The sequence below is a fragment of the Pseudomonas sp. VE 267-6A genome, from assembly GCF_024126555.1.
Lineage (GTDB): Bacteria > Pseudomonadota > Gammaproteobacteria > Pseudomonadales > Pseudomonadaceae > Aquipseudomonas > Aquipseudomonas palmensis.
This window is the reverse complement of sequence record NZ_JAMYBY010000007.1, coordinates 1-55692: the sequence shown is the minus strand read 5'-3', so window position 1 is coordinate 55692 and position 55692 is coordinate 1. Positions and strand designations below refer to the sequence as shown.

Annotated in this window: 50 protein-coding genes and 2 tRNA genes (1 of these 52 only partly in view); 23 read left to right on the top strand and 29 right to left on the bottom strand. The window is 64.8% G+C overall.

The window, feature by feature from the left end; translation table 11 throughout:
• The 7 genes from cobT to NJH59_RS09630 all read left to right on the top strand — a co-directional run.
• Positions 1-559, top strand: the 3' portion of a protein-coding gene (gene cobT / locus NJH59_RS09660; RefSeq protein WP_104572056.1) for a nicotinate-nucleotide--dimethylbenzimidazole phosphoribosyltransferase. 497 nt of this gene lie to the left of the window's left edge; only the last 559 of its 1056 coding nucleotides appear in the window; the start codon falls outside the window, past its left edge; the stop codon is at positions 557-559.
• Positions 556-1125: an alpha-ribazole phosphatase family protein gene (gene cobC, locus NJH59_RS09655; protein ID WP_104572057.1), complete on the top strand. Its 570-nt coding sequence runs from the start codon at positions 556-558 to the stop codon at positions 1123-1125. Before cobT ends, cobC begins: the two co-directional genes overlap by 4 nt.
• A complete protein-coding gene (locus NJH59_RS09650; RefSeq protein ID WP_078479793.1) occupies positions 1125-1853 on the top strand; it encodes an adenosylcobinamide-GDP ribazoletransferase in 729 nt (242 codons plus the stop codon). The genes cobC and NJH59_RS09650 overlap by 1 nt, the downstream gene beginning before the upstream one ends.
• A gap of 122 nt (positions 1854-1975) precedes the next feature.
• The gene (locus NJH59_RS09645) at positions 1976-3169 is read left to right on the top strand and encodes a cellulase family glycosylhydrolase (protein ID WP_088514021.1); all 1194 of its coding nucleotides are present in this window, start codon (positions 1976-1978) and stop codon (positions 3167-3169) included.
• Positions 3170-3209: 40 nt separating this feature from the next.
• Positions 3210-3614: a MarR family winged helix-turn-helix transcriptional regulator gene (locus tag NJH59_RS09640; protein ID WP_054914685.1), complete on the top strand. Its 405-nt coding sequence runs from the start codon at positions 3210-3212 to the stop codon at positions 3612-3614.
• 63 nt (positions 3615-3677) lie between these two features.
• On the top strand, positions 3678-4886 hold the full coding sequence (locus NJH59_RS09635) for an MFS transporter (RefSeq protein ID WP_236176585.1): 1209 nt from the start codon (positions 3678-3680) through the stop codon (positions 4884-4886).
• Positions 4887-5037: 151 nt separating this feature from the next.
• Positions 5038-5589: a glutathione peroxidase gene (locus tag NJH59_RS09630; RefSeq protein WP_043862528.1), complete on the top strand. Its 552-nt coding sequence runs from the start codon at positions 5038-5040 to the stop codon at positions 5587-5589.
• A 7-nt stretch (positions 5590-5596) separates the two neighbouring features.
• On the opposite strand, the gene NJH59_RS09625 is transcribed toward NJH59_RS09630, so the two are convergent.
• On the bottom strand, positions 5597-5863 hold the full coding sequence (locus tag NJH59_RS09625; RefSeq protein WP_043862527.1) for a DUF2798 domain-containing protein: 267 nt from the start codon (positions 5861-5863) through the stop codon (positions 5597-5599).
• A 113-nt stretch (positions 5864-5976) separates the two neighbouring features.
• On the opposite strand from NJH59_RS09625, the gene NJH59_RS09620 reads away from it, so the two are divergent.
• Positions 5977-6912, top strand: a complete 936-nt coding sequence (locus tag NJH59_RS09620; RefSeq protein WP_043862526.1) for a LysR family transcriptional regulator — start codon at positions 5977-5979, stop codon at positions 6910-6912.
• 41 nt (positions 6913-6953) lie between these two features.
• Here NJH59_RS09620 and NJH59_RS09615 read toward each other — a convergent pair whose 3' ends face one another.
• The 3 genes from NJH59_RS09615 to NJH59_RS09605 form a co-directional block, all read right to left on the bottom strand.
• A complete protein-coding gene (locus tag NJH59_RS09615) occupies positions 6954-8228 on the bottom strand; it encodes an OmpP1/FadL family transporter (RefSeq protein ID WP_043862525.1) in 1275 nt (424 codons plus the stop codon).
• Between the two features lie 144 nt (positions 8229-8372).
• On the bottom strand, positions 8373-8855 hold the full coding sequence (locus NJH59_RS09610) for a hypothetical protein (RefSeq protein ID WP_054914682.1): 483 nt from the start codon (positions 8853-8855) through the stop codon (positions 8373-8375).
• A 335-nt stretch (positions 8856-9190) separates the two neighbouring features.
• A complete protein-coding gene (locus tag NJH59_RS09605; protein WP_043862639.1) occupies positions 9191-9415 on the bottom strand; it encodes a hypothetical protein in 225 nt (74 codons plus the stop codon).
• A 957-nt stretch (positions 9416-10372) separates the two neighbouring features.
• Here NJH59_RS09605 and NJH59_RS09600 point away from each other — a divergent pair.
• Both NJH59_RS09600 and rmuC read left to right on the top strand, forming a co-directional pair.
• A complete protein-coding gene (locus NJH59_RS09600; RefSeq protein WP_100635013.1) occupies positions 10373-10798 on the top strand; it encodes a tetratricopeptide repeat protein in 426 nt (141 codons plus the stop codon).
• Positions 10799-10973: 175 nt separating this feature from the next.
• Positions 10974-12359 (top strand): DNA recombination protein RmuC, encoded by a 1386-nt coding sequence (gene rmuC, locus NJH59_RS09595; RefSeq protein ID WP_162484864.1) that lies wholly within the window; start codon positions 10974-10976, stop codon positions 12357-12359.
• On the opposite strand, the gene NJH59_RS09590 is transcribed toward rmuC, so the two are convergent.
• Positions 12331-15807: a NahK/ErcS family hybrid sensor histidine kinase/response regulator gene (locus NJH59_RS09590; RefSeq protein ID WP_253086719.1), complete on the bottom strand. Its 3477-nt coding sequence runs from the start codon at positions 15805-15807 to the stop codon at positions 12331-12333. The genes rmuC and NJH59_RS09590 overlap by 29 nt on opposite strands.
• Positions 15808-15918: 111 nt before the next feature.
• Complete coding sequence (locus tag NJH59_RS09585) at positions 15919-16464, bottom strand: TetR/AcrR family transcriptional regulator (RefSeq protein ID WP_043860011.1); 546 nt, start codon at positions 16462-16464, stop codon at positions 15919-15921.
• A 90-nt stretch (positions 16465-16554) separates the two neighbouring features.
• Here NJH59_RS09585 and NJH59_RS09580 point away from each other — a divergent pair, with 90 nt between their 5' ends.
• Complete coding sequence (locus NJH59_RS09580; RefSeq protein WP_253086718.1) at positions 16555-17748, top strand: MFS transporter; 1194 nt, start codon at positions 16555-16557, stop codon at positions 17746-17748.
• A 58-nt stretch (positions 17749-17806) separates the two neighbouring features.
• On the opposite strand, the gene NJH59_RS09575 is transcribed toward NJH59_RS09580, so the two are convergent.
• Positions 17807-18985: an MFS transporter gene (locus tag NJH59_RS09575; protein WP_253086717.1), complete on the bottom strand. Its 1179-nt coding sequence runs from the start codon at positions 18983-18985 to the stop codon at positions 17807-17809.
• A 174-nt stretch (positions 18986-19159) separates the two neighbouring features.
• Between NJH59_RS09575 and NJH59_RS09570 the strand changes: the two genes are divergently transcribed.
• Positions 19160-20302, top strand: a complete 1143-nt coding sequence (locus NJH59_RS09570; protein ID WP_058541019.1) for a TDT family transporter — start codon at positions 19160-19162, stop codon at positions 20300-20302.
• 168 nt (positions 20303-20470) lie between these two features.
• Positions 20471-22345: an MFS transporter gene (locus NJH59_RS09565; protein ID WP_123752769.1), complete on the top strand. Its 1875-nt coding sequence runs from the start codon at positions 20471-20473 to the stop codon at positions 22343-22345.
• Between the two features lie 15 nt (positions 22346-22360).
• Here NJH59_RS09565 and sugE read toward each other — a convergent pair whose 3' ends face one another.
• From sugE to rdgC, 3 genes are all read right to left on the bottom strand, one after another.
• Positions 22361-22678, bottom strand: coding sequence for a quaternary ammonium compound efflux SMR transporter SugE (gene sugE / locus NJH59_RS09560; RefSeq protein WP_253086716.1), 318 nt, complete (start codon positions 22676-22678; stop codon positions 22361-22363).
• 117 nt (positions 22679-22795) lie between these two features.
• Positions 22796-23758 (bottom strand): bile acid:sodium symporter family protein, encoded by a 963-nt coding sequence (locus tag NJH59_RS09555; RefSeq protein WP_043860017.1) that lies wholly within the window; start codon positions 23756-23758, stop codon positions 22796-22798.
• 141 nt (positions 23759-23899) lie between these two features.
• Positions 23900-24820 (bottom strand): recombination-associated protein RdgC, encoded by a 921-nt coding sequence (gene rdgC / locus NJH59_RS09550; RefSeq protein WP_043860018.1) that lies wholly within the window; start codon positions 24818-24820, stop codon positions 23900-23902.
• A 159-nt stretch (positions 24821-24979) separates the two neighbouring features.
• Between rdgC and NJH59_RS09545 the strand changes: the two genes are divergently transcribed.
• Together NJH59_RS09545 and NJH59_RS09540 are read left to right on the top strand one after the other, a co-directional pair.
• Positions 24980-25055 (top strand) — tRNA-Val (locus NJH59_RS09545).
• Between the two features lie 16 nt (positions 25056-25071).
• Positions 25072-25148 (top strand) — tRNA-Asp (locus NJH59_RS09540).
• A gap of 163 nt (positions 25149-25311) precedes the next feature.
• Here NJH59_RS09540 and NJH59_RS09535 read toward each other — a convergent pair.
• From NJH59_RS09535 to NJH59_RS09525, 3 genes are all read right to left on the bottom strand, one after another.
• Positions 25312-27777, bottom strand: a complete 2466-nt coding sequence (locus tag NJH59_RS09535) for a TonB-dependent siderophore receptor (RefSeq protein ID WP_043860019.1) — start codon at positions 27775-27777, stop codon at positions 25312-25314.
• A gap of 108 nt (positions 27778-27885) precedes the next feature.
• Positions 27886-28848, bottom strand: a complete 963-nt coding sequence (locus NJH59_RS09530; RefSeq protein WP_253086715.1) for a FecR domain-containing protein — start codon at positions 28846-28848, stop codon at positions 27886-27888.
• Positions 28849-28892: 44 nt separating this feature from the next.
• Positions 28893-29417: a sigma-70 family RNA polymerase sigma factor gene (locus NJH59_RS09525; protein WP_043860021.1), complete on the bottom strand. Its 525-nt coding sequence runs from the start codon at positions 29415-29417 to the stop codon at positions 28893-28895.
• Between the two features lie 206 nt (positions 29418-29623).
• Here NJH59_RS09525 and NJH59_RS09520 point away from each other — a divergent pair, with 206 nt between their 5' ends.
• Entirely contained in the window at positions 29624-31315 is a 1692-nt protein-coding gene (locus tag NJH59_RS09520; protein ID WP_054914674.1) for a molecular chaperone HscC, read from the top strand.
• Here NJH59_RS09520 and NJH59_RS09515 read toward each other — a convergent pair.
• From NJH59_RS09515 to NJH59_RS09500, 4 genes are all read right to left on the bottom strand, one after another.
• Entirely contained in the window at positions 31312-34023 is a 2712-nt protein-coding gene (locus NJH59_RS09515) for a molecular chaperone DnaJ (protein ID WP_253086714.1), read from the bottom strand. The genes NJH59_RS09520 and NJH59_RS09515 overlap by 4 nt on opposite strands.
• The gene (locus tag NJH59_RS09510; protein WP_043860023.1) at positions 34020-34712 is read right to left on the bottom strand and encodes a DUF1266 domain-containing protein; all 693 of its coding nucleotides are present in this window, start codon (positions 34710-34712) and stop codon (positions 34020-34022) included. The genes NJH59_RS09515 and NJH59_RS09510 overlap by 4 nt, the downstream gene beginning before the upstream one ends.
• Positions 34713-35127: 415 nt before the next feature.
• Positions 35128-35910 (bottom strand): type I methionyl aminopeptidase, encoded by a 783-nt coding sequence (gene map, locus NJH59_RS09505; RefSeq protein WP_043859969.1) that lies wholly within the window; start codon positions 35908-35910, stop codon positions 35128-35130.
• Positions 35907-36110, bottom strand: coding sequence for a ParD-like family protein (locus NJH59_RS09500; RefSeq protein WP_043859970.1), 204 nt, complete (start codon positions 36108-36110; stop codon positions 35907-35909). Before NJH59_RS09500 ends, map begins: the two co-directional genes overlap by 4 nt.
• 102 nt (positions 36111-36212) lie before the next feature.
• On the opposite strand from NJH59_RS09500, the gene pcaQ reads away from it, so the two are divergent.
• The 5 genes from pcaQ (at position 36213) to NJH59_RS09475 (ending at position 39585) form a co-directional block, all read left to right on the top strand.
• On the top strand, positions 36213-37145 hold the full coding sequence (gene pcaQ / locus NJH59_RS09495; protein ID WP_043859971.1) for a pca operon transcription factor PcaQ: 933 nt from the start codon (positions 36213-36215) through the stop codon (positions 37143-37145).
• A gap of 188 nt (positions 37146-37333) precedes the next feature.
• Positions 37334-38056, top strand: coding sequence for an FKBP-type peptidyl-prolyl cis-trans isomerase (locus tag NJH59_RS09490; RefSeq protein ID WP_054914671.1), 723 nt, complete (start codon positions 37334-37336; stop codon positions 38054-38056).
• 276 nt (positions 38057-38332) lie between these two features.
• Entirely contained in the window at positions 38333-38773 is a 441-nt protein-coding gene (locus NJH59_RS09485) for a YkvA family protein (protein ID WP_253086713.1), read from the top strand.
• A gap of 99 nt (positions 38774-38872) precedes the next feature.
• On the top strand, positions 38873-39220 hold the full coding sequence (locus NJH59_RS09480; protein WP_058541022.1) for a helix-turn-helix transcriptional regulator: 348 nt from the start codon (positions 38873-38875) through the stop codon (positions 39218-39220).
• The gene (locus NJH59_RS09475) at positions 39217-39585 is read left to right on the top strand and encodes a hypothetical protein (protein WP_043859975.1); all 369 of its coding nucleotides are present in this window, start codon (positions 39217-39219) and stop codon (positions 39583-39585) included. The genes NJH59_RS09480 and NJH59_RS09475 overlap by 4 nt, the downstream gene beginning before the upstream one ends.
• Here the strand turns inward: NJH59_RS09475 and NJH59_RS09470 are convergent.
• On the bottom strand, positions 39567-41342 hold the full coding sequence (locus NJH59_RS09470; protein WP_054914669.1) for a GGDEF domain-containing protein: 1776 nt from the start codon (positions 41340-41342) through the stop codon (positions 39567-39569). The genes NJH59_RS09475 and NJH59_RS09470 overlap by 19 nt on opposite strands.
• A gap of 123 nt (positions 41343-41465) precedes the next feature.
• Complete coding sequence (locus tag NJH59_RS09465; RefSeq protein ID WP_167400229.1) at positions 41466-43547, bottom strand: carboxy terminal-processing peptidase; 2082 nt, start codon at positions 43545-43547, stop codon at positions 41466-41468.
• Positions 43548-43686: 139 nt separating this feature from the next.
• Here NJH59_RS09465 and NJH59_RS09460 point away from each other — a divergent pair, with 139 nt between their 5' ends.
• The gene (locus NJH59_RS09460) at positions 43687-44649 is read left to right on the top strand and encodes a zinc-binding dehydrogenase (protein WP_253086712.1); all 963 of its coding nucleotides are present in this window, start codon (positions 43687-43689) and stop codon (positions 44647-44649) included.
• 59 nt (positions 44650-44708) lie between these two features.
• Here NJH59_RS09460 and NJH59_RS09455 read toward each other — a convergent pair whose 3' ends face one another.
• The 6 genes from NJH59_RS09455 to NJH59_RS09430 form a co-directional block, all read right to left on the bottom strand.
• Positions 44709-45362, bottom strand: a complete 654-nt coding sequence (locus tag NJH59_RS09455; RefSeq protein WP_043859979.1) for an HAD family phosphatase — start codon at positions 45360-45362, stop codon at positions 44709-44711.
• A gap of 24 nt (positions 45363-45386) precedes the next feature.
• A complete protein-coding gene (locus NJH59_RS09450; RefSeq protein ID WP_043859980.1) occupies positions 45387-46376 on the bottom strand; it encodes an ABC transporter ATP-binding protein in 990 nt (329 codons plus the stop codon).
• Position 46377: 1 nt separating this feature from the next.
• The gene (locus NJH59_RS09445; protein WP_054914667.1) at positions 46378-47175 is read right to left on the bottom strand and encodes an ABC transporter permease; all 798 of its coding nucleotides are present in this window, start codon (positions 47173-47175) and stop codon (positions 46378-46380) included.
• Entirely contained in the window at positions 47162-48022 is an 861-nt protein-coding gene (locus NJH59_RS09440; protein ID WP_177332933.1) for an ABC transporter permease subunit, read from the bottom strand. Before NJH59_RS09440 ends, NJH59_RS09445 begins: the two co-directional genes overlap by 14 nt.
• Positions 48001-48807, bottom strand: coding sequence for an alkaline phosphatase family protein (locus tag NJH59_RS09435; protein WP_104572067.1), 807 nt, complete (start codon positions 48805-48807; stop codon positions 48001-48003). Before NJH59_RS09435 ends, NJH59_RS09440 begins: the two co-directional genes overlap by 22 nt.
• Before the next feature lie 79 nt (positions 48808-48886).
• Positions 48887-49951 carry an ABC transporter substrate-binding protein gene (locus NJH59_RS09430; protein ID WP_253086711.1) on the bottom strand — a complete coding sequence of 355 codons (1065 nt, stop codon included), beginning with the start codon at positions 49949-49951 and terminating at the stop codon, positions 48887-48889.
• Positions 49952-50297: 346 nt separating this feature from the next.
• On the opposite strand from NJH59_RS09430, the gene NJH59_RS09425 reads away from it, so the two are divergent.
• Positions 50298-51011, top strand: coding sequence for a UTRA domain-containing protein (locus NJH59_RS09425; RefSeq protein ID WP_043859984.1), 714 nt, complete (start codon positions 50298-50300; stop codon positions 51009-51011).
• Here NJH59_RS09425 and NJH59_RS09420 read toward each other — a convergent pair.
• The 4 genes from NJH59_RS09420 to NJH59_RS09405 form a co-directional block, all read right to left on the bottom strand.
• Positions 51008-53176: a mechanosensitive ion channel domain-containing protein gene (locus NJH59_RS09420; protein WP_054914665.1), complete on the bottom strand. Its 2169-nt coding sequence runs from the start codon at positions 53174-53176 to the stop codon at positions 51008-51010. The two genes, NJH59_RS09425 and NJH59_RS09420, sit on opposite strands and share 4 nt — an antisense overlap.
• Positions 53177-53223: 47 nt before the next feature.
• A complete protein-coding gene (locus tag NJH59_RS09415) occupies positions 53224-53388 on the bottom strand; it encodes a hypothetical protein (protein ID WP_167400231.1) in 165 nt (54 codons plus the stop codon).
• Positions 53389-53558: 170 nt separating this feature from the next.
• Positions 53559-54848 carry a M18 family aminopeptidase gene (locus NJH59_RS09410; RefSeq protein ID WP_054914664.1) on the bottom strand — a complete coding sequence of 430 codons (1290 nt, stop codon included), beginning with the start codon at positions 54846-54848 and terminating at the stop codon, positions 53559-53561.
• A 145-nt stretch (positions 54849-54993) separates the two neighbouring features.
• Positions 54994-55629, bottom strand: a complete 636-nt coding sequence (locus NJH59_RS09405; RefSeq protein WP_054914663.1) for an RluA family pseudouridine synthase — start codon at positions 55627-55629, stop codon at positions 54994-54996.
• Between the last annotated feature and the right edge of the window lie 63 nt (positions 55630-55692).

Below are 55692 nucleotides of genomic sequence, written 5' to 3'. Positions count from 1 at the left end.
GGCGCAACTGTTCATCGGCGGCGAAATGGGCATCGGCAACACGGCCTCTGCCAGTGCGGTGGCCAGTGCATTGCTCAAATGCACCCCTGGCGAGCTGACCGGCCCCGGCACTGGCCTGAATGCTGCCGGTGTCGAACACAAGACCCGCGTGATCGAACGCGCGCTGCTCACCCACGCGGCGCTGGCCGACGACCCATTGGAGCAGCTGTTGTGCTTTGGCGGCTTCGAGATTGCCGCGCTGGTGGGGGCGTACCTGGCGTGCGCGCAGCAAGGCATCGTGGTGCTGGTGGACGGTTTTATCTGCACCGTGGCGGCGCTGGTTGCAACGCGCATCAACCCCGGTTGCCGGGCCTGGCTGCTGTTCGGTCATCGCGGCGCCGAGCCCGGGCACCAGCGGGTGCTCGAAGCGTTGCAGGCGCAACCGCTGCTGGAGCTGGGCCTGCGCCTGGGCGAGGGCAGCGGGGCGGCGCTGGCGGTACCGCTGCTGCGCATGGCCTGCGACCTGCACGGGCAGATGGCGACCTTCGCCGAGGCGGCGGTGGCGGACCGCGATACATGATCGTCGACCTGCTGCGTCATGGTGAAACCGAACTGGGCGGTGGGCTGCGCGGCAGCCTGGACGACGCGCTGACCGAACTTGGCTGGGCGCAGATGCGTGCGGCTGTGGTCGAGGGCGGGCCGTGGACGCGGATCATCAGCTCGCCGCTGCAGCGCTGCGCGCGATTCGCCGAAGAACTTGCCGATCAGGTGGGCGTGCCCATGCAACTGGAGACCGGCCTGCAGGAGCTGCACTTCGGCGACTGGGAGGGGCGCAGCACCGCCGATCTCATGCTTACCGACGAACAGGGCCTGGGGCTGTTCTGGGCCGACCCTTATGCCTTCACGCCGCCGGGTGGCGAGCCGGTCACGGCGTTTGCTGAGCGGGTGCTGGCGGCCATGGCGCGGGCGTATCAGGCCCACGCCGGCGAGCGCGTGCTGCTGGTGACCCACGGCGGCGTGATGCGCCTGCTGCTGGCCCGTGCCCGCGGCCTGCCGCGCGAGCAGCTGCTGCAGGTGGTGGTCGGGCACGGCGCGGTGCACCGTCTGCATTGCGCGGCCGACGGTCGTTTCGCGGAAGCCGCCTGATGCAGGCGTTCTGGATTGCCCTGCAGTTTCTCAGCAGCCTGCCGGTGCGCCTGGCGGGCATGCCCGCGCCCGAGCAGATGGGGCGCTCCCTGCTGTGCTACCCGCTGGTGGGGCTGTTGTTCGGCGGGGTGTTGTGGGCCGCCAGCACGCTGCTGGCGGGCAGCCCGCCGATGCTGCAGGCGGCCCTGCTGCTGTGCATCTGGGTGTGGTTGAGCGGTGCGTTGCACCTGGATGGCCTGGCCGACAGCGCCGATGCCTGGCTGGGCGGGTTCGGCGATCGCGAACGCACCCTGACGATCATGAAGGACCCGCGCAGCGGGCCGATTGCGGTGGTGACGCTGGTACTGGTGCTGCTGCTCAAGTTCTGCGCGTTGCTCGCGCTGGTCGACAGCGGGCAGGCGGTGGGCCTGCTACTGGCACCGGTACTGGGGCGGGCGGCGATGCTGGGGTTGTTCCTGTGCACGCCGTATGTGCGCGCAGGCGGCCTGGGACAGGCGCTGGCCGAGCATCTGCCGCGTGGCGAAGCCAAGGCCGTGTTGCTGGCGACCGGTTTGGGGTGCCTGGTGCTGGCGGGATGGAACGGTATCCTGGCCGTGGGCGTGGCGCTGCTGGTGTTCGCGCTGCTGCGCCAGGTGATGCTCAAGCGCCTGGGGGGCACCACCGGGGATACAGCAGGGGCGTTGTTGGAGCTGCTGGAGCTGGCGGTGGTGGTAAGCCTGGCACTCTGAAGGGGCTGTCAGGAGCTCTTCGCTGCGGTCATGAATCTGTAGTGTTTTGCAACTGAATGCAGCGCGTTGTCAGCCTTCGCAAGCGCTAGCCTTACGTTCCTCTGTCTTTGCGGGGTGCCCCGATGCGCAACCAGCTGCTGGCCTGCCTTATCGCCTGTTCGTCCCTGCCGGCCCACGCCGCCGACCTGATCGACTTCTGGAACACGCCGCGCCATGGCGGCAACAGCTTCAACCGCCTGCCGCCCGACCAGGCCTATTTCGAGGCGCTGCACGGCTACGGGGCGAGCTGGGTGCGGTTGTCCTATGACAAGTGGCAAGCGGCGCAGCGTGATTTTCTGCTCGGTAATGCCGATACCTACCAAGGGCTGCCGGCCGCCGACCTTGCCACGCTCAAGGCCACCCTGGACCGCGCGCACGCCGCAGGCCTCAAGGTCGTTATCACGCCCCTCTCACTGCCCGGCATGCGCTGGGCACAGAACAACGCCGGCCAGTTCGATGACCGGCTCTGGCAGGACAAGGCCTACTGGGCCCAGGCCGCCGACTTCTGGCGTGACCTGGCGCGGGCGCTCAAGGACCATCCGGCGGTGGCGGCCTACAACCTGATCAACGAACCGGCGCCCGAGAAACTCGGCGGCCTGGCCGAGCACGCCAGCGCCGAGCAGATGCGCGCCTGGTACCGACAGCAGCAGGGCAGCACCCGCGACCTGCCGGCGCTGTATCGCCAGTTGGTGGCGGCGATACGCGAAGTCGATCCACTCACCCCGGTCATGCTCGATGCCGGCTGGTACGCCGCGGCCGATGCCTTCGAGTACTGGCCTGGCGCGCTCGACGACCAGCGCCTGCTCTACAGCTTTCACATGTACGAACCCTACGCGGCCACCAGCGCGCCCAACCTGGAGCGCGCCACGCCCTATGCCTACCCTGGGCCCGCGCCCTTTGGCGGCAGCGTTGCGCAATGGAACAAGGCCCGGGTGCAGCAGTATCTGCAGCGCCCGCTGGACTGGGCCGGCAGGCACGCGGTGCCGGCCAATCGCCTGGTGGCCGGCGAGTTCGGCTGCATGCGCCGCTGGGCGGGCTGTACCGCCTATCTGGAGGATGTACTGGGCACCCTCGATCGCCAGCAGGTGCACTGGGCCTTCTACAGCTTTCGCGAAGACAGTTGGGACGGGATGGACTACGAGCTGGGCAGCGCCAAAGTGCCGTGGGCTTATTGGCAGGCGATCGAAAAGGGCCTGCCGGACCCGCTCAAGCGCACGCCCTCCAGCCTGTTGGAACCGATTCGAAAACGCCTTGCCCTCAATGGCGTACCCCACTGAACGCTTGCATCCTGGAAACTCCGGGTATATACACGCATCTATGTTGAAGAGCCATTGCATCTGTACTCATCTGCGCCGGGCCGCCCGTGGGGTCAGCCGGCACTATGACGAAGCCCTTGTGGGCTTCGGCATCAATGTCGCCCAGTTTTCCCTGCTGCGGCATCTGCAGCGCCTCGATCAGCCCAGCATCTCGGTGCTGGCCGAGTCCATGGGCCTGGATCGCAGCACGCTGGGTCGCAACGTGCGGGTGCTGGAAGCCGACGGCCTGGTGGCGTTGGCCGAAGGTGCCGACTTGCGTAACCGCATCGTACTGCTGACGGAGAAGGGCCTGGCGCGCCTGGTGGCCGCCACGCCTGCCTGGGAGCAGGCCCAGGATGCCCTGGTGAGCAACCTGGGCGAAGGTCAGCGCGATGAACTGGTGCGCCTGTTGGAACAGTTGGCTTGAGCGTATTACACCAATAAGCGGGTATATACCCGTGTAACCTTGCGGCGGTCTGGGAGAACAAGAATGACATCGGTATGGCGCACGAGCGGTTGGGTGCTGTTGGGGGCGGCGCTGATCCTGGCATTGTCGCTGGGGGTGCGGCATGGCTTCGGCCTGTTCCTGGCGCCGATGAGCGCCGAATTCGGCTGGGGGCGCGAAGTGTTCGCCTTCGCCATCGCCTTGCAGAACCTGATCTGGGGCCTGGCCCAGCCGTTTGCCGGTGCCCTGGCCGATCGCCTGGGCGCGGCCAAGGTGGTGATCATCGGCGGCATTCTCTACGCCGTGGGGCTGGTGATGATGGGCATGGCGGACTCGGCGTGGTCACTGTCGCTCAGTGCCGGGCTGCTGATCGGCATCGGCCTGTCGGGCACCTCGTTCTCGGTGATCCTGGGTGTGGTAGGGCGTGCCGTGCCGGCAGACAAGCGCAGCATGGCCATGGGCATCGCCAGCGCCGCAGGCTCCTTCGGCCAGTTCGCGATGCTGCCGGGCACCCTGGGCCTGATCGGCTGGCTGGGCTGGTCGGCGGCATTGCTGGTGCTGGGCCTGCTGGTGGCCTTCATCGTGCCGCTGGTGGGCATGCTGCGCGATAACCCGCTGCCCAGCCAGGGGCACGAACAGACCCTGATGCAGGCGCTGCGCGAAGCCTGTTCGCACTCGGGCTTCTGGTTGCTGGCGCTCGGCTTTTTCGTGTGCGGTTTCCAGGTGGTGTTCATCGGCGTGCACCTGCCGGCCTACCTGGTCGACCAGCACCTGCCGGCCACCATCGGCACCACGGTGCTGGCACTGGTCGGGCTGTTCAATATCGTCGGCACCTACACCGCCGGCTGGCTGGGCGGGCGCATGTCCAAGCCGCGCCTGTTGACCACCCTGTACCTGCTGCGGGCGGTGGTGATCGTGCTGTTCCTGTGGGCGCCGGTGACCCAGCTCAGCGCCTACCTGTTCGGTATCGCCATGGGCCTGCTGTGGCTGTCGACCGTGCCGCTGACCAACGGCACCGTCGCCACCCTGTTCGGGGTGCGCAACCTGTCCATGCTGGGCGGCATCGTCTTTCTGTTCCATCAGTTGGGCGCATTCCTGGGCGGCTGGCTGGGCGGTGTGGTGTACGACCGTACCGGCAACTATGACCTGGTGTGGCAGATCTCGATCCTGCTCAGCCTGCTGGCTGCCGCGCTCAACTGGCCGGTGCGCGAGCGCCCGGTGGCGCGGCTGCAGGCGCGGCCGGAGGCGGCATGACCGCGCGCCTGGTAGCGTTGGTGCTGGCTGGCCTGATGCTGGCGCTGGTGTGGTGGGGCTGGCACCAGGGTGGTCTGGCGCTGATGCAGTTGGGCATGGGCGTGTGCTAGGCGTAAGCTGAACCCCTGCACTCAGGCAAGGGAGACGCACCATGTACGCACGCTGGCTGTTGGTACCGCTATTGATCCTTGCTGGTTCGGGGGCCGTGCTGGCCGCCGACTGCCCGGCCTTGCTGCAGGGCGAGTTGCCCAAGCTGCGCGCCAAGGAACAGGTGAACCTGTGCGAGCGCTTCGCCGGCAAGCCGCTGGTGGTGATCAACACCGCCAGCTATTGCGGCTTCGCGCCGCAATTCGAAGGGCTCGAGAGCACCTACAAGGCTTATCACGGGCAGGGCCTGGAAATGCTCGGGGTGCCGTCCAACGACTTCAAGCAGGAAGACGCCGACAGCGAGAAGACCGCCAAGGTGTGCTATGCCAACTACGGCGTGACCTTCACCATGACCGAGCCACAGAAGGTGCGCGGCGACGACGCCACGCCGCTGTTTCGCGAGCTGGCCAGGCAGAGCAATGCGCCCAGGTGGAATTTCTACAAGTATGTGGTCGATCGCCAGGGCAAGGTGGTAGCCAGCTTCTCCAGCCTGACCAAGCCGGACGATCCAGCGTTCAGGGCTGCCATCGAGAAGGCCATCGCCTCGCAGCCCTGAGGCGGGCTCAGGCCTTGCCCGGGTGGACGGTCCAGGCCACCAGCTTGAGCACGATCGGCCGTACCACCAGCACGCAGGCGAAGGCCACCGGCATGGCCAGCTGGTAGGCCTTGAGCACATTGGCCAGGTAATGCTCGCCGACGCCGCTGTTGGCGGCGGTGATCACGAAGCACATCAGCAGCGCCATGATCGACGACATGTAGAACGCGAATACGTAGGGGGTGGCGCGTACGCCGAGTTTCAGGCGTGGGCGAGGGCGGGTCTGGCTGGTCATGCAGGCTCCTGAGGGTAGGGGAGGCGCCAGCCTAGCAGGCTGCCAGGGTACGAGGTAGACGACGCCAGCTTAGGTCTTTATAAAGAGAACCTTACGAATCCTGGAGTTTGGCCGTGAACCTGTTGGGCTCGATACGCAGTTTCATCAAGGTGGTCGAGGCTGGCAGCATCGCCGGTGGGGCCCGCACCCTGGGCTTGAGCGCCGCCGCAGTGAGCCAGAACATCGCGCGCCTGGAAGCCCATCTGCAAGTGCGCCTGCTGGCCCGCACCACCCGCAGCATGGCGTTGACGCCCAATGGTCGCGCCTATTACGACAAGGTCAGGCATGTGGAGCGTGATCTGGAGCTGGCGCAGCTGGCCGTCACGTCCGATGACGGCGAACCCCAGGGCCGGTTGTGCATCTCCTCTTCTTCGGCCTTCGCGCGCTATGTGCTGGCGCCCCTGATGCCGGCATTCAACCTGCGCTATCCGCAGCTTTCAATTGAATTGCTTACGAGCGACCGGCGTGTGGACCACGCGCGCGAGTCGATTGACGTGAGTGTGCGCATCACCCCCCAGCTGGAAGACGGCCTGCTGGCGCGGCACGTTGCCCAGATCCCGTTCATATGTTGCGCAGCGCCTGCCTACCTGGAGCGTGCCGGCCGGCCCGGTACCCCGGAAGCCTTGAAGGGGCATCGCTGCCTGGTGTTTCGTTACCCGGTGGACGGCCGTTTTCTGCGGTGGGGCTTTGTGCGTGACGGCCTGCGTTTCGATGCCGAGTTCGGGGATGTGTCGATCAGCGATGACATCGACGTGCTGGCGCAGATGGCGGTGATGGGGGGTGGGATCGTGCGCCTGGCCGAGTTCGTGGCGCGGCCTTACCTGGAGAACGGGCAACTGGTGCCGCTGTTCGAATATGCCCAACCCCACCAGGCCTATGCACAGACCTCGCCCATGGACATCTACCTGTGCGTGGCCGACCGCTCGGCGCTGACACCCAAGGTGCGGGCCTTCATGGCGTATGTGGAGGACTGCCTGGCGCAGGCCTGGCGCGTGCGCGCGCGGGCATAAAAAAACCGCCTTTGGAAGGCGGTTTTTTCATGCAACAGCGATCAGAAGCGGTAGGTCAGCGAAGCACCCAGGCCGTGTGCACTGTTTTCGTACTTGGCGTTGTACGAGCCCTTGAACGAAGGGTCGGTGATGGCGGTGCTCTGGTGAATCTTGACGTCTTCTTCCATCAGGTACGAGTAGGCCACGTCGATGGTCATGTCGTCGCTCGGGTTCCAGCCTGCCCCCAGGCTGAACACCTTGCGGTCGCCGGTTGGGATGCGTGGCGAACGGTTCTGGTTGTTGGCTGGCGACTGGTCGACGGAGAAGCCGGCGCGCAGGGTCCATTCCTTGTTCAGCTTGTAGGCAGCGCCGATGGCGTGGGCCCAGGTGTCGTGCCAGTTCTGTTCTTCGGCGATCTGGCCCAGTGCCGGTGCCAGTGGCCCGGTGCCCTCGTTGTTGACCACGATGGACTCCAGGCGGCTCCAGCGTGTCCAGGTGCTGCCCGCGTACAGGGTCCAGTTGTCATCCAGTTCGTGGGTGACCGAGAAGTCGACCGACTCGGGGGTCTTGATCTTCAGCGAGGCGTCGAACTTGCTGCCGCTGAACGGGCCGAAGCCCGGGCCGCTGATCTTGGTGTCGCCCTTGAGCTTGTAGTCGACCATCGAGTGGTAGGTCAGGCCGACGCGGGTTCTGTCGGTGGCCTGCACCATCACGCCGATGTTGTAGCCGACGGCGGTGTCGTCACCGGTGATCTTGACCTTGCCGTCGTTGCTGCCTGGGGTGGCGCGGTTCAGCGCGGCGGACTCCAGGGTGCCGTCGATACGGTTGATGGTCGGGCCGAAACCGATCGAGACCTTGTCGTTGAAGGCGTAGCTGATGGTCGGTTGCAGGGTCACGACCTGAACTTCGCTCTTGCTGCCGAAGTAGCGGCCGGCAAAGCCGTGCTCGTAGTCGGTGATCAGGCCGAAAGGCACGTAGACCCCGAAGCCGAATGCCCAGTGGTCATCGATCGGCTTGACGTAGTAGCCCATCGGTACGCCAACCACGGGGACCATGTCGCCGTCGTTGCTGCCGCCGAAGGTGCCGCTGCCCTTGATGTCGGACTTGGCAATGATGGCCGCGCCGCCGACGGTCACTTGTTCGCGTTTGAGGCGGGACATGCCGGCAGGGTTGCCAAACACGGTGCTGGCGTCATCGGCAGAAGAAGAACGACCCGCGAAACCTGTGCCCATGCCGCTGATGCTTTGCTCGTTGAGGGCAAAACCGCTGGCGAAGAGTTGAGTTGATGCGAAAGCGACAGCGAGGCCGAGTGAGGATTTGAGTATTACTTTTTTCATTATTAGAACTCCATGGGATCACCGGAGCGCAAAGTATCAATAATTTTGGACGTGCGCTATAGGCTCTAAATCAGGAGATACCGCGTTTTTGTAGGACAATCCGACCAGATTCGCTGATTTTATCCGGTTGTTTGAAAATGGTTCTCAGCAGGCCTGGAGTGCCGGTTTGCCGACGCATGCCTGCCAGGCCTGGGTGAAGTCGCGTAAACGGGCGTGGGGCTGGAATGTTTGACGCCAGATTCTTGCGAGACCTAGCAGGTCGTCGGATTCTGGTAGCGGCAGCGCCTTTTCTTCGACCAGCATCCAGGCGATGGCGGTGGCGTAGCGCAGGTTGACGGTCAGTTCCAGGTGCGGGCCGCTGAGGAACGCGTGCTGGCTGGCGAGGCCGCGGACCAGGCTGGCCAGTTCGGGGTCGTGGGCCAGGAACTGGTCCCAGATCGATTGGTGGCGCAGTTCGCCGATGCGGTACAGGCCGTGGCCACGGCGGTCGTGCAGGGCCGAACCCATGCCCGACTGGCTGGCTGCGATGCCCAGCAGCAGGGCTTCGGCGCTGGGGCAGTAGCGGCCCAGGTACAACAGGGTGGGGCGGATGACGAATTCACTCAACTCGCTCGCGGCGATAGCCATAATGCCCTCGAACTTCGTAAATGGCCGGCGGGACGCTGGTGCTTGGCAGCAGGTGGGTCGGGGTCAGGCCCGCCGGAAGCGGGCAAGGCCGCTTGAGTTGAAGTGTAGTGTCATATCTATGCTGTAAAGGACTGTTTTTAAATCGATTGTGGTGGCTTGGCATAACCCATATGACGCTTGGGTATTAGGCCGTGGGGGTTAAAGCGCTTTCGGTGGTTGGGGTTTGGCCAATGAATCCGGGCCTTGCAGAGGGCAGGTCGAGCGCGGCGGTCACTGAATTTCAGGCATAAAAAAGCCCCGCCAATCGGCAGGGCTTCTTGCGTCTCAGACGACCATCAGGCAACCAGTGCCTGGCGAGTCCGGTCAATCACCGCTTGCAGCGGCTCAGCACTCTCGTACTGCTCCGGATACAGACGCTCGCTGTGACGAGCAATGCCGTGTTCATTGACCAGGGTAAAGCTGAAGCTGCCCTTGCGCGCCGCATGGATCATGCAGTTCAACGGGGCAAATGCCTGGCTAAGGGTGCGAATGGCAGCCTGAGTATGGATGGATGTATTCATAGTTATTAGATGTTCCTGCAAAAGACACAGCATAAGAGCCGTGTTCATATAAAACGTTCCAGTAACGCAAAGCTTTAGGGCTAGAGCGAAGAACCTGACTGGAACAGGGCAGCCAGAGGTAAGCGCATTGATTAGGTGGCGCCAGGGCTGACTGGTAGGTACTAGGAAGACAGGCAACACGTCAGGGCTAAGGTTCTGCGCCGCTGTGTGAAGATCCTGTTCAATCTGCAGGGTGACTCGCCAAGAGTAGGTAATGGTTACCTGGGAGTCATCAAGTGGGCCGGTCCTGGTTTCAACAGGTGCTGTTCCGTTGTCGGATCAGGACGCTGCAAGGACTGCTTTGGCCAGAATTGAGTTTCAGCTTGGTACTAACGCTGGCAACACTACAGCAGTTTCCAGGTTGTGGCAACCCTTTGTGCTTTTCGTGCGCCAAGCCGGCCATTATCTCGATTTCAGGCTGTTCTGTGAAGAGGGCCCCAGGAGGCACCACCGCGCGTGCGGAGCATTTTCGTGCAATCCCGTGCCTCGCTTTGGGGCACCTGTCCACACCTGTAACACCTCTTGTCAATGTGGCGCTACACCGCGGCAGGGCCCTGGCGATGACCAGTTCGAAAGTACAAGTCAATGAAAAAAAACACTTTTTTTAGCTGGTGAAAAAATCGTCAGTTTGAGCGCGGGCCCCATTCTACCGGGGTTTGCGGGGTGTAGGAGGGGGTTGTCCACCGAGTTATCCACAGCTTCTGTGGATTGTCATACGGGTCTGCTCTAGGACGCGGGTGCCAGCAATGCAGGAAGTGTCTGACAATTTTCGCGGCGCATTTCGGCTCGCGCGAAATGTCTACTGACGTGTCAAAAAAAAACATCGCCTGACGGAAAAAAAGCCTCGAATTCCCTCGGGCCATGCACGAGAAAATCCGGTAGAGTGGCGCGCCTCTCGAGTTGCCTTCGCCGTTTTTTATGAAGTTTCGCAGCAAAACCCCAAGCCCCACTGCCCAACCCCCCGTTGCCGAGCCCCGACGTTTTTCGTTGAAGGTGGCCCTGTGGCTGCTCGACAGCCCGCGCCTGGGCGACAACCCCAACGTCAAGCACTTCGCCGGGCGCCTGCTCAAGCAACCGGCACGCCAGGGTGTGGTGGTGGCGCAGAGCCGGCTGGGGCAGATGCTGTGCCGCGATTGCGGCAACGCCCGTGACCGGCGCATCGGCCACGAGCTGCTGCGCCAGGCTGCCCGGGCCGGTGACCGCAGGGCACAGCTCGAATATGGCCGTCTGTGCGCCCAGCCCCAGGTCAACGAGCCGGAGCAGGCACGTTACTGGCTGGAACAAGCCGCCGCGCAGGGCTCCAAAGAAGCCGTGCGGCTGCTCGGGCAACTCACGAGCCACTGATCGACCGCCCGGGGCTGTTAAGCTCTGGGGGATTTCCCTGGGGGTGAGCATGCTGTCTATGGCTGCAATGGATCTGACCAGCATCGTGCTGGGAATGGTGGTGGCGGCTTTGCCCGCTGTGGTGGTGCTGGTGCGTCTGCAACGTCAGCTGGCTGACAGGCAGGCCGCCGCCGCACTGGCCGAGGAGCGCCTGAGCAGTGCGCTGCTGGCCCAGGAGGGCCTGAGCGCGCAACTCGACGCCAGCCGTGACGAAATCAGCGACCTGGGCCAGGCCAATGCCGCCAAGCAGGCCAGCCTGGCCGCTCAGGGCCGCGAGCTGGAGTTGCTGCAGATCGAGCGCGACAACGCACGCGATGCCGCCCATGCCTGGAACCTTGAACGCAACGCCCGTGAAGCCGAGCTGCGCCGCCTCGAAGCGCGCTGCGCCGGCCTTGCCGCCGAACTGCGCGAGCAGCAGGACAGCCACCAGCAGCGCCTGAACGATCTGCAGGGCTCGCGCGACGAGCTGCGTGCACAGTTTGCCGAAATGGCGACGAAGATTTTCGACGAGCGCGAGCAGCGTTTCGCCCAGACCAGCCAGCAGCACCTGGGGCAACTGCTCGACCCGCTCAAGGAGCGTATCCAGTCGTTCGAGAAGCGCGTCGAGGAAAGCTACCAGCAGGAAGCCCGCGAGCGCTTTTCGCTGGGCAAGGAACTCGAGCGCCTGCAGCAGTTGAACCAGCGCCTGAGCGACGAGGCCACCAACCTGACCCAGGCACTCAAGGGCCAGAAGACCCAGGGCAACTGGGGCGAGTTGATTCTGGAGCGGGTGCTGGAACATGCGGGGCTCGAAAAGGGCCGCGAATACCAGACCCAGGTCAGCCTCAAGAGCGCCGATGGCGAGCGTTTCCAGCCCGACGTGCTGATCATGCTGCCCGGCGACAAGCAGGTGGTGGTCGACTCCAAGGTCAGCCTCACGGCCTACCAGCAATATGTAAACGCCAGTGAAACCGACGTGGCCCAGGCTGCGCTCAAGCAGCATGTGCTGTCGCTGCGCAACCATGTCAAAGGCCTCTCGGGCAAGGACTACAACCGCCTCGAGGGCCTGCACAGCCTGGATTTCGTGCTGTTGTTCGTGCCCATCGAGGCGGCGTTTTCGGCGGCGCTGCAGGCCGAGCCCAACCTGTTCCAGGAGGCCTTCGACCGCCAGATCGTGATCGTCAGCCCGACCACGTTGCTCGCCACCCTGCGGGTCATCGACAGCCTGTGGAAACAGGAGCGCCAGAGCCAGAACGCCCGCGAGATCGCCGAGCGCGCCGGCTGGCTGTACGACAAGTTCGTGTTGTTCATCCAGGACCTGGACGAGCTGGGCAACCGCCTGCAACAGGTCGACAAGGCCTATGCCGCGGCGCGCAACAAGCTCTGCGAGGGGCGCGGCAACCTGATCAGTCGCAGCGAGCAGCTCAAGCTGCTCGGCGCGCGGGCCAGCAAGAGCCTGCCGGCCGACCTGCTGGAACGCGCCATGGGCGGCACCGACAACCTTGCCGAAGGCCTTACTGCACCAGGCTCAGATGACGATTGAGCAGGGCGCGCAGGGCCGCCGGCTTGACCGGCTTGCTCAGGTAGTCGAGGCCGGCGGCATGTACCCGCGCCACGGTCTCGCCGTGGCCGTCGGCACTGATCACCACCCCCGGCACCGGCTCGCCCAGGCGCGTGCGTAGCCAGGCCATCAGTTCGGTACCGATTTCGCCGTTGTCCAGGTGGTAGTCCACCAGCGCCAGATGCGGGCGCAGGCCCTTGTCGAGCAGGGCGGCGCATTCCTCGCGGTTGCGCGCCGTCGACACCAGGCAGCCCCAGCGGCTGAGCAGGCTGTTCATGCCGATCAGGATGCTGTCTTCGTTGTCCACGCACAGCACCTGCAACCCCGCCAGCGGCTGGCCGGCCTGTTCGGCTGGCTTGGCCTGGGCCGGGCTCGCGGCGTTGGCCAGCGGTACGCTGACGCGGAACACGCTGCCCTTGCCGGGCGATGAGCGCACCTCCAGCGGGTGGCCGAGCACCTTGCACAGGCCGTCGGCGATCGCCAGGCCCAGGCCCAGGCCTTTTTCGGCGCGGGTCTGGTGGCTGTCCAGGCGCTTGAATTCCTCGAAGATCACCTGCAGCTTGTCGTCGGCAATGCCCGGGCCGCGGTCCCACACTTCCAGCCACAGGCGGTCCCCGGCGCGGCGCACGCCCAGCAGGATCGGGCTCTTGCCATAGCGGAAGGCGTTGGTGAGGAAGTTCTGCAGGATACGCCGCAGCAGCTTGACGTCGCTATGCACCCGCAGCTTGCTGCCACGCACGCGAAAATCCAGGCCCTGCTGCTGGGCCAGTACCTTGAACTCGGCACCCAGGGCGTCGAACAGTTCGCTGAGGGCGAACGGCTTGGCGTCCGGGTTGATCTTGCCGTTCTCCAGGCGCGAGATGTCCAGCAGGTCGCTGATCAGCTCTTCGGCCGAACGCAGGGCGCTGTCCATGTGCTGCACCAGTTGCTGGGCGTCGCCCGACAGGCCCTCTTCCTGGTGCGACAACGCGGCGGAGAACAGCCGTGCGGCGTTCAGCGGCTGCATCAGGTCGTGGCTCACGGCGGCCAGGAAGCGGGTCTTGGACTTGTTGGCGGCTTCGGCATGGCTCTTGGCCTCGGTCAGCGCCAGGTTCAGTTGCGACAGCTCGTGGGTTCGCTCGGCCACGCGCTGCTCCAGGCCTTCGTTGGCGTCCTTGAGGGCCTGCTCGGCCTCGCGGAAGGGGGTGATGTCGGTAAAGCTCATCACGAACCCGCCGCCGGGCATGGGGTTGCCGATCAGCTCGATCACCCGGCCATTGGGGAACAGCCGCTCGGAGGTGTGCGCGCGCCCCTGACGCATCCAGTGCAGGCGCCGCGCCACATGCACCTGGGCCTCGCCCGGGCCGCACAGGCCGCGTTCGGCGTTGTAGCGGATGATGTCGGCAATCGGCCGGCCGACACTGATCAGCCCGTCGGGGTAGTTGAACAGTTCCAGGTAGCGACGGTTCCAGGCCACCAGGCGCAGCGACTGGTCGACCACGCTGATGCCCTGGCTGATGTTCTCGATGGCCCCTTGCAGCAGGGCGCGGTTGAACTGCAGCACCTCGGAGGCTTCGTCGGCGATGCGTACCACGTCCTCCAGCTGCATGTCGCGGCCTTCGATTGCCGCCTTGACCACGGCGCGGGTCGAGGAGGTGCCGAGCACGCCGGACAGCAGGCGCTCGGTGTGCTCGATCCATTCGCCGTCGGCGTTCTGGTTGGGGTTGAAGCCCTTGCCCTGGCGATAGGCGAAGCGGATGAAGCTCTGGCGCGCACGCTCTTCGCCGACGAAGCGCGCGGCCAGGTGCAGCAGGTCGTCGATCTGTACCGCCAGCAGCGAACGGCTGCTGGGCCGCGCGCTGGTTTCCTGGCCAATGAAGCGCCCGGCCTGCCAGTGCTCCGATACCCGCGTGCGCGACAGGATCGAAACCCAGGCGAACACCGTGAAGTTGCCTGCCAGCGACAGCACCACGCCCTGGGTCAGCGGGGTGATCGGCAGGTTGAGCGGGTTGCCGTGCAGCCAGGCCAGGCCCGGGAACAGCTCCAGCGACCAGCCCACGCTGTGGGCGGCAATCGGCAGTACCAGGGTGTAGAACCACAGGAAGGTGCCGGTGGCCAGGCCGGCGAACACGCCGCGGCGGTTGGCCTGCTTCCAGTACAGCGCACCGAGCATGGCCGGGGCCAGTTGGGTGACGGCGGCAAAGGCGACCTGGCCGATGGTGGCCAGGCTGGCGGTGGAGCCCAGCAGGCGGTAGCTGACGTAGGCCAGCAGCAGGATCACCACGATGGTCACCCGGCGTACCGTGAGCATCCAGTGGCGGAACACCTCGAACGGGCGCTCGGCGTTGTTGCGCCGCAGCAGCCAGGGCAGCAGCATGTCGTTGGAGACCATGGTCGACAGCGCCACGGCCTCGACGATGACCATGCCGGTGGCGGCCGAGGCGCCGCCGATGAAGGCCAGCAAGGCCAGCGCCGGGTGTGCTTCGGCCAGCGGCAGGCTGATCACGAACGAGTCCGGCAGCACCGAGTTGGGCAGCAGCATCTGCCCGGCCAGGGCAATCGGCACCACGAACAGCGCGGCGAGGATAAGGTAGGCCGGAAACACCCAGCGTGCCAGGCGCATGTCCTGCGGTTCGATGTTCTCCACCACGGTGACATGGAACTGGCGCGGCAGGCAGATGATCGCCATCATCGCCACGCCGGTCTGCACGATCATCGACGGCCAGTTGATGGTTTCCTGCCAGTAGCCGTCAAGGGCGGGCGCCAGGCGGGCCTGGCTGAACAGGTCGTCGAAGCCGTCATAAAGACTGAAGGTGATGAACGCGCCCACGGCGAGAAACGCCAGCAGCTTGACCAGCGATTCGAAGGCGATGGCCAGCACCATGCCGCGGTGGTGCTCGGTCACATCCAGGCTGCGGGTACCGAACACGATGCTGAACAGCGCCAGCACCAGCGACACCACCAGCGCGGTGTCCTGCACGCGGCTGCCGGTGGCATCGGCCCCGGCACCGATCAGCAGGTTGACCCCCAGCACGATGCCCTTGAGCTGCAAGGCGATGTACGGCAGCACGCCCACCAGGCAGATCAGCGCCACCACCACCGCCAGGGTCTGGGACTTGCCGTAGCGCGCGGCAATGAAGTCGGCGATGGAGGTGATGTTCTCCTGCTTGCTGATCAGCACCATCTTCTGCAGCACCCAGGGTGCAAACAGCATCAGCAGTACCGGCCCCAGGTAGATGGGCAGAAAGGCCCAGAGTTGTTCGGCGGCCTGGCCGACCGCGCCGAAGAAGGTCCAGCTGGTGCAGTACACCGCCAGCGACAGGCTGTACACCCACGCGCGCAGGCGTGGCGGCAGCGGGGTGCTGCGCCGGTCGCCGTAGAAGGCGATGGCGAACATGATGGCCATATAGGCCAGGGCGACCAGGGCGATCAGCCCGCTGGACAGCGACATGAAAACTCCGAACGAAAAAACGGTAACGGCCAACCACGATCAATCAGTCTGGCACGCCGTTCTCACTTCGTCAGCGCCGACGAAGGTCGCAGTGGCAGAGCGTCGCAGTGCTCAGTCGCGCAGGGCCAGTTCGACCAGTTCATGCAGCTGCTGCAGGCTCGGGGGCGCTTCGGCGAACAGAATGCGAAACACCGTGGGAGCCACCAGCAGGTCGAGCAGCCGTTCCACCCCGGGGCCGGCTTCGCCACGCTGCTGCGCGCGGTCCAGCAAGGTCTGCAACTGGCCGCGCAGCAGGGTGGTGCAGTAGCCGGGGCAGGCGCTGCTGAGCACGTCGCGCATCATGTGTCGGCCGGGCTCGGAGCTCATCTCGTCCAGATACTGCTCGGCCCAGGCCAGCAGGTCGCCGCGCAAGGTGCCGGTGTCGAGGGGTTCACTGTCGGGGTGCAGGCGCTCCACCGCCACGTCGGCCAGCAGCGCCGCCAGTTCACCCCAGCGCCGGTAGATGGTCGAGGGGGTGACGCCGGCACGTGCGGCCACCATGGGCACGGTCAGGCTCGCGCGGTCCTGCTCCTGGAGCAGGGCCCGCACGGCGCTGTGCACCGATTGCTGGACACGGGCGCTGCGACCGCCCGTGCGAATACCTTCTTTGATCGCCATGGCGCGACCTTAACACAAAGGGTTTGCGTTAAGGATTAAGGGCGCGCAGACTGCACAAAAGCTAACGGTTAGCTTTAGTGGAGAAAGCACATGATCGGATTGTTCAGCCGTCCGGCGTCGGCGCGTTTGCGGCTGGTGTACCTGGCCGTCGCGCTGCTCGGGTTTCTGGCGGCTTCGAGTGCGCCGACGCCGTTGTACCAGCTGTATCAGCATGCGTGGCAGTTTTCGCCGGCAACCCTGACCCTGGTGTTTGCGGTGTATGCCTTGAGCCTGCTGGCGGCGTTGCTGACGGTGGGGTCGCTGTCCGATTACCTGGGGCGCCGGCCGGTGATCTTCGTGTCGTTGCTGCTCGAGAGCGTGGCGATGCTGCTGTTCATCCAGGCCGAGTCGGTGCCCTGGCTGCTTGCGGCGCGGTTGCTGCAAGGCTTTGCCACCGGCATGGCCACCAGTGTGCTGGGCGCCGCGCTGCTCGATACCGACCGCGAACAGGGGCCGTTGGTCAACAGCCTGGCGCCGCTGCTGGGCATGGCCTGCGGGGCGCTGGGCACCAGCGTGCTGGTGGAGTTCGCGCCGTGGCCGTTGCGCCTTGTGTATGGGGTGCTGCTGGCGCTGTTCGTGGTGCTGGCGCTGCTGGTGTGGCGTTTGCCGGAGAGCGTCAGCCGCCAGCCGGGCGCGCTGCGCGCCCTGCGTCCGAGCCTGCTGGTGCCGCCTCAGGCGCGTGGCGCGGTGTGGCGCATGCTGCCGGTTAACATTGCGGTGTGGGCGCTTGGCGGGTTCTTCCTCTCACTGGGGCCGTCGCTGGTGCGGGAGGTGAGCGGCCTGGGCTCAAGCCTGGTCGGTGGCGCGCTGGTGGCGACCCTGACCCTCAGTGGTGCGCTGGCGATCTATCGGCTGCGCCTGCGCCCGGCACAGCAGGTGCTGGCGCTGGGCACCGGGCTGCTGGCCGGCGGGGTGGGGCTGATTCTGCTGGCGCTGCACAACGCCAGCCTGGTGCTGTTCTTCGCCGCCACGCTGGTGGCGGGCAGCGGCTTTGGTGCGGGGTTTCTGGGTGCGTTGCGCAGCACCCTGCCACTGGCCGAGGCCCATGAACGGGCGGGCTTGATGGCCACGTTCTACGTGCTGAGCTACCTGGCGTTCTGTGTGCCTGCGCTGGCGGCCGGGTTGATGGTGCGCCAGTTCGGGCTGGTAGCCACCAGCGAGGTGTATGCGCTGGTGCTGGTCGGGTTGTGCGCGGTGGCGGGGGTGTTGAACCTGCCGGCGATGCGCGGAGCGCGATCTATCTGATCTCGATGGTGCTGCGTTTTGCGGCAAGAGCAGCGTGGATCTTTGTCGGCGCCGGCCTTCAGGCCTGGCGCCGTGCCCCCAGGCAATAGAACAGCCCCGCCAGCCCCACCGACAGCATCATCAGGTAGAACATCGCCGTCGGCATCAGGTGTGCCAGCGCAAACCCGCACAGTACCGGCCCCAGCGCCGCCCCCAGGTTGGACAGGTTCTGTGCGCCGTAATACACCCCGCGCAGGTGCTCCGGGGCAATGCTGTCGATGAACATGTATTCGGCCGGGATCACGATGATCTCGCCCAATGTGAACACCAGCATCGCCAGGCACCACACCCACAATGTCTGCGCCAGCGAGAACCCCAGCAACCCGATCACGAACAGCAGCATCCCGGCCAGCAGCCAGGGCATCAGCTGGCGACTGCCGATGCGCCGGCCGATGGCGTATTGCAGGGCGATCACCGTGATGGCGTTGGTCGCCACCAGGTAGCTGACGGTCTGGTTGGCCTGGATGGCCGATGTGGTGGTCACCAGGTACTGCGACAGGTAGGCCGTGAACTGGCCGAACACCACCGCGCTGAGCGCGCCGCCCAGGGTGAAGTACACCAGGCGCCGATCGCCGAGCAGGTACCTGCCGACCGCCAGCAGGCCCAACGTCGGCCCGCCGAGCCCGGCGCGTGCAGCACGCTCGCCCCGGCGTTGATAGCTCAGGCACATGCCCAGCCCCAGCAATGCCGACAGCACGAACGGCAGCCGGTCATCCAATAGCACCAGCGCCACCCCCACAAAAGGCCCGACGGCATAGGCGACGTTGCTCAGGGTGTACTTGATCGAGAACACCTCGCCGCGTGCCTGCACTGGCAACAGCGCGCAGAAGCCGGCCTTGGCGGCGATGTCCACCACTGCCAGGGTGAGGTTGATCACCACCAGGCAGGCAAACAGCATCCCCAGTTGCCGGCTGGCCACGGCCACGAAGAACGCCAGGGCGAAGGCGAGGGTGGAGAACACGATCACCGTGTAGCTGCGCAGGGTGTCGATCAGGTAGCCGCCGTACAGGCTCAGCAGCGAGCCGACGATCAGTGCACCGCCGATCATCAGGCCGATGGCGCTGATGCCCAAGGCGAAGTGCTCCGACAGGTACACCACCAGGTACGGCAGGGTGATGGCCCGCGCCAGGGTCAGCACGAAGGTGGTGCACAGCAGCAGGCGAACCTCGGCGCCATAGCCCCGCAGGCTTTCGAGCATGTTCACGTCCTTGTCCGGTGAGGTCAGCCGCCAGCATACGTCAGCCTTGAAAGGCTCGCGAACGGCTTATATATAGGTAAAACAGATAACAGTTAGAGAGATTACCCGTTATATCGATATTCCATAGGGTTGTAACATCGATTTCACCTCACCGGAGGACAGGAGACCGACACCATGACCTGCACCAAGATAGCCCACCCCTTGCGCCCGCTGAGCCGCCTGGCTCACCCGCGCGAGGTGATCCGACAGTTCACCCCCAACTGGTTCGCCGCGACCATGGGCACCGGCGTGCTGGCGCTGGCGCTACGGCAGGCGGTGCCGGGGTTGTCGGGTATGGCCGAGGCGCTGTGGCTGCTGACCATTGGCCTGTTCGTGCTGTTCAGCGTGCTCTACACCGCGCGCTGGGTGATGTTCTTCGATGAGGCGCGGCGGATTTTCGCGCATTCCACGGTCTCGATGTTCTTCGGCACCATCCCCATGGGCCTGGCGACCATTCTCAATGGGGCGCTGGTATTCGGGGTCGAGCGTTGGGGCACGGGGGTGCTGCCGTGGGTCGAGGCGTTGTGGTGGTTGGACGTGGCCCTGGCGCTGCTGTGCGGGGTGGCGATCCCTTACCTGATGTTCACCCGCCAGGAGCACAGCATCGACCAGATGACCGCGGTATGGCTGCTGCCGGTGGTGGCGGCCGAAGTGGCGGCGGCCAGCGGCGGCCTGCTGGCGCCGCACCTGACGGACGTCCATCGCCAGTTCCAGGTACTGATCACCAGCTATGTGCTGTGGGCGGTGTCGTTGCCGGTGGCGTTCAGCATCCTGACCATCCTCACCCTGCGCATGGCGCTGCACAAGCTGCCCCAGGCGAGCATGGCCGCTTCGAGCTGGCTGGCACTCGGGCCGATCGGCACCGGTGCCCTGGGCATGATGTTGCTGGGCAGTGATGCACCCGCGATCTTCGCTGCCAATGGCCTGGGCAGCCTGGGCGAGATTGCCCGCGGGCTGGGGCTGGTGGCCGGTATCGTGCTGTGGGGCGCGGGGCTGTGGTGGTTGCTCACTGCCGTGTTGATCACGCTGCGCCATCTGCGCGATGGCATGCCGTTCAACCTGGGCTGGTGGGGCTTCACCTTTCCGCTGGGGGTGTATGCCCTGGCCACGTTGAAGCTGGCGGCGTGGCTGCAGTTGGGGTTCTTCACGGTGATGGGCCACGTGCTGGTGGTGGCGCTGGCAGGGCTGTGGCTGGTGGTGGCCAGCCGTACCCTGGCGGGGGCCTGGCGTGGCGAACTGTTCGTGTCGCCGTGCATTGCGGGGTGCACGGGCAAGTGACGATGGTGGCAGTTTCGCCGGCAAGGCCGGCTCCGGCAGGGTTTTGCTGGCGCTAGAAGGCCTTGTCGGCGAAGCGGTTCATGCGGTGGCTTGCATTTACCCGTGCATCTGTGGCTTTTTGCGGGCTGGCTTCCTCCAATAACAAAGCCCCACTCAGGACCCTGGACGATGAGTCACCCCTCACAGTTTGCCCTGCTGCAAAAACGGCGCTTTCTGCCGTTTTTCGTCACCCAGTCGCTGGGGGCGTTCAACGACAACCTGTTCAAGCAATCGCTGATCCTGGCCATTCTCTACAAGCTCAGCCTGGGCGGCGACGGCACGATGCTGGTCAACCTCTGCGCGCTGCTGTTCATCCTGCCGTTCTTCCTGTTCTCGGCCCTGGCCGGCCAGTTCGGCGAAAAGTTCGCCAAGGATGCGCTGATCCGCACCATCAAGCTGGCCGAGATCGTCATCATGGGCGTGGGCGCCGCGGGCTTTCTCTATAACCACCTGTGGATGATGCTGGTGGCGCTTTTCGCCATGGGGACCCATTCGGCGCTGTTCGGCCCGGTCAAGTACTCGATCCTGCCCCAGGCCCTGCGCGAAGAGGAGCTGGTGGGCGGCAACGGCCTGGTGGAGATGGGTACCTTCCTGGCTATCCTGGCCGGCACAATCGGCGCCGGGGTGATGATGTCCAGCACCCACTACGCGCCCATCGTGGCCAGCGCGGTGGTGCTGGTGGCGGTGCTGGGCTACCTGGCCAGCCGCGCAATCCCCCGTGCCGCGGCCTCGTCGCCGCAACTCAAGCTGCAATGGAACATCTTCAGCCAGACCGTCGCGACCCTGCGCATGGGCCTTAGACAGACCCCGGCGGTATCGCGCTCGATCGTGGGCAACTCGTGGTTCTGGTTCGTCGGTGCCATCTATCTCACGCAGATCCCGGCCTATGCCCAGGAGTGGATGCACGGCGACGAAACCGTGGTCACGCTGATTCTCACGCTGTTCTCGGTGGGCATCGCGGTGGGGTCGCTGCTGTGCGAGCGCCTCAGCGGGCGCAAGGTGGAGATCGGCCTGGTACCGTTCGGCTCGTTCGGCCTGACGGTGTTCGGCCTGCTGTGGTGGTGGCATTCGGGGGATATCCCGGCCGCCGGCGCGCCGTATGACTGGCTCGCCCTGCTGGGCATGAGCAAGGCCTGGTGGATCCTGCTGTCGATCATGGGCCTGGGTGTTTTCGGCGGTTTCTACATCGTGCCGCTGTACGCGCTGATCCAGTCGCGCACCCCCGAAGACGAGCGTGCCCGGGTGATCGCGGCCAACAACATCCTCAATGCACTGTTCATGGTGGTCTCGGCCGTGGTCACCATGCTGTTGCTGGGGCTGGCCAAGCTGAGTATCCCGCAGCTGTTTCTGGTGGTGTCGCTGCTCAACATCGCAGTCAACACCTACATCTTCCGCATCGTGCCCGAGTTCAGCATGCGCTTCATGATCTGGCTGCTCAGCCATTCCATGTACCGCGTCGAACACCGCGACCTGGACAAGATCCCGGATGAAGGCGCGGCGCTGCTGGTGTGCAACCACGTGTCGTTCGTCGATGCGCTGCTTATTGCCGGGGCCGTGCGCCGGCCGATCCGCTTTGTCATGTACTACAAGATCTACCGCCTGCCGGTGCTCAATTTCATCTTCCGTACTGCGGGGGCGATCCCGATTGCCGGGCGCAACGAAGACCTGCCGACCTACGAGCGTGCGTTCGAGAAAATTGCCGCCTACCTGGCTGACGGTGAGCTGGTGTGCATCTTCCCGGAAGGCAAGCTGACCTCCGATGGCGAGATCGATGCATTCAAAGGCGGATTGAGCCTGATTCTGGAGCGCACCCCGGTGCCGGTGATTCCGTTGGCGCTGCAAGGCCTGTGGGGGAGTTTCTTCAGCCGTGACCCGGCCAAGGGGTTTTTCCGGCGCCTGTGGTCGCGGGTGACCCTGGTGGCCGGTAGCGCCGTACCGGTGGAAACGGCGCAACCGGCGCTGTTGCGCGAGCGGGTCAGCGAACTACGCGGCACCTGGCGCTAGGCGCGGGGGCCAGGGTCAGCTGGCGCTGACCTTGAGCCCCACCAGGCCGATGATGATCAGTGCCACGCTGGCCAGGCGTATCAACGCCATGGATTCGCCAAACAGGATGATCCCGGCGATCACCGTACCCACTGCGCCCACACCGGTCCAGATCGCATAGGCGGTGCCCAGCGGCAGTTCCTTCATGGCAAGGCCGAGCAGGCCGAGGCTGACCGCCATGGCGGCAACCGTGAGCACAGTGGGCAGGGGGCGGGTGAAGCCGTCGGTGTATTTGAGGCCGATGGCCCAGCCGACTTCGAACAGGCCGGCGAAAAACAGGATGATCCAGGACATGCGCAGTACTCCATCTGTTGATGGGGCCGTCCCCGGATCGGTCACGCGGTGCGTCGTGAGGTCGTCCTCACAGTGCGCACTATAGTGCACATTTCCTTGCCGGGGGGCAAGTGGCGGTCAACGCGTGGCGTCGACCGCTGCCGTTTCGGCGACGGGTTCTTCCATGCGCCGGAACCAGGTCGAGAGTAGCGCACCGGAGATGTTGTGCCACACGCTGAACAGCGCGCTGGGCACCGCCGCCAGGGGCGAGAAGTGCGCACTGGCCAATGCCGCGCCCAGCCCGGAGTTCTGCATGCCGACTTCCAGCGCCAGGGATTTGCGCTGGGCCAGCGGCAGCTTGAACAGCTTGCCGGTGACGTAGCCCAGGGCGAACCCGAAGGTGTTGTGCAGGATCACCACCGCCATGATCAGCAGGCCCGATTCGGCGATCTTGGCCTGGCTGGCCGCCACCACCGCGCACACGATCAGCACGATGCTCACCACCGACACCAGCGGCAGCACCTGCACCGCCAGGTGTACGCGCGGGCCGAGCAGGCGCTGGGCGAGCACGCCGAGCACGATCGGCAGCATCACCAGTTGCAGGATCGACCAGAACATCTCCATGAACGAGACCGGCAGCCAGGCCGAGGCCAGCAGCCAGATCAGCGCGGGGGTCAGCAGCGGGGCGAGCAGGGTGGTGACGGCGGCTATTGCCACGGCCAGGGCCAGGTCGCCCTTGGCCAGCCACGCCATCACATTGGAGGAAGTACCGCTTGGGCAGCAGCCGACCAGGATCACGCCCACGGCGATTTCGGCGGGCAGGTGGAACAGCTGGCACAGCAGCCAGGCCACGCCCGGCATGATCACGAAGTGGGCGACCACGCCCAGGGCCACGCGCCAGGGCTGGCGGAACACGGCGGCGAAGTCTTCGACCTTGAGGGTCAGGCCCATGCCGAACATCACCAGGCCCAGCAGCGGCACGATGGCGACCTTGAGGCCGATGAACCAGGCGGGTTGGAAGAAGGCCAGGAGGGCAAACAGCAGCACCCACCAGGCGAATGTATTGCCGACGAAGCGGCTGAGGGCGGCGAGGGCGCGCATGGGGGTGCTCCTTTTTTATTATCGGCGGCCCCATCGCGGGTCAAGCCCGCTCCCACAAGGATTGCAGCGACCCTGTAGGAGCGGGCTTGACCCGCGATGAGGCCCGCAAGGCCTCTATATAGCTATATAGAGAGCAGACGATCAGACCCCCTGCGGGATCTCCTCTCCACCCAGCGCTTCGAACAGCGCCGGCAGGAAGTCGCCGAAGGTCAGCATCATCAGGGTGAAGCTGGCATCGAGCTGGCCAAGGGCCTCTTCGCCGCCGTCTTCCTCGGCCTGGTCCTGCAGCAGCTCTTCGAACTTCAGGCGCTTGATCACCATCTTGTCGTCCAGCACGAACGACAGCTTGTCCTGCCAGGCCAGCGACAGCTGCGTCACCACCTTGCCGGTACCCAGGTGCAGCTGGATCTCGTCGCTGGTCAGGTCCTGGCGCTTGCAGCGTACGATGCCGCCGTCTTCGTGGGTGTCGCGCAGCTCGCACTCGTCCAGCACATAGAAGTCGGGCGCAGCCTTCTGCGACTTGACCCAGTCGGTCAGGGTCGCGCTCGGGGCGATCTTCACGGTCACCGGGCGTACCGGCAACGAGCCCATCACTTCACGCAGGGTCGACAGCAGGTCCTCGGCACGCTTGGCGCTGGCCGAGTTGACCAGGATCAGGCCCTGCTTGGGCGCGATGGCGGCGAAGATCATCGAACGACGGATAAAGGCGCGGGGCAGGAAGGCCTGGATGATCTCGTCCTTGATCTGGTCACGCTCCTTCTTGTAGACCTTGCGCATCTGCTCGGCTTCGATCTCGTCGATCTTCTCCTTGACCGCATCACGCACCACGCTGCCGGGCAGAATGCGTTCTTCCTTGCGTGCCGCGATCAGCATGAAGTCGCCACTGACATGCACCAGGGGCGCATCTTCGCCTTTGCCGAAGGGCGCGACGAAACCGTAGGTGGTCAACTCCTGGCTGGCACAGGGGCGCGCCGGCTTGCTGGCCAGTGCGGTTTCCAACGCCTCGGCGTCGAACTGGATGTCCTGGGTAAGGCGGTAGGGCAGCAGGTTTTTGAACCACATGGGGTGCATCTCTCCTCGGTACATAAGGAGGGCATTATTCTCCGAGCGGCGTGTTCAGGCCAAGCCCGCTAAGTCATTGGAAGGCCTGAAAAATAATTTTAAAAAAGTGCTTGCCAGAGTGTGAGGTGCTCCGTAGAATGCGCGCCACACCGAGACGAAGGGTGATTAGCTCAGCCGGGAGAGCATCTGCCTTACAAGCAGAGGGTCGGCGGTTCGATCCCGTCATCACCCACCACTTCTCAGTGTATCGCGCAGCGGTAGTTCAGTCGGTTAGAATACCGGCCTGTCACGCCGGGGGTCGCGGGTTCGAGTCCCGTCCGCTGCGCCATATATTGGCTTCAGGGCCCACTGAACTCCCTGAAGCCACAAACGAAGCGACCTTAGGGTCGCTTTTTTTGTGCCTGGCGTTTGGCCGCGCCTGCCACGCATCCCCCTCCAACAACGAAAAAGGCGCCGCTGAGGGCGCCTTTTCCAGACAGCCTCGCGCCGTCTTACCAGTTGTAGGTCACGTCTGCACTCAGGGTGCGGCCTTCGCCGTAATAGCAGTCCAGCCCGCCATTGCAGGCCGCCACGTACTTCTCGTCCGTGAGGTTCTGCAGGTTGGCCTTGAGCTTCACGCCCTTGACGTGCAGCGGCGATTTTTCCAGGTCATAGGACACCATGGCGTCATACACGGTGTAGGACGGAATCTGGAAAGAGTCGCCCACGTAGTCCGAACCGTAGCTGCTGCGCACATAGCGCGCGCCCAGGCCCACACCGAACCCGGCCAGTACGGTGGAAACGTCGAAGTCGTAGTTGACCCACGCCGAAGCGGTCAGCGGTGGCTGCATGGCCAGGGTACGGCCTTCGCGGCCGTCGTTGATGCTGCGCCACTTGATCTGGTTGCGTGATACCGCAGCCAGCACGCTCAGGTTGTCGGTGACATTGACCTTGCCTTCCAGCTCGACACCACGCGAACGCACCGAGCCGCTCTGCACGCTCAGGCTCGGGTCGTCGCGGTCGTTGGTCAGCATGTTGTCCTGGTCGATCTGGTAGGCGGACAGCTGGATGAACCCGTCGATCGACCTGGGCTCGTACTTGATGCCCACTTCATACTGCTTGCCGTTGGTGGGGTCGAAACCCGAACCGTTGGCGTCGACACCGGACAGCGGCAAAAACGACTCGGCGTAACTCACGTAGGGCGTCACACCGTTGTCGAACGAGTAGCCCAGCCCCGCACGCGCGGTGAACTTTTCATCCTTCTGGTTGGTGTGGCCGCCGTTGAGCGGCGTCTTGTTGTCGGTTTCGGCAAAGTCATAGCGGCCGCCCACGGTCAGGAACCATTTGTTCCACAGCAGTTGATCCTGGGCATACAGGCCGGTCTGGGTAATGGTGTTGTCCCAGCGGTAAGGCTGGGTGAAAGTGAACTTGCTGCCGTAGACCGGCTTGTACAGGTCGATGCCCGGGCCGCGACGGTCGTATCTGCCGAGGAACTCGGAGTTGAAGTGGTAGTAGTCCACCCCCAGCAGCAGGGTGTGGTCCAGCTCGCCGGTCTTGAACTTGGCCTGGGCGGTGCTATCGATGCCGTAGACCCGGTTGTGCTGCGCCCAGTCCACCCCGAAGCGGTCTGCCTGGTAGCTGAAGTCGTTGGCGCCGGTGACCGGGTTGGGGCCGAATGAATAGCCGTGCAGTGGCGCGACGTAGCGGTCGTCGAGGTCGGCGTAGCGTGCGTTCTGCTTGAGGGTCCAGGTGTCGTTGAGCTCGTGGGCGATCTCGTAGCCGACCACGAACTGCTCGCGGTCATATTTGTTCAGGCCCGGCTCGCCGATGAACAGGCTGCGGCTGATGCGCCCGTTGGCGGTGCTGTACACCGTGCCCTTGGCCGGCAGGCCCTGGGCTTCCGGGGTGTCGCGGTCTTTCTGGTACTGGCCGAACACCGTGACGGTGGTGCGCTCGTTGGCCAGCCAGGTCAGGCTGGGCGCCAGCAGCATGCGGTTCTGGTCGGCGTAGTCGATCTGCGAGTTGCTGTCGTTGACCACGCCGGTCAGGCGATAGAGGAACTGACCCTGATCGTCGATCGGGCCACCGAGGTCGAAGGCCCCGTACTTGCGGTCGTAGCTGCCGCCACCGATGACCACTTCATGCAGCGGCGTGGCGGTGGGGCGCTTGCTCACCATGTTGACGATGCCGCCCGGCTGGTTCTGGCCATACAGCACCGACGCCGGGCCCTTGAGCACTTCGATGCGCTCCAGGGTGTAGGGGTCGATCTGCAGCGAGCCACCCGTGCTGCCGCCGCTGTAGGGCAGGTGCAGGCCGTCCAGGTACAGCGGGGTGGGGGAGAAGCCGCGGGAGGTGGGTTCATCGAACACCTTCACCCGGTCGGCGAAGCCGCCACCGGTCATGCCGGCGGTGTAGCGCAGGGCCTCGGTGACCGACTGGGCGCCGCGCATCTTCACTTCGTCCTGGGTGATGACGTTGATCGTCTGCGGGATCTCGCTCAGGGCGGTGTCGGTCTTGGAGCCGGTGGCGCTGCGCTTGGCCACGATCCCGTCGACCGGGCCGTAGGCCGATTCGGTTGCGCGGCTGTCGATGTTGGTGGCGCCCAGCACCACGGACGCATCGGCAGCAGGCAGTTTTTCCAGCACCAGGGTCTGACCGTCCAGCAACTGCCAGGTATGGCCGCTGCCCTGCAGCAACCGGTCCAGGGCCTGGGCCAAAGTAAAGGCACCCTGCAGGGCCGGGCCGGACCGGCCAGCCAGGTCGCTGGAGTTGAACACCAGACGTACGTTGGCCTGGTCGGCCAGTTGAGTGAGCATCCGGTCCAGCGCCTGGGGCGCCAGGTTCAGGGTCAGGCGCGTGGTGGTTTCGGCTGCGTGGGCCAGCGGCAGGGTCAGCGGCACCCCGCCACCCAGAGTCAGAGCGATGGCCAGCGTCAGGGTACGGCCACTGAACGGAAAAGCGTTGGAAAGCGCCTGCATTGAAATCGTCCGTCATCAAATGTTGGTAAGAAGCGATATTTATGAGAAGTATTCGCGTTCAAACCAACGACGATTCATTGCCGTCAACCTTGCCAACAAAATCCGGATTTATTTTTCTTCGACGCTCTCGTGGTTCATCACCAGGGTCAGCCACGGCAGTTGCACGACCCGCAGCGGTTGGGTGCGCGCCAGGGTACTGAACATCTGGGCACCGTCGTCCAGGTTGAACACCCCGCTCACCGCCGTGCTCGGCAATTGCCCCGTCACCACCAGTGCGCCGGGTACATAGCGCCCGATTTCGCTGACCACCTCGTCGAGTGGGCGTCGATTGAAGATCAGCTTGCCGCGCTGCCATGCCGAATCACTGGTCAGGTCCAGCGGGCGCGTGGAGGACGGTGGCAGGCCCTGGGCATAGTCCAGTTGCTGGGCCGGTTCCAGGCGCGCGCTCTGGCCACCGGACGTTACCTGCACCACACCTTCGCTGACGCCGACCCGCACCTGCTGTTCGAGCAGGTTCACGTCGAACCGGGTGCCCAGTGCCTGGGCCGTGCCTGCGGCGGCATGCACCACGAATGGACGCGCCGGGTTCTTGCTGACCTGGAAAAGCGCCTCGCCCTTGATCAGGTCGATATCGCGACGCGTGGACGAATAGCGCACCGACAGTGCGCTGGCGCTGTTGAGCCAGACCTCGCTGCCGTCCTCCAGCACCAGGTGCCTGCGTTCGCCGACGGCGGTCGACTGGTCGGCCATGTACACCTTCATTGGCTGCCCCAACTGGGTCAGGGCCAGCACCGCCAGCCCGGCGGCCAGCGCAGCCCATCGCAAGGGTTTTGCACGGCGTTGGGGCGCTGGCGGCACGAAGGATTGCGCGGTGGCCGTCTGCGCTACCCCGTGCCACATCTGCTCGGCCAGCCGCGCCGCTGCTTCGTGCGCCGGGCTGCGCTGGCGCCACTGGCGAAACGCGGCATGATCCGACTCGCTGGCATTCCCCGACATCAGCATCACCCACTGCTCGATGGCCTGATCCTCCAGCTCGACAGGGGATGGTTGGGAAGGGTTGGGTCTAGTCATGATGAGGGGCTGCTGAAACCTTCAGAGGGGGCGTACCGGGCATTCTAAATAGATTCCGACTGACGTAGCCAATCGCGGCAGTGCCGCATGGCTTGCACAATGTACTTGCCCACCGTGCTTTCGGACACGTCCAGGCGTACGGCGATCTGTGCATGGGTCAAGCCTTCGAGGCGATTGAGCAGCAGTGCCAGGCGCGCCTTGCTGGGCAACTGGGCCAGGCTGCGGTCCAGTTGTTCGATCGCTTCGGCAGCCAGGAACTGCTTCTCGGGGGAGGCGAGGGGGTCGCAGACGTCCAGGTTGTCACTGACGTCGTCATGCAGCGCCGAGCGTCGCTGTTCCTGGCGCAGGCGGTCGATGGCAAGGTTGCTGGCAACGCGAAAGACAAAGGCACGCGGTTCGAGAATCTGCGCTGTATCGGACAGGCTGGCCAGTCGCAGGTAGGTGTCCTGGGCCACGTCCGCGGCCTTTTCCACATTGCCCATGCGCCGTGCAAGAAACGCCAGAAGGTCGGCGTAATGCTCCTGGAAGGCGCTGACCAGCGGGTTGACGGCGGAGGTTGGGGTGGACATCCATTGTGCTCGTGCGACGTAATGCGCAAGCTTATCTCAAATGAGAATGACTATCATAGATATGTTTTTTTACAGGTCAGGCCTTTTTCGCCGTGTGTGCATTCGCTGTTTGTCGAGGTGGGGGGTTCAGTTAAAGTAGGGCGCCTTTCAGCAGGCCGGGCGAGCTCCGGCCGCTGGCCGATGACGACCACTGCCAGAGACCTCATATGCAGGATGCAACCCCCGCCGCCGCGCCCTTGCTGGGCATTGACCTGGGCACCACCAACAGCCTGATCGCCGTATGGCAGCAAGGCCGTGCCCAACTGATCCCGAATGCCCTTGGCGAGGTGCTTACCCCCTCGGTGGTCAGTATCGATGACGACGGCAGCATCCTGGTGGGGCGCGCCGCCCGTTCGCGATTGACCACCCACCCCGATCGCAGCGTCGCGGCATTCAAGCGTTTCATGGGCAGCGAAAAGCGACTGGAGCTGGGCGGGCAGGCATTCAGCCCCGAAGAGCTCTCGGCCCTGGTGCTGGGCTCGCTGAAGCACGACGCCGAGGCCTTTCTGGGCTGCGCGGTGCACGAGGCGGTGATTTCGGTGCCGGCCTATTTCAGCGATGAACAGCGCAAGCGCACCGTGTTCGCCGCCGAGCTGGCGGGCCTCAAGGTGCAGCGCCTGATCAACGAACCGACCGCCGCCGCCATGGCCTACGGCCTGCACGAGCAGAAATTCGAGCGCACCCTGATCTTCGACCTGGGGGGCGGTACCTTCGACGTCACTGTGCTCGAATACGCCCTGCCGCTGATCGAGGTGCATGCTTCCACCGGCGACAACTTTCTTGGCGGCGAAGACTTCACCGAAGCGCTGCTGCAGGCCTGCCTGAAGGACTGGGGCATGACCCTGTCCAGCGTCGAACCGCAGGCGCTGGCGAGCCTGTACGACAGCATCGAACTGCTCAAGTGCAAGCTGGGCGAAGGCCCGCAGACGGTCTACTGGAAGGGTGCCGGAGAGCCCCGCGAGTGGACCCTGGACGAGCTGGGCGCGCAGACGATCTGGGAGCCGCTGCTGGGCCGGGTGCGCGCGCCCATCGAGCAGGCCCTGCGCGACGCGCGGCTGAGCCCGCGCGACCTCGACAGCCTGGTGCTGGTGGGCGGTGCCACGCGCATGCCGGTGGTGCAGCAGATGGTGGCCAAGCTGTTCGGCCGCCTGCCGTACCGCCACCTCGACCCCGACACCATCGTCGCCCTGGGCGCTGCCAGCCAGGCGGCCTGCAAGGCCCGCGACTCGGCCATCGAAGAGCTGATCCTGACCGACGTATGCCCCTACACCCTGGGCATCGAGACCACCCGCGGCGCCAACATCAGCGGGGTATTCTCGCCGATCATCGAGCGCAACACGGTGATACCGACCTCGCGGGTGCAGCGCTTCTACACCTCCCACGAGCAGCAGAAGACCATCAACGTCGAGGTCTACCAGGGTGAGCGGCCGTGGGTGCGTGACAACATCTTCATCGACAGCTTCGTCGTCGAGCTAACCCCGATGGACAAGATCCAGTCACTGGACATCCGCTTCAGCTACGACATCAACGGCCTGCTCGAAGTCGACGTGACCCTGGTGGACACCGGCAAGCGCCACAGCCACAGCATCGACCGCAGCCCCACCGGGCTGGATGAAGAGGCGCGCCAGAACAGCCATCAGCGCCTGGCCGGGCTGAAGATCCACCCGCGCGATGCATTGCCCAACCGCACCCTGACGGCGCGCCTGGAGCGCGCCTGGATGCAGTGCCTGGGCGATGAGCGCGAGCAGATCGGCACCTGGCTGAGCGACTTCAGCCAGGTGCTGGCCACCCAGCAGTCCAGCCTGATCGCCAGCCAGCGCCAGCAGTTGAACGAGGCGCTGGACGCACTCAACCTCTAGCCGATCAGGCGCCGCAGCACAGCCTGCAGCCCGCCGCTGAGGGCGTCGGGGTCATGATGCTCCGGCGACACGCCCCAGCGGTTGGGCAGCACGTCGCCGGGCATCACCACCAGCACCAGCGGCAGGAACGGCAGTGCTACCGACAGCGCAGCCAGCAGCATCATCACCACGATCCCGTGGCCAATGTCGTGCAGCCGGCGCAGGCAGGTGCCGAACAGCAGGGCCAGGCCCAGGCCGATCTTGACCATGGCCTCGGGCGCATCGCTGGAGGTGATGGCAAGCACCAGGGTGACGAAGAACCACAACATCAGCTGGCCGACGAATGCGCCACGGCCCAGGCGCGTGTTCCAGCGCCAGAAGGCCCAGGGCGATACTGGCTGAAGATCGGCCTGGGCCAGCAGCAGGCGCTCGCACCAGGACAACACCGCGGTCAGCGCAAAGCGCAGGCCGATACCGGTGCTGGGGTCATCCTTGGCCTTTTGCAGCTGCTTGAGCACCTTGAGGCGCGGTACGCCGACACGGCCGTAGCGGATCAGGCCCTTGAGCGTATCCATGACCTGGTAGAACACCGCGCTGTCCATGCCGTAGGCATCGAGCTTCTCGCGCGGCGGCCGGCTCGGCTCGCCCTTGATCAAGCCGCTGCGAAAGGCTTCGAACCACGGCTCTTCACTGGAGATGTCGGCCATGGTGCGCAGCAGCACGCGGTGCTGTTCGGCATCCAGTGCCGGGTCGTGGTAGAGCACCGCCCAGAACAGCATCATGCCCAGCAGGTCGTCAGCGAAGGCCTCTTCGTCCTTCTGGTAGCTGGCCAGCAACGCCAGCGTGCTGGGCAGGCGCGCACTGCTCAGGGCCTGGTCCGGCGCGGGCAGGCTGTCGGCAATGGCTTTTTGCAGCGGGTCGCGGCTGTCCAGCCAGCCCAGCAGCCCATCGAGGTTGCCTTGTTCCTGCAGCAGGTTCAGCAGCAGGGTATGGACCTTTGCCAACGGATGGCCGGGTGGGCACTGCAGGGTGTCGAGCATGCTCGGCGTCACCAGCGCCAGCCAGCGTTGTGGCGCCTGGGCCAGGGCCAGCATGAACAGTGCCTGGCGGTGCCAGTGCCACAACTCGGCGCCGGCCGGGGCGGGAGGCAGCACCACGCCTGCGGCGCCCAGCTCGCATTGCATCTCCAGGCCGAACGGTACCGGCATCATGGCGCGCGGGCTGAAGGTCTCGTGCAGGCGGGCCAGGGTGCGCCCGTCGTAGGCGCGCAGGCGGCGCAGCCAGTCGCGGCACAGGGTGGTGGCGCCGTCCTTGAGCACGTCTGGCAGTTGTGGGTGCGGCGAGTTGCTGTTCAGGAACGCCTGGATCGCCAGCGGGATCGGCGCCTGTTGCAGCCAGGCCAGTTGCTGTTGGGCCTGGTAGCGCAAGCCGTCGAGGATCAGTTCATCGATCAGGTGGCTGCTTTTCGGTTCGTCGAGTACCTGTTGCAGCAGCGCGGCGTCGCCGCAGTGCAGGGCCCAGGCGTGACGGTACAGACGCTGCAGGGCCGGGTCCGGGTGTTCGTCGATCAGGCTGGCGAGCAGTTCCAGCTCACGCTCATCGGTGGCCCGCCAGTCGACGAACTGCCCGGCGATGCCGTCCAGTTCCAGGCGCGCGGCCTGGAACCAGCGCGTCAGGGTTTCCGGGCGCTGCGCGGGGCTGCCCAGGGTCTGTTCGTCTTCGCTCAGGTCGTCGGGCCAGGTGCGTACCGGTGCCAGGCGGTCGAAGGCCTGGATCATCAGCGGCAGGCGTTGCGGCTGGTGCGCGGTGCACAGGTCCAGCAGCTCGCGGGCGGCCACCGGGTGGCGGAATTCCAGCCACAGGCGGCTCCAGCACGACAGCGCTTCTTCTTCCTTGCCCAGCAGGCTGGCCTGGCAGGCCAGTTGGTACAGCGTGTCGACATCGTCGGGTTGTAGCGCCTGGCGTTCGACGCACAGCGCGTACAGGCTCGGGCTGGCCACCCCGGCCTGGCCGATCTGCAGCAGCAGGCGTTCGACCAGTGCGGCGTCCGGGGGCAGGGCGACCACGGTGTGTTCCCGGGCGAAGGCGGCCAGTTCGAACAGCGGGCGGTTGTTGTAGAGGTGGTCCAGGCTGCGCAGGTACCACAGGGTTTCCAACTGCGCGGCCGTAGACCAGTCGTTCATCAGGCGCATGTCGAACGGGTCGGGGGCGGCGAAGCGAGCCAGCAGCGTCTCGACTTCCTGCGCCTCTTCGAAGCCCAGGCGCAGCAACTGCTTGTCCCAGGCCAGGCGCTTGGCCAGCACCTGCACGCAGGCATTGGACAGCTGGCCGGCTTCTTCCAGGCGCCACAGCAGCTCCCAGCTGACGTCCTCGAGTTCTTCGAGGGGCAACTGGTCGAGCTCACGCAAGTAGTCCTGCCAGGCATCGACGTTGTAGCGCCGGGCCGGGTCGGCGAGCATGCGGGCGAAGGTGGCGATGACCGGGTGCACGCGGGGCGGGCGCGGCGGGCGTTCTGCGTAGGCCTGTTCTTCGCCGGCGTCCTCGTCGTCTTCGTCATCGTCATCCGTGCGGGTGGCGAGCTTGAGCGCATGCTCGTAGGCCTGGCGCAGCAGTTGGAAGCCCTGCGGGTCGGTTTCGGGGTGAAACTCCGGCAGGCGGGCGCGGTAGGCGCCGCGGATGACGTCCTGGTCCTTGGTGGGCTCGATGCCCAGCTTTATCCAGCAACTCATGACCAGGTGCCCTCCTCGAGCGAATCGGGCCGGGGCGGGTAGTCCAGCGGCAGGTCCCAGGGCAGGCTGGCGAACAGTGCCTTGCCGCGCTTGAGCATGTTCATGATGATGCAGCGGTTCCAGTGCTCGGCGCCCTGGCGGTCGATACGGTAGGGGTAGACGTCGTCGTCATGGCTGGAGCAGTTCCATAGCGATTTGCCGAACATGTAGCCGGCGATGTAGGTGTCCCAGCTGTTGTAGAAGTGGCGTGCGCGCAGGGCCAGGCGGCTGTGCAGCCAGAGGCTTTCGGGCTCGGTGATCAGGTTCTCGAACACACCGGCGCGCAGCAGGTAGCCCATGCGGCCCAGGTCCCAGGCGCGGGTGCCGCCGAAGCCGCAATCGGCATAGGTGCGTGCAGCAAATTCATAGTTGGCGCGCTCGCGCGGGCCCAGCTCGTCAAGCAGTGCCTGCCATTGGCTGGGTTGGCGGCGAGGGTATTGCCAGTAGGCGTCGTTGAGTTTTTCGGCGTGGCCGGTGTCGGCCATGCGCAGCATGTCGAGCAGCTCGCGGCGGTTGTTGATGCCCCACCATTTTTTCAGGTCCAGGTCCCCTTCGGCTTCGAAATAGCGGGGGGAGGTGAGGCTGGCGCCGTTGAGGGCGGCCATGGGTGCAGAAAGGGCGTACAGCCAGTGCTGTTCAATCTCTTCCATGAATAGAAGGCTCCGGGGTCGACGGGGAATGGGCGGGGTCGACCGTAATGGCGCGGATTGTAGAGAGGCGGGGCGGGTGGGGCAATTGGATCCAGATTTTTTCGGCAGTGGTGTCTACCGGTGCTGGTTTTCTTGCTCTTGCTGTTGCTGTTGCTTTGCTTTTGATCTTTCCGTCCTTCAGGAGGCCGGATGCTGGACGGAGCGGTTTTGCTTACTTTTTCCAAGAAAAAAGTAAGCCGCTGTAAGAACGGAAGGGGCCTTCGGCGTCTCTGTCCATGCTGGATAAGCTCGAAAATCGAGCAACCATCGCTCCCCGGGAAGGGGGCCGAGAGATTATCCGGCACGGGCGGCGATTCAAGCCCCCCTGAAGAACCGGAACATCAAAAGCCCGATCAGCAGTGCGATGGTGAGCCGGTCACCCGACCATGCCCCGCTCTTCCTCACGCAAGGTCAACACCTCGACCCCCTGCGCCGTCACTGCCACCGTATGCTCCCACTGTGCCGACAGGCTGCGGTCCCGGGTGATCACCGTCCACCCGTCCTTGAGCGTACGCACCCCACGCCCCCCCTGGTTGATCATCGGCTCGATGGTGAACACCATGCCCGGCTTGAGCACCAGCCCGCTGTTGCGGTGTCCGTAGTGCAGCACCTGCGGCGCCTCGTGCATCTGCCTGCCGATGCCGTGCCCGCAGTACTCACGCACCACGTTGTAACCCGCGCCCTCGGCAAGCCGCTGTATCGCATGCCCCACATCACCCAGCGTGGCCCCGGGCCGCACCTGGCGAATGCCCGCCCACAACGCGGCATAGGTGGTATCGACCAATTGCCGCGCCTCGTCGGCAATGGCGCCCACCGCATACATCTTCGACGAGTCGGCAATGTAACCACCCTGTTCCAGGGTGATGTCCACATTGATGATCGACCCCGCCTTCAGCACCTCGTCGGCACTTGGCACGCCGTGGCACACCACATGGTCGACCGAGGTGTTGAGCGAATACTTGAACCCGTACTGCCCCTTGCTGGCCGGACGCGCCTTGAGCACATCGACGATGTACGCCTCGGCACGGTCGTTGATCTGCAAGGTGCTGACCCCTGGCGCGACAAAGCCGTCCAGGTGCTCGAACACCCGCGTCAGCAATTGCCCGGCGGTACGCATCAAGGCCAGTTGCTGCGGGTTCTTCAGGATCACCTCGCTCATGCAATCAGCTCCCTGAGGCTGGCCTGCTCCTGGCGCAGCAACTGGCGCAACAGTTCCTGGTAGGTCATGTGCGGGTTGAGCTCGGCCAGCATGCCGATGCGAATCCAGTACTCGGCCTGCGCGTTGATCGAGCGCGACACCGCGCCGCTGGCAATGCGCAGGTCTTCATGCAGCGCGTCATCGATCTTGACGATACCCATTTTAATACTCACTCTGTATACGAAACGTATATATAGCATATAGCCGGCGTGTTGTTCGAGGCCGGCGCCGCAAAGGGGCTGCGGTTGCGATAAACTCCGGCCATGAACCTCGATACCCGCATCAAGTTCCGCCACCTGCTGTGCTTTCTCGAAATCGCCCGTCAAGGCAGTTTCGCCAAGGCCGCCGACGCCGTGGCCATCAGCCAGCCGGCGATTTCCAAGACCCTCAAGGAGCTCGAAGAACTGCTGCAGACGCGATTGTTCGAGCGCGGCAAGCAGGGTGTCGAGCTGACTGCGGCCGGGGTGCGCTTCATGCGCTACGCCGGCCCGTGCGTACAGGCCCTGCGCGAAGGGGTGAGTACCCTGCGCGGCGAGGAACACGCGCCGCCGCAGGTGAAGATCGGCGTGCTCTCGACCGTCGAAAGCCTGCTCATTCCCGAAGTGATCTGCCGCCTGCACCAGCGCCACCCGGCCCTGGTGGTCAGCGTTGCCACCGGCCCCAGTGCGCACCTGCTGGCGCAGCTGCATGTGGGGGAGCTGGACCTGGTGATCGGGCGCATGACCGACAGCCCGCAGATCCAGGGCCTGCTGTTCGAGCACCTGTACAGCGAGTCGATGTCGCTGGTGGTGCGCCCCGGCCACCCGTTGCTGGCACGCAGCCCGATCGAGCGCAACCAGGTGGGCCAGTACCCGCTGGTACTGCCCCTGGCCGGCACCACCATTCGCAAGCATGCCGACAGCCTGTTCGTGCAATGCGCCATCGAACAACCGCAGCAACGTCTGGAAACGCTTTCCCCGGCACTGAGCCGGCGCTATGTGCTGGGCAGCGATGCGGTGTGGGTGGCCCCGCGTGATGCGGTGCGGGTCGACCTGCAGCGTGGCGAGCTGTGCGAGCTCGACCTGGGCGTGCGCGAACCCGGTGGCTCGGTGGGTATCTGCAGCAATGCCGCGCTGCCACAGGCCCTGCCGGCCCAGTGGTTGTGCCAGGTGCTGCGCGAAGTGGCGGGGCAGTACCGCGAAGGACACTACCCGTAGATTTCATCCAGATCCGGGGCGTTGGCTGCAATACTGGCCACTGGCTTATCGGCTGCATGAAGAAGCCTTCACCTGGCTGAACTTCTCGACCTTTTGTCGCTCTCATGCCGGTAGCCATTGGTCGTGGCCGCCTGATAAGCTCGCGGCTTTACTCGATTGCCCTTTTGGCGCATGAACAAGGAAATAGCATGAAACAGCATCGGTTGGCGGCTGCGGTTGCCCTGGTTAGCCTGGTACTGGCGGGTTGCGATTCGCAGACCAGCGTCGAGCTGAAGACCCCGGCACAGAAAGCTTCCTACGGTATCGGCCTGAACATGGGCAAGAGCCTGGCACAGGAAGGCATGGACGATCTCGACTCCAAGGCCGTGGCCCAGGGCATCGAGGACGCTGTCGGCAAGAAGGAACAGAAGATCAAGGACGAAGACCTGGTCGAAGCCTTCGCCGCGCTGCAGAAGCGTGCTGAAGAACGCCTGGTCAAGATGAGCGAAGAGTCGGCCGCCGCCGGCAAGAAGTTCCTTGAAGAAAACGGCAAGAAGGACGGCGTGGTCACCACCGCGTCGGGCCTGCAGTACCAGATCGTGAAGAAGGCCGAAGGCGCCCAGCCCAAGCCTACCGACGTGGTCACTGTTCACTACGAAGGCAAGCTGATCGACGGCAAGGTGTTCGACAGCTCCGTCGAGCGCGGCAGCCCGATCGACCTGCCGGTCAGCGGCGTGATTCCGGGTTGGGTCGAAGGCCTGCAACTGATGCACGTGGGCGAGAAGGTCAAGCTGTTCATTCCGGCTGACCTGGCCTATGGCGCACAGAGCCCTAGCCCGATGATCCCGGCCAACTCGGTACTGGTGTTCGATCTGGAACTGATCGCCATCAAGGACCCGGCCAAGGCAGCAGAAGACGCTGCTGAGAAGTAAGCGTCCCGCTGTGTGCACAACGCCCCGTCTCGACGGGGCGTTGTCGTTTATGGATCGTGCTGAACCGTGGGAGCGATCTGACGTCACACCTTGGTGGCGTGCGCAACTGTGACGGCTTTCGCAAAGTGACCGCGTAATGAAACAGGTGTGTAAAAAACGCCCGATTTGACCCAGGCCCTTGCCTGGCGGGCACGCCGAGCCTGAAAATGGCCTCTGTTCACAAGGTTATCCACAAATACTGTGGATAACCTTCCCGGCCCTGCCGTTGGAGGTGGTATGAAAGCACCCTGGAATTTTGCCCGTTTCCTGCCGCTGGCCGAGCGCCTGTTGAGCCGGGGGCGCCTGCCAGCGCTGATCTTCGCCGTGGCGCGCAAGGGCCCGAGCCTGGGCAAGCTCAAGGATGACGTACGCCTGCTGCAGGCGCTGTGCGTGGCGTGGTGGCGTGGCGAGTACCGTGCCATCAGCTCAAGGGCGCTACTGACCATCGTCGCCGGCCTGCTGTACTTTGTCAGCCCGCTGGACGCGATCCCGGACTGGCTGCCCGGCATCGGCCTGCTCGACGATCTCGCCGTACTGGCCTGGGTGCTGAAGACGTTCGACAGCGAGCTGGGGGCTTTTCGCGCCTGGCGCAATCGTCAGTCTCCCGAGAAACTGCGCGTGGTCGAGCGCCTGCCCGACACCCCAGAAGCGTTGCGCCTGGAGCAGGGAAAGCGCTAAATCCGGTTACACCCTGCAATACTGCGCCGGCTGGTACTATATTTGGCATAAGCGCTATACCGAGCGATTACATGCGCAGGTTCTTACAAGGGGGTTGTAATGGGTATTCAGGTTATCAGCCGAGACGGTCAACCCGAGTACGCGGTCGTGCCCTGGGAGCACTATCAAGCGTTGTTGAAGGCAGCAGGTCAACCGGCTGCCACGGCGCAGCCGGCAGGCGTCAACGCCAGCGCCGCTGCACCCACGCCGGCCAGCCTGCCCGCGTTGGGCGAGCTGGCCGCCTTGCGTGAGGCCAAGGGCCTGGCTGCCGAGCAGCTGGCGCGCAAGGTGGGCATCAGTCCGGTGTACCTGGCGCTGATTGAAAGCGGTGAGCGCGAGCCGGATGCCGCGATCCGCCGCAGCCTGGCCTGGGAGCTGGGCGTGGCAGGCTGGAGCGAGCCGTCGTGAGCGGCGTGCGGATCAGCCGTCAGCAATGGGAGGGGCTGCTGGGCGAGCTGGACGTGGCACGCCGGCAACGCCACCTGCTGACCTACCGCGCCTTGCTCGAACGCCTGGAGCTGCCAAGCCCGGCGATGCAGACCCTGACCGCCGCGCTTGAGTACCTGGCGGTGATCGATGCACGCGCCGAGCAGCCACTGCGCAGCTCGCTGGTGATCAGCCAGGGGGCCAGCCGTTTGCCACGTACCGGCTTTTTCGAATGCGTCGAGCGCCTGGGGCGGTTTTCCGGGCCATCGGACGGCATGGCCGCAGCATCCTGGCATGCCTCGGAAGTGGTACGGGTGTTCGAGTACAGCTATCCCGAACAGGCCTGAGGCGCCAGCGCCGTATCGATCAGGTACAGGCTGTGCCCGGGCACATCCTTGGCATGGTGCTTGGCCTGGGAGGCGAGGTCGGCCAGTTGGCCGGCATCCAGTTGCGCGCAGGTATGCGCATGCAGTTGCACCACACCGATCGAGAGTGACAGCAACGGGAATTCCTGGCGCTGGCCCAGGCGGTTGTGCGCGATGAAGCACCCGGCCTCCAGGTGCTCGGTGCGGTAGAAGCGCCGACAGGCATTCTGAAAGTCGTCCAGCAGCACGTTCAGGCGCTGCTCCCAATCCTTCGAACCCAGTACCAGCATGAAGTCGTCGCCACCGATATGGCCGACGAAGTCCCGGCTGGGGTCGACCCGTTCGCTCAGGCACTGGGCCAGGCTCAACAGCACTTCGTCGCCCTTGGCATAGCCATAGATGTCGTTGAAGGGCTTGAAGCTGTCGATGTCCACATAACAGATCGCCGCCTCGCGCTGTTGCTGCAGCAAGCGGGTCAGGCATTGCTGGATCGGCACGTTGCCCGGCAACAGGGTCAGCGGGTTGGCATAGCGGGCCTGCTGCAGCTTCTGTTCGGTGATCAGCTTGAGCACGTCGATCACCCGCCCCAGGCCCAGGTAGCGACCGTTCTGGGTAATGATGAAGTCTTCCTCGATGCGCTGGCGCGCGCGGCTGGTCAGCAGGCGGCTGACCTTCTGCAGCGACTGGTTGAGCTCCACCGCCAGAAAGTCCTCGTTCATCAGCCGGCTGATCGGCTTGCGCGCATACAGGTCGGTGGCGAACGGCTTGAGCAGCGCGTCGGACAGCGAATGGCGGTGCACGATGCCGCAGGGGCGCTGGGCATGGTCGAGCACAGCCAGCGAGTTGAGGTTGGCCTGGCGGCGAAACAGCGCCAGTACCTCCAGGGTCGCCGTATCACCGCTCACGGCCGGTTGCTCGTTGAGCAGCGCACTCAGATCGCGGCCGTCCTCACCCAGCACCACCGCGCCACTGTGCGTCGCTGACGGCAGCATGGCGGTAGCGTCGCGGGGCGGTTGTTCCTGCGGCCGGCACAGCAGGTAGCCCTGTACCAGGTCGACCCCCATCTCGGTGAGCACCGCCAGCTCCTCGGCCAGCTCGATGCCCTCGGCAATCACCTTGGCCCGCGACGCCTTGGCGATCTGCAGGATCGAGCCGACGAACTCACGCTTGACCGCATCCTGGTGAATGCCGTCGATGAAATGCCGGTCGATCTTGACGTAGTCCGGGCGCAGTTCCGACCACAGGCGCAGGCTGGAATAGCCGGCGCCCAGGTCGTCCAGGGCGATCGAAAAGCCCATGTCGCGGTAGTGGTGCAGGGCGTTGAACAGCAGCTGGAAGTCGTCGGTGGGGGTTTGTTCGGTCAACTCGATGACCACCCGGCTGGGTGGGATGCCCAGGCTCTGCAGCAGCTTGAGCGTGCGCCCGGACTGGTATTGCGGCTCGAGCAACGACTCGGGCGACACGTTGAGGAACAGCTTGCCTTCCAGTTGCTGCTGGCTGAAACGCCGGCACGCGCTTTCGCGGCAGGCCACCTCCAGTTCGGTCAGGCGGCCGGCATGGCGGGCCACGGCGAACAGGTTGATGGGGGAGTGCAGCGGGCTGTTGGACGGGCCGCGGCTGAGGGCTTCATAACCGAGGATGCGCCGCTCGGACAGGCAGACGATGGGTTGGAACAGGCTGTGCAAGCCGCTTTGAGCCAGGATGGAGCTCAACGCGCTGAGCTGTTCGGTCACGGTCATGGCAGGGCTACCTTGAAAAAAAGGGACTGGGGCCATCGGCGCCCAGTCCCTTATTTCACGACAGAATGATGACTGTTTGATGACCCGAAATGGGCACCGTCACATTATTTTGCCATTATCGTTTCAGTGCTTGGCCACCGAGGAATTCAGCCCCAGGTAGTCCAGCAGGATGCGCCCGGTTTCGGCGAGGTACGCGTCATCTTCCGGCTTGGTGTCATCCGGCTCGACCGGCAGGGCGTCTTCGTCTTCCTTCTTCAGTTCCTTGAGCGGCTCTTCGCCCTTGGCCTTGCGCCGGATGTTTTCCAGCGCCAGCTGCTTGCCTTCGATGTCGGCATGGCGAGCGCGGCGTTCCACCTCGTTGAGGCTGACGGTCTTCTCGTTCATCAACTGCTGGGTCAGGGCCAGGCGATCGCGAATGTAGACGAACTCCGGGTCCTTGGCGCTGCGGTTTTCGTGGCGTGCCTTGAGTTGCGCAAGGAACGGCTTGAACGGGTCGACGGCCGGCTTGATGGCCGGGCGGATGGTGTCCCACGGCATGGCTTCAGGCAGGGCGCTCTCGCCGATCTCCTTGGTGTCGATGATCGACGGGTAGTCGATGTCCGGCAACACGCCCTGGTGCTGGGTGCTCTGCCCGGAAACCCGGTAGAACTTGGCCAGGGTCAGCTTGAGCTCGCCGTGGTTGAGCGGCTGGATGGTCTGCACGGTGCCTTTGCCGAAGGTCTGGCCACCGATGATCAGGGCACGGTGGTAGTCCTGCATGGCGCCGGCGAAAATCTCCGAGGCCGAGGCCGACAGGCGATTGACCAGCAGCGCCAGCGGGCCCTTGTAGAAGGCACCGGTGTTTTCGTCTTCGAGCACGTCGACACGGCCGTCGGCGTTGCGTACCAGCACGGTGGGGCCCTTGTCGATGAACAGGCTGGTCAGCTCGGTGGCTTCCTGCAGGGAGCCGCCGCCGTTGTTGCGCAGGTCGATGACCACGCCGTCGACCTTTTCCTTCTGCAGTTCGGTGAGCAGTTTCTTCACGTCACGGGTGGTGGACTTGTACTCCGGATCCCCGGCGCGGAACGCCTTGAAGTCGAGGTAGAAGGCCGGGATCTCGATGATGCCCAGCTTGTAGTCGCGTCCGTCCTGCTTGAGCTTGAGCACCGACTTCTTGGCGGCCTGTTCTTCAAGCTTGACCGCTTCGCGGGTGATCGAGACGATCTTGCTGGTCTGGTCGTTAGGCGCGTTGCTGGCCGGGATGACCTCCAGGCGCACCACGGAGCCCTTCGGGCCGCGGATCAGCTTGACCACTTCGTCCAGGCGCCAGCCGATCACGTCGACCATTTCCTTGTCGCCCTGGGCAACGCCGATGATCTTGTCGGCCGGGGCCACCTGCTTGGTCTTGGCGGCAGGGCCAGCCGGCACCAGGCGCACGATCTTGACCTGGTCGTTGTCGCTTTGCAGCACCGCGCCGATACCTTCGAGCGACAGGCTCATGTTGATGTCGAAGTTCTCGGCGTTGTCCGGCGACAGGTAGTTGGTGTGCGGGTCGTACGACTGGGCGAAGGTGTTGATGTAGGCCTGGAAGATATCTTCGGCGCGGGTCTGGTCCAGGCGCGCGAGCTGGTTCTTGTAGCGCTTGGTCAGCAGTTCCTGGATGGCCTTGGGTTCCTTGCCGGCGATCTTCAGGCGCAGCACCTCGTCCTTGACGCGTTTGCGCCACAGGTCGTCGAGCTCGGCCTGGTTCTGCAGCCACGGAGCGTCCTTGCGGTCGACCAGCAGGGTTTCCTGGGTGGTGAAGTCGATCTTGTCGACGCCCTTGTTCAGCTCGGCCAGGGCGAAGTCCAGGCGCGATTTCACGCGATCCAGATAACGTTTGTAGATGGTGAAGCCCGGGTCCAGGTTGCCGCTCTTGAGGAAGTCGTCGAACTGCGTCTTCCACTTGTCGAACTCGGCAATATCGCTGGCCATGAAGTAACTGCGCGAGGGATCGAGCAGTTTGATGTAACTGTCGTAGATGATGACCGAGCGCGCATCATTTAGTGGCGGCTTGCTGTAGTGGTGGCGCTTGAGCAACTCGACCACGTTCAGGCTGGCGACCACTTCATCGCGGTCTGGTTGCAACTTGTCCCAACTGTTGGCGGCCGAAGCGGCGCCGGCCAGCGGCAAGCTGCCAAGGCCGATCATCAGGGCGAGGGCAGTGCTGGGCAGGAGATGCTTCATGCTGATTCGACGTAGGGGCAATTGATCACGCATATTAGGCCGTCTTTGAATTCGCCGGTTCCATGGAGCCGGACGCATAATGCAAAAAGCCTGGTGCCAAGGCAGCCAGGCTCAGTCATGACTCAACTATGGAGGCACTGTGAAGGCATTGCAAGGCGTTGACGGACATGTGGAGTGGGTTGAGACGACAAGTCCAACTTGCGATGTAGGTCAAGTACGCATCCGCGTGGCAGCGGCCGGGCTCAATCGCGCCGACCTGTTGCAGCGTGCCGGATTGTACCCGCCGCCACCGGGCGCCAGCGAGTTCCTGGGCCTGGAATGTGCCGGGGTGATCAGCGAAGTGGGAGCCGGGGTGTCCTGGCAGGTGGGCGACCGGGTATGCGCACTGCTGGCCGGTGGCGGCATGGCCGAAGAGGTGGTGGTCGACGCGCGCCACGTGCTGCCGGTGCCCGAGGGCCTGAGCCTGCAGCAGGCGGCTGCGATCCCGGAGGTATACGCCACGGCCTGGCTCAACCTGTTCCAGCTGGGCGGCCTCAAGCCGGGCGAGAAAGTGTTGCTGCACGCCGGCGCCAGCGGCGTGGGGTCGGCGGCCATCCAGCTGTGCAAGGCCTTCGGCAGCCCCAGCTGGGTCAGCGTGGGCTCGGCCGAGCGGCTGGCCTATTGTCAGGCGCTGGGCGCCAGCGGTGGCGTGGTGCGCGGTGACGATATAGAGGCGCTGAACGACTTCGCCCCGTTCGATGTGATCCTGGACCCGGTGGGGGCCAACTATGCGGCGCTCAACCTCAAGCTGCTGGCCCGAGACGGGCGCTGCGTGATCATCGGCCTGATGGGCGGGCGCAAGGCCGAGCTGGACCTGGCCCAGGTACTGGCCAAGCGGGTGCAGGTGACCGGCTCGACCCTGCGCAATCGCGATGACCAGTTCAAGGCCGACCTGCTCAGTGACCTGGGCCAACAGGTGTGGCCGCTGTTCGCCGAAGGGCGCTTGAAGCCGCAACTGGTAGGCAGCTATGCGGTGAAGGACGCCGAGGCGGCGTATGCCGAACTGGCGGGCAACCAGGTATCGGGCAAGTTGGTGCTGGTGATCGACGACAGCCTGGTATAGGGCCCTGTTCGCCGGCAAGGCCGACTCCTGCAGGAGCCGACCTTGCCGGCGAACTTTTTTCAGGCCCAGGCCAGAATCGGCCAGCCATTCTTCTCGGCATGCTCGCGCAGCACCGGGTCCGGGTTCACCACATACGGGTGGTCAACCTTCAGCAGCAACGGCAGGTCATTGCGCGAATCGGAATAGAAGCTTGCGCCTTCCAGGTTCTCTTCCTGCTGGTCCAGCCACTCCAGCAAGCGGGTGATCTTGCCTTCGCGGTAGGTCAGGGTGCCCACGGTCTTGCCGGTGTAGAACCCTTTTTCCACTTCCAGCTCGATGCCCAGGTACTCGTCGATCCCCAGGCGCGCGGCAATCGGTCCCACCAGATGCACACCCGAGGCCGAGATCACCAGAATTCGATCCCCCGCCTTGCGGTGCTCGGCAATGGTGCGGGTGGCCTCACTGAAGATGATCGGCTCGATGAAGTCTTCCACCCACGGCTCGACCAGATGATCGACTTCCTCTGGTGTGCGCCCGATCAGCGGCTCCAGGCTGAACGCCATGTAGTCTTCCATCGCCAGGTGCCCCTTGCCGTAGGCCTCCATCAGCTCACGGTCCCTGCGCAGGAACGACTCACCGTCCACCCAGCCCAGGCGCACCATCTGCTCGCTCCACAGCGAGGCGCAGTCGCCGTGGATCAGGGTTTCATCCAGATCGAAAATCGCTAAAGCCATAACAACAAAACTCCTGTTCGGCCCTCAGGCAACTTCGCAGAGGGCGGTGGGATCGATGGACAAGGATACCCGCTCGCCGTCCGCATGCAGATCGGCGGCTGAACGATTGAGCACATCCACCACCAGCTCCACACCACGCGCTTCGATGCGGTAGCGGATCACGTTGCCCAGCAGGCTGTGACTGCGCACCAGGCCTTCGCGTTCGCCTTCCAGGCTCAGCGCGATGGCTTCGGGGCGGATTGCCAGGCGGCTGTTCACCGTACGTTGCAGCAGGCGGCTGGCACTCTGGGCATCGAGCAGGTTGTAGTTGCCGATGAAGCCGGCCGCGAAGGCATCCACGGGTGCGGTGTACAGCGATTCGGCATCGCCGCTCTGCACGATGCGGCCCTGGTTCATCAGGAAGATGCGGTCGGACATGGTCAGCGCCTCTTCCTGGTCATGGGTGACGAAGATGGTGGTCAGGCCCAGCTCGCGCTGGATCTGGCGGATCTGTTCGCGCAGGTGCTTGCGGATGCGTGCATCCAGCGCCGACAGCGGCTCGTCCAGCAGCAACAGGCGCGGGCGGGTCACCAGCGAGCGGGCCAGGGCCACGCGCTGGCACTGGCCGCCGGAGAGCTGGTGCGGGTAGCGGCTGGCAAAGTCCTGCAACTCGACCATGCGCAGCGCCTCGAGTACCCGTGGGCGGCTGTCTTGGCCCTTGATCTTCTGCATGCGCAGGCCGAAGGCGACGTTCTGTTCCACGCTCATGTTGGGGAACAGCGCGTAGCTCTGGAACACCATGCCGATGCCGCGCTTTTGCGGGCTCTGCGGTACAAGGTCCTGCCCGTCGAGCAGGATCCTGCCGCTGTCTACAGCGGTCAGGCCGGCGATGCAGCGCAGCAGGGTGGACTTGCCGCAGCCGGAGGGGCCGAGCAGGGTGACGAACTCACCGCGGCCGATCTCGCAGTTGATGTCGTTGAACACCGCGCTGGCGCCGTAGCTTTTTTGCAGGTTCTGGATGCTGACGAAGCTCATTTCAGGTCTTGTCCTTGTTCAGGCGGTTGGCTGCCCAGGTCAGCACCAGCACGAAGAGGAAATAGGAAATCACCAGCGCGCTGTTGAAGTGCCCGCTGCTGTTGCGCATGTTGTTCAGGTACACCTGCAGCGTCTCGTAGCGGGTGCCCACCAGCAGGTTGGCAAACACGAACTCGCCGAACAGGAACGAGAACGACAGCAGCAGCGCCACCATCAGGCCCTTGCGCAGGTTGGGCAGCACCACCAGAAACGCGGCCTGCCAGGTGTTGGCCCCCAGCAACTGGGCGGCATCCATCAGGTCGCGCAGGTTGATCGCCTGCAGGTTGTTGGTGATGGCGCGGTACATGAAGGGCAGGGCCACGGTGAAATAGCAGCCGATCAAAATCCACGGCGTGCCGACCATCGCCATCGGCCCCGAGCCATACAGCTGCAGCAGCCCCACCGACGACACCACCGGCGGCACCGCGAAGGGCAGCAGGATGAGGATGTTCATCAGTGCGTCGAGCCTGGGGAAGTGGTAGTGCACCACGAACAGCAGCGGCAGGATCAGCAGCACCGACAGTACCAGCGCGCCCACGCACACCAGCAGCGACTGGCCGAAGGCGGCCAGAAAACGCGGCTCGCTCCATAGCGCCAGGTACCACTTGAAGGTCAGCCCGCTGGGCAGCAGGCTCGCCGACCAGCTGGTGGACAACGAGTAGAGCAGGGTGCCGGCCAGCGGCAGCAGCAGGATCACGAACAGCACGTACACCACCACGCGGTGGTAGAGCCCGGCCGGGCCCGATTCAGCGCGAGACATGGTAGCTCCTCTTCAACAGCCACTGGTGCACCAGCGTGACCAGGGTCATCAGCCCCACCAGGATCATCGCCAGCGCGCTGGCCAGGTTCGGGTCCAGCGAGATGTCGCCGGACACCAGCGCGGCGATGCGGATCGGCAGCACGTTGAAGTTGCCGGTGGTCAGCGCGTACACCGTGGCGTAGGCGCCCAGTGCGTTGGCCAGCAGGATCACGAAGGTGCCCAGCAGCGCCGGGGTCAGCACCGGCAGGCCGATCAGGCGCCAGTAATCCCAGGCGCTGGCGCCCAGCAGGGCGGCCGATTCGCGCCAGTCTTCGCGCAGGGCGTCGAACGCCGGGTACAGCAGCAGTACGCCCAGCGGGATCTGGAAGTAGGTATAGAGGATGATCAGCCCGGTCTTGGAGTAGAGGTTGAAGTCCTCGATGATCCCGGCCTGCTTGAGCAGCAGGGTCAGCGCGCCGTTGAAGCCGAGCAGGATGATGAAGGCGAAGGCCAGCGGCACGCCGGAGAAGTTGCTGGTCATGTTGGCGAAGGCGTTGACGAAGTCGCGCAGGCGCGAGTCCACCTTGCGCAGCGAATAGCTGCCCAGGATGGCGATCAGGATGCCGAACAGACTCGACCAGAAGCTGATCTCCAGGCTGTGCTGGATGGCCTGGCGGTAGAACTTCGAGCCCAGCACCTTGCTGAAATTGTCCAGGCCCCAGCCGCTTTCGGCCTGCAGGCTGTGCACGGCCACCCAGGTCAGCGGGGCGATCTGGAAGATGATGAAAAATACCGCGAAGGGCAGCAGGCACAACAGCGCCAGCCATTTGCCACGGGTGATCGAGTTCACGAGAGCAGCTCCCGGCATACCGGCTTGTCGTGGGGGATGCCGAGCAGTTCGCATACGGTGCCGCACAGTTCGGTCTGCAGGGGCTTGGCGGCCGGGTCGAGGCTGAACGCATCGCCGAACACGAACAGCGGCACTTCGCGCTCCTCGGGCAACACGCCGTTGTGCGAGCGGTCGTTGTTCATGCCGTGGTCGGCGGTGATCAGCACCTGGTAGCCGTCCTGCAGCCAGGTGCTGAGGTAGTCGGCCAGCAGGATATCGGCGCTGCGTGCGCTGTTGCGGTACTGGCTGCTGTCCAGGCCATGCTTGTGCCCGGCATCGTCGATGTTCATCGGATGCACCAGCAGGAAGTTCGGTGCGTGCTTGCGCCGCAGGTACTCGGCGTCGGCGAACAGGTGCGAGTCGGGGTAGTGGTCGGCGTAGTAGAACAGGCCATGCTGGATCGGCAGTTTCGGCGCATGGGTGTGGCGGTCACGCAGCGGTTCGAAAGGGGAGCGGTTGTACAGCTCGCTGACCCAGTGGTAGGCCGCGGCGGCGGTGCTCAGTCCGGCGTCGCGGGCGTAGTGGAAAATGCTGCGTTGGGTGGACAGGCGCGTGACGTTGTTGTGCACGATGCCGCTGTCGATCGGCGGCACACCGGTGAGGATGCATTCGTAGAGTGGTCGCGACAGTGCCGGCAGTTCGCATTCCAGGCGGTACAGGGCGGCGCGGTCTGCTTCTACATAGGCATGCAGGTGGCCCATGGCGTGGTGGGCCACCTGGTGGTTGAGGCCGTCGAGGATGACGAGGATGACGTTGTGGTTCATGGGTGGCTCCGGTGACAGCGATGACCACATCGCGGGTCAAGCCCGCTCCTTGTGGGAGTGGGCCTGACCCGCGATGGTTTCACTCCATCTCGATGATGACCTGCTCCTGCCACTTCTGCGGCAGGGCCTTGGAGGTGGCTTCCCATGCCGCTGCATCCTTGATCGGCTGCGCCGGCGCGTACTGCTCGTTGGGCAGCAGCTTGGCCTGCACGTCCGCCGGCAGCTTCAGGTGCTCGGCACGAATCGGCCGCGCATGGCCGATGGCCAGGTTGGTCTGCCCGGCATCGCTGAAGATGTATTCACGGGTCAGCTTGGCGGCGTTCGGATGCTTGGCGTACTTGTTGATGATGGTGGTGTAGCCGGACATCACCGAGCCGTCGGACGGGATCAGCACCTCGAAGCGTTTCGGGTCGATCTGCTCGCGGTAGCTCAGGCCGTTGAAGTCCCACACCACGCCGACCTCGATCTCGCCCTTCTCAAGGGTCTGGATGGTCGGGTTGGCCAGCGACAGGCGCTTCTGCTGGGCCAGCTTGGTGAACAGTTGCAGGCCCGGCTCGATGTTGGACTCGTCGCCCTTGTAGGCAATGGCTGCAGCCAGTACGCCGTTGGCCGCCTGGGCAGCGGTGCCGACGTCACCGATGGCGACCTTGTACTTGCCCTTCTCCAGGTCGTGCCAGGTCTTGGGAATGTCTTCTTCCTTGACCAGCTGCTTGTTGATGATGAAGGCGATGGTGCCGGTATAGGCCAGTGCCCAGTGTCCGTCCTGGTCCTTGGCCCAGGTCGGTATCTGCTCCCAGGTGCTGGGCTTGTACGGCTGGGTCACGCCCTTGGCCAGCGCAATGGGGCCGAAGGCGGCGCCGACGTCGCCGATATCGGCGCTGGCGTTGTCTTTCTCGGCATCGAACTTGGCCACTTCCTGGGCCGAGCTCATGTCGGTGTCCATGTGCTTGAGGCCGTACTTGCTTGCCAGGTCCGCCCAGGTGCCCTTCCAGTTGGCCCAGGCATCGGGCATGCCGACGCTGTTGACGACGCCTTCCTTGCGGGCGGCGTCCTCGAGGGTCTTGAGGTCGGTGTCCGCGGCCATGGCCGAGGTGCACAGGGCAATACTGGTGCCTAACAGTGAGGCCAGAAAAAGCTGTTTCATCCGAAGCTCCTTGATGGGTGCCGTGCAAAACGCTGAGAGGGTTTCGATTCGGTTGGTCTAGGTCAGCAATACCCGAGCCAAGGTAGGCCGGTTGCATGACAGTTTGATGTCGAAGGCGCCGCGCCAGGTGTGTGCAGCGGCCCTGAAAATAGAGCGTAGACCAGTTTCAAGTGCTTGATCCGCAACGCCTTGACCGCGCTCGACCGGGCCTGTGCGTGACCGTCCGGCGCACTGTCATGTGCCGTTCATGTGGATTGCCTAGGCTTTGGTTACTCCGCCCGGCCATCGTCGCTGCGCCGTTCTGGCACACGCACCAGGCTGGACTAGTCCAGATAGGTAACCCTTGATGCATCGACTGCCCACGCGTGCAGTAACAGCCATATGCAATGCCCTGCAAGAGCAGATCGAGCATGGCCTGCTGGCGCCCGGCTGCAAGTTGCCGGCCGAACGCAAGCTCAGCGAGGTGTTCGATACCACGCGCATCACCCTGCGCGAGGCGCTGGTGCAACTGGAGGCCTGCGGGCTGATCTACCGCGAGGAACGCCGTGGCTGGTTCGTGGCGCCCCAGCGCCTGAGCTATGACCTGATCGAGCGCAGCCACTTCCATGCCATGGTGCGCGACCAGGGCCGACAGCCGGCCACCGAGCTGTTGTCGGCCCGGCTGCAGCCGGCGCCGGCGGCGATCTGTGCGCGCCTGCAATTGCCGGCGCTGTCCAGCGTGATCCAGATCTGCCGCCTGCGGCGTATCGATGGGCGCGCGGTGCTCTACGCCGAGCACTACCTCAACCCCGAGTACTTTGCCGGGATTCTGGATTTCGACCTGAGCCAGTCGCTGACCGAGCTGTACGCGCTGCACTACGGCATCGCCTATGGCCGGGTGCGTTTCGAGACGCTGCCCACCGCGTTGCCGGTAGCGGCGGCGATGGCGCTGAAGGTGTCGGCCGGCAGTGCCGGCCTGCATATCACCCGGGTCAACAGCGACCAGCACGGGCGGCTGATCGACTGCGACCTGGAGTACTGGCGCCACGATGCGATTCGCATCGTGGCCGAGGCGGGCTAGGCGTTGCTGTCGGCGGGGGCGGTGTCCTGCGCGGGGCCACCGCCGGCGGTCACCACCTGCACCGAAAGACGCGGGGTAGCCAGGTCCAGCCCGGCTTCGTCGAGCTGGCGCTTGAGCGCCAGGTTGAATGCCCGCGACACCTCCCATTGCTTGATCGGCGCGGTCTTGAAGCGCGCGCGCAGCACCGCCGAGCCGGACTCGAAGCTCTCCACCCCCTGGAACTCCAGCGGCGACCAGATATTGCGCCGTTGCAGCGGATCGCTGCGCATCTTCTGGCCCACGTCGCGAACCAGGCCGATGGCCTTGTCGATGCTCATGTTGTAGGGGATGGCGATGCGAAAGATCGCGTAGCCGAATTCGCGCGAGTAGTTCTTGATGCTCTTGATCTCGCTGAACGGGATGGTGTGCACGATGCCGTCGATGTCGCGCAGGCGCACGGTACGGATGGTCAGGCCTTCGACGGTCCCCAGGTGGCCGCCGACATCCACATAATCATCGATGGCCAGGGAGTCCTCGATGATGATGAACAGGCCGGTGATCAGGTCGGCTACCAGCGATTGCGCACCAAAGCCGATGGCCAGGCCGATCACACCGGCACCGGCCAGCAGCGGCGTGACGTTCATGCCCATGTTGGCCAGGGCCACGATCACCGCGATGATGAAGATGGCCACGAACAGCACGTTGCGGATCAGCGGCATCATGGTTTGCGCACGGGCATTGGCCAGGCCCTTGCGCGAGCGGGTCAGTGCGTGGTGCACGGCGGTGTCGCTGAGGATCCACACCAGCCAGGCGGCGATCAGCGTACCGGCCAGGCCGAACACGCGCACCGCGACCTCGTGGCCTTCGCCCTCGGTGAAACCGATCAGCGAGAAGCCCCATACACGCAGGCCCAGCTCGATGAACACCAGCCAGATGAGCAGGTGCACCAGGGTGTAGCCAAAGCTCTTGAGACGTTCGGCGTAGACCGCCTGGCGCCGGTTGGCCCGCTGCGGCTTGAGCGCATGGCGGCGCACCAGGCCGTTGACCACCATGCACATCACCACCAGCACCGTGCACATCAGCGACTGGCGCAGGGCCGTGCTGGTGTCGCCGGCGGACACGAACGTGGCGAACAGCGAAATGCCCACCAGCACCAGGGCCGGCAGGTACCAGAAGGTGCCGAGGATCTCGATGGTGTCGCTCAGGGCGCGGCGCGTCAGGCGCCGAGACAGCGGCTGGTTGCGAATGAGGTGCGCGATGGGGCGGCGAAAGCGCAGGATGAACAGCCCGGTGGACAGCGCCGCCAGAATGTTGGCCAGGGTCGCCAGGGTGTGCGCCAGGTGGTCGCCCAGGGCGGCGGCCATGCGTGGGTCGTTCATCGCCTCGCCGAAGGCGGCAAAGCTGCCGATCAGCCACAGCGGACGGAACGCGCGGTGGCGCAGGATGTACAGGGCGCGGTGTCGGTGCGGCCCATCGAGCAGCGAGAAGGCGATCACGCAGATGGCCGAGAAGCAGGTGCCGACCACCAGAGCGTAGGCCAGTACCATGGCCATCGACTTGCCCAGCGAAGAGGGCAGGGCAAAGCTCAGGTACACGGTGATGATCAGCGCCACCAGCCAAGGCCCGAGCTTGCGCAGGGCGAAGCGCACCAGATCCCAGGTGCGCGGGTGTTGCGGCAGCTCTTCGGTGAGGCCGAAGCGCAGGCGTACCTGGTGGCTGACCCAGTTCAGCGCGTAGGCCAGCAGGCTCCAGAGCGCGATGATGGCGGCGAAACCGAACAGGATCGTCGGCCATTCATGCACCGGCACCACCCGCGCACTGAGCTCGATCTGGGCCAGTTCCAGTTCGCGGCTCCAGCGGTTGAACGGGCTGGCCTCGCCGCTGAACTGCTTTTCCAGTTCGTTGAAGGTGGTGCCGATCAGGCCCAGCACACCTTGCTCGGCACTGGGCTGGGCTTGCCTGGTGGCGTCGCGCAGCTTCTTCAGGTCGGCCAGCAGCTTGCTGCGTTGCTGGTCGTTCTCGAGGTTCTTGATGACATCGTCGAGCGATTGCGCGAGGGGTTCAGTCGCCTCGGGCTGGGGTTTGCTCGAACCGCCAAGCAGGCCCGGAAGGCCGGCCGCGTGTGCGTGGCCCAGGGGCAGGAACAGAATCAGCAGCAGGGACAGGAAACGCAGGAAGGCAGGCACCGGACGATCAACCTCGAACACTCAATCGCCCGAGTGTAGAGCATTTGTCAGGTGAGTTTCTCGAGGATCTTCCACACCATGATGCCCAGGATGCCCAGCATGCCGATCCACATCATCAGCACCCCGCTGTTGCGCTCGCGCATGCTGAAGCCGACGGTGAGCAGGATCAACCCGGCGATCACCGGGAGGAACATCGTTTGAAACTCGGACATGCGCAAGGTCCTTATGCTGTAGGAGGTGTAATGATGGGCAAGCATAGCGCCAAATGTTTGCGCGCGGGTTGATGGGGGTCAGTCGTGGCCTCTTCGCTGGCAAGCCAGCGCCCACAGGTACGGCGCCTGTTTGGCGATCACCGCAGTGCTGTGGGCGCAGGCCTGTCAGGTCAGGGCAGATCGCGGCTCAGGTAGAACGCGGTCAGCACCTTGACCAGGTGCGCCAGGTCCTGGCTGCCGCACAGCTCGCGGATCGAGTGCATGGCAAACGTCGGCAGGCCGATGTCCACCGTGCGCACACCCAGGTGGCTGGCGGTGATCGGGCCGATGGTCGAGCCGCAGCCCATGTCGCTGCGCACCACGAAGCTCTGCACCGGCACTTCCTCGGCCATGCACAGGTGGCGGAAGAAACCGGCGGTTTCGCTGTTGGTGGCGTAGCGCTGGTTGTTGTTGACCTTGATCACCGGGCCGGCGTTGAGCTTGGGCCCGTGGTTGCCGTCGTGCCGGTCGGCGTAGTTGGGGTGCACGCCGTGGGCATTGTCGGCCGACACCAGCAGCGAGCGCTGGATGGCCCGGACGAAATCGTCACCGTCGGGCAGCAGGCGGCGCAGGGTCTGTTCCAGCATCGGGCCGTCGGCGCCGCAGGCGGAGCTGGAGCCGACCTCTTCGTGGTCGTTGCACACCAGTACACAGGTCTCGTCGCTGTCGGCGGCCAGCAGGGCCTGCAGGCCGGCGTAGCACGACAGCAGGTTGTCCAGCCGCGCGCCGGCGATGAAGTCGCCATGCAGGCCGACCACGGCGGCGTCCTGGGTGTCGTAGAAACTCAACTCGTAGTCCAGCACCACGTCGGCGTTCAGGCCATGTTCGCGGGCCAGTTGCTCGGTGAGCAGGGCGCGAAAGTCGACGCGCTCGTCACCGGCCACCTGGGCCAGGATCGGTGGCAGCTCGGTCTGCGGGTTGATCGCCCAGCCTTCGTTGGCGCTGCGGTTGAGGTGGATCGCCAGGTTGGGGATCACCGCGATGGGCTGCTTGAAGTCGATCAGCTGGCTTTCGACCTTGCCGTCGCGGCGGAAGGTCACGCGCCCGGCCAGCGACAAGTCGCGGTCGAACCAGGGGGCCAGCAGGGCGCCACCGTAGACTTCCACGCCCAGCTGCCAGAAGCCCTGGCGCTGCAGTTCGGGCTGTGGCTTGACGCGCAGGCAGGGGCTGTCGGTGTGGGCGCCGACCAGGCGAATGCCGTCGAGCAGCGGCGAATGGCGGCCGAGCTTGATGGCGATGATCGAGGAGTCGTTGCGGGTCAGGTAGTAGCGTCCGCCGGGCGTGGTGGCCCAGCTGTCACGTTCGTCCAGGCGCTGGTAGCCGGCGGCCTCGAGGCGCTGCGACAGGCTGGCGGTGGCGTGGAACGGCGTGGGGGAGGCCTTGAGAAAGTCGATCAGGCCTTGGTTCAGTGCATCGCGCATAGGTCACTCCAGACAGCAGTGGCGCGAGTTTAACGTATTGATCACGGATTTGCGTGGGCCCTATCGCGGGGCAAGCCCGCTCCCACAGCGTTCAGGGTGATCGTTGTGGGAGCGGGCTGACCCGCGATGGCCGCGCCGCGGTGTATCAGAACGGCGCCGGGCACTCGAAGCGCAGTCGCTCGCCGCTCACCGGGTGGGTGAAGCTCAGCATGCTGGCATGCAGACACAACCGCTCATGCGCCGCCAGGGCCTCGGGGTAGGCGTACAGTCGATCCCCCAGCAGCGGATGCCCGATCGACAGCATGTGCACGCGCAACTGGTGCGAACGCCCGGTAATCGGCGTGAGCTCCACCCGGCAATGATCGCCACAGCGCTCGACGATGCGCCAGAAGGTCAGCGCATGCTTGCCCTGCTCGTGGTCCACCACGTGCCGTGGCTTGGTGGGCGGGTCGTAGCGCAACGGCAGGTCGATGCTGCCGCTGTCCAGCGCAGGCTGGCCCCAGCACAGTGCGGTGTAGGCCTTCTCGGTTTCACGGTCATGGAACTGGCGCGACAGCTCGCGGTGGCTGTCGGCGTCGCGCGCCAGCAGGATGATCCCCGAGGTTTCCCAATCCAGACGGTGCACGATCAGGGCGTCGGGGTAGCCGTTTTCCTGCAGGCGGGTGATCAGGCAATCCTTGTTGTCGTCGGCGCGCCCCGGCACGGACAGCAGCAGGGTCGGCTTGTTGACCACCAGGATGGCGGCATCCTGGTGAAGGATGTGAACGTTGGACAGCGGCATTGCGTGTTCTCTGCAAACGCCACGGCGGCGGCCGGGCCCGGGCTGTATGAGCCCGGGCCCGGC

Excerpts from the sequence above, each read along its gene's own strand:
- cobC (WP_104572057.1), top strand. The coding sequence starts at position 556 with ATGATCGTCGACCTGCTGCGTCATGGTGAAACCGAACTGGGCGGTGGG.
- NJH59_RS09525 (WP_043860021.1), bottom strand. The coding sequence starts at position 29,417 with ATGTCCACCCCAACCTCCGCCGTCAACCCGCTGGTCAGCGCCTTCCAG.
- NJH59_RS09555 (WP_043860017.1), bottom strand. The coding sequence starts at position 23,758 with ATGCGCGCCCTCGCCGCCCTCAGCCGCTTCGTCGGCAATACATTCGCC.
- NJH59_RS09480 (WP_058541022.1), top strand. The coding sequence starts at position 38,873 with ATGGGTATTCAGGTTATCAGCCGAGACGGTCAACCCGAGTACGCGGTC.
- NJH59_RS09575 (WP_253086717.1), bottom strand. The coding sequence starts at position 18,985 with ATGCTCGAAAGCCTGCGGGGCTATGGCGCCGAGGTTCGCCTGCTGCTG.
- NJH59_RS09570 (WP_058541019.1), top strand. The coding sequence starts at position 19,160 with ATGACCTGCACCAAGATAGCCCACCCCTTGCGCCCGCTGAGCCGCCTG.
- NJH59_RS09450 (WP_043859980.1), bottom strand. The coding sequence starts at position 46,376 with ATGAGCTTCGTCAGCATCCAGAACCTGCAAAAAAGCTACGGCGCCAGC.
- NJH59_RS09650 (WP_078479793.1), top strand. The coding sequence starts at position 1,125 with ATGCAGGCGTTCTGGATTGCCCTGCAGTTTCTCAGCAGCCTGCCGGTG.
- NJH59_RS09535 (WP_043860019.1), bottom strand. The coding sequence starts at position 27,777 with ATGCAGGCGCTTTCCAACGCTTTTCCGTTCAGTGGCCGTACCCTGACG.
- NJH59_RS09645 (WP_088514021.1), top strand. The coding sequence starts at position 1,976 with ATGCGCAACCAGCTGCTGGCCTGCCTTATCGCCTGTTCGTCCCTGCCG.
- NJH59_RS09485 (WP_253086713.1), top strand. The coding sequence starts at position 38,333 with ATGAAAGCACCCTGGAATTTTGCCCGTTTCCTGCCGCTGGCCGAGCGC.
- NJH59_RS09470 (WP_054914669.1), bottom strand. The coding sequence starts at position 41,342 with ATGACCGTGACCGAACAGCTCAGCGCGTTGAGCTCCATCCTGGCTCAA.
- NJH59_RS09430 (WP_253086711.1), bottom strand. The coding sequence starts at position 49,951 with ATGAAACAGCTTTTTCTGGCCTCACTGTTAGGCACCAGTATTGCCCTG.
- NJH59_RS09515 (WP_253086714.1), bottom strand. The coding sequence starts at position 34,023 with ATGAGTTGCTGGATAAAGCTGGGCATCGAGCCCACCAAGGACCAGGAC.
- NJH59_RS09440 (WP_177332933.1), bottom strand. The coding sequence starts at position 48,022 with ATGCCGGGAGCTGCTCTCGTGAACTCGATCACCCGTGGCAAATGGCTG.
- NJH59_RS09600 (WP_100635013.1), top strand. The coding sequence starts at position 10,373 with ATGAAGTTTCGCAGCAAAACCCCAAGCCCCACTGCCCAACCCCCCGTT.
- NJH59_RS09625 (WP_043862527.1), bottom strand. The coding sequence starts at position 5,863 with ATGACCAGCCAGACCCGCCCTCGCCCACGCCTGAAACTCGGCGTACGC.
- pcaQ (WP_043859971.1), top strand. The coding sequence starts at position 36,213 with ATGAACCTCGATACCCGCATCAAGTTCCGCCACCTGCTGTGCTTTCTC.
- NJH59_RS09605 (WP_043862639.1), bottom strand. The coding sequence starts at position 9,415 with ATGAATACATCCATCCATACTCAGGCTGCCATTCGCACCCTTAGCCAG.
- NJH59_RS09630 (WP_043862528.1), top strand. The coding sequence starts at position 5,038 with ATGTACGCACGCTGGCTGTTGGTACCGCTATTGATCCTTGCTGGTTCG.
- NJH59_RS09565 (WP_123752769.1), top strand. The coding sequence starts at position 20,471 with ATGAGTCACCCCTCACAGTTTGCCCTGCTGCAAAAACGGCGCTTTCTG.
- NJH59_RS09405 (WP_054914663.1), bottom strand. The coding sequence starts at position 55,629 with ATGCCGCTGTCCAACGTTCACATCCTTCACCAGGATGCCGCCATCCTG.
- NJH59_RS09455 (WP_043859979.1), bottom strand. The coding sequence starts at position 45,362 with ATGGCTTTAGCGATTTTCGATCTGGATGAAACCCTGATCCACGGCGAC.
- NJH59_RS09615 (WP_043862525.1), bottom strand. The coding sequence starts at position 8,228 with ATGAAAAAAGTAATACTCAAATCCTCACTCGGCCTCGCTGTCGCTTTC.
- NJH59_RS09580 (WP_253086718.1), top strand. The coding sequence starts at position 16,555 with ATGATCGGATTGTTCAGCCGTCCGGCGTCGGCGCGTTTGCGGCTGGTG.
- rdgC (WP_043860018.1), bottom strand. The coding sequence starts at position 24,820 with ATGTGGTTCAAAAACCTGCTGCCCTACCGCCTTACCCAGGACATCCAG.
- NJH59_RS09465 (WP_167400229.1), bottom strand. The coding sequence starts at position 43,547 with ATGAAGCATCTCCTGCCCAGCACTGCCCTCGCCCTGATGATCGGCCTT.
- sugE (WP_253086716.1), bottom strand. The coding sequence starts at position 22,678 with ATGTCCTGGATCATCCTGTTTTTCGCCGGCCTGTTCGAAGTCGGCTGG.
- NJH59_RS09590 (WP_253086719.1), bottom strand. The coding sequence starts at position 15,807 with ATGTCGCTGTCCAGCGGGCTGATCGCCCTGGTCGCCCTGGCCTATATG.
- map (WP_043859969.1), bottom strand. The coding sequence starts at position 35,910 with ATGAGCGAGGTGATCCTGAAGAACCCGCAGCAACTGGCCTTGATGCGT.
- NJH59_RS09415 (WP_167400231.1), bottom strand. The coding sequence starts at position 53,388 with ATGTCCGAGTTTCAAACGATGTTCCTCCCGGTGATCGCCGGGTTGATC.
- NJH59_RS09500 (WP_043859970.1), bottom strand. The coding sequence starts at position 36,110 with ATGGGTATCGTCAAGATCGATGACGCGCTGCATGAAGACCTGCGCATT.
- NJH59_RS09640 (WP_054914685.1), top strand. The coding sequence starts at position 3,210 with ATGTTGAAGAGCCATTGCATCTGTACTCATCTGCGCCGGGCCGCCCGT.
- NJH59_RS09585 (WP_043860011.1), bottom strand. The coding sequence starts at position 16,464 with ATGGCGATCAAAGAAGGTATTCGCACGGGCGGTCGCAGCGCCCGTGTC.
- NJH59_RS09425 (WP_043859984.1), top strand. The coding sequence starts at position 50,298 with ATGCATCGACTGCCCACGCGTGCAGTAACAGCCATATGCAATGCCCTG.
- NJH59_RS09490 (WP_054914671.1), top strand. The coding sequence starts at position 37,334 with ATGAAACAGCATCGGTTGGCGGCTGCGGTTGCCCTGGTTAGCCTGGTA.
- NJH59_RS09635 (WP_236176585.1), top strand. The coding sequence starts at position 3,678 with ATGACATCGGTATGGCGCACGAGCGGTTGGGTGCTGTTGGGGGCGGCG.
- NJH59_RS09530 (WP_253086715.1), bottom strand. The coding sequence starts at position 28,848 with ATGACTAGACCCAACCCTTCCCAACCATCCCCTGTCGAGCTGGAGGAT.
- NJH59_RS09445 (WP_054914667.1), bottom strand. The coding sequence starts at position 47,175 with ATGTCTCGCGCTGAATCGGGCCCGGCCGGGCTCTACCACCGCGTGGTG.
- NJH59_RS09510 (WP_043860023.1), bottom strand. The coding sequence starts at position 34,712 with ATGGAAGAGATTGAACAGCACTGGCTGTACGCCCTTTCTGCACCCATG.
- NJH59_RS09435 (WP_104572067.1), bottom strand. The coding sequence starts at position 48,807 with ATGAACCACAACGTCATCCTCGTCATCCTCGACGGCCTCAACCACCAG.
- NJH59_RS09520 (WP_054914674.1), top strand. The coding sequence starts at position 29,624 with ATGCAGGATGCAACCCCCGCCGCCGCGCCCTTGCTGGGCATTGACCTG.
- NJH59_RS09410 (WP_054914664.1), bottom strand. The coding sequence starts at position 54,848 with ATGCGCGATGCACTGAACCAAGGCCTGATCGACTTTCTCAAGGCCTCC.
- NJH59_RS09610 (WP_054914682.1), bottom strand. The coding sequence starts at position 8,855 with ATGGCTATCGCCGCGAGCGAGTTGAGTGAATTCGTCATCCGCCCCACC.